Source organism: Halorussus sp. MSC15.2, from assembly GCF_010747475.1.
Taxonomy (GTDB): domain Archaea; phylum Halobacteriota; class Halobacteria; order Halobacteriales; family Haladaptataceae; genus Halorussus.
The window spans coordinates 1-54644 of sequence record NZ_VSLZ01000007.1 but is presented as its reverse complement, the minus strand read 5'-3'; the positions used below and the strand labels follow the sequence as shown (position 1 = coordinate 54644).

The 54644-nt window shown below is 66.8% G+C and carries 56 protein-coding genes, 2 tRNA genes, 1 other RNA gene and 1 pseudogene (1 of these 60 running past the window's edge); 33 read left to right on the top strand and 27 right to left on the bottom strand.

Annotated features, from left to right (window positions below; all coding sequences use genetic code 11):
• Positions 1-27, top strand: the end of a protein-coding gene (locus tag FXF75_RS19535) for a hypothetical protein (protein ID WP_163523717.1). It extends 132 nt beyond the left edge of the window; 27 of the gene's 159 nt are visible here — the last part of the coding sequence; its start codon lies beyond the left edge, outside the window; it ends in the stop codon at positions 25-27.
• 495 nt (positions 28-522) lie between these two features.
• On the opposite strand, the gene FXF75_RS19530 is transcribed toward FXF75_RS19535, so the two are convergent.
• From FXF75_RS19530 to FXF75_RS19520, 3 genes are all read right to left on the bottom strand, one after another.
• On the bottom strand, positions 523-1836 hold the full coding sequence (locus tag FXF75_RS19530) for a dihydroorotase (RefSeq protein ID WP_163523716.1): 1314 nt from the start codon (positions 1834-1836) through the stop codon (positions 523-525).
• Between the two features lie 116 nt (positions 1837-1952).
• Positions 1953-2213 (bottom strand): hypothetical protein, encoded by a 261-nt coding sequence (locus tag FXF75_RS19525; protein WP_163523714.1) that lies wholly within the window; start codon positions 2211-2213, stop codon positions 1953-1955.
• A gap of 63 nt (positions 2214-2276) precedes the next feature.
• Positions 2277-2981 carry a lipoate--protein ligase family protein gene (locus FXF75_RS19520; RefSeq protein WP_163523712.1) on the bottom strand — a complete coding sequence of 235 codons (705 nt, stop codon included), beginning with the start codon at positions 2979-2981 and terminating at the stop codon, positions 2277-2279.
• Here FXF75_RS19520 and FXF75_RS19515 point away from each other — a divergent pair.
• A complete protein-coding gene (locus tag FXF75_RS19515; RefSeq protein WP_375335553.1) occupies positions 2980-3897 on the top strand; it encodes a hypothetical protein in 918 nt (305 codons plus the stop codon). The two genes, FXF75_RS19520 and FXF75_RS19515, sit on opposite strands and share 2 nt — an antisense overlap.
• Here FXF75_RS19515 and FXF75_RS19510 read toward each other — a convergent pair whose 3' ends face one another.
• Complete coding sequence (locus FXF75_RS19510) at positions 3898-4470, bottom strand: cysteine hydrolase family protein (RefSeq protein ID WP_163523710.1); 573 nt, start codon at positions 4468-4470, stop codon at positions 3898-3900.
• A 150-nt stretch (positions 4471-4620) separates the two neighbouring features.
• Between FXF75_RS19510 and FXF75_RS19505 the strand changes: the two genes are divergently transcribed.
• Both FXF75_RS19505 and FXF75_RS19500 read left to right on the top strand, forming a co-directional pair.
• Positions 4621-6129 carry an Hvo_1808 family surface protein gene (locus FXF75_RS19505; protein WP_163523708.1) on the top strand — a complete coding sequence of 503 codons (1509 nt, stop codon included), beginning with the start codon at positions 4621-4623 and terminating at the stop codon, positions 6127-6129.
• A gap of 106 nt (positions 6130-6235) precedes the next feature.
• Entirely contained in the window at positions 6236-7381 is a 1146-nt protein-coding gene (locus FXF75_RS19500; protein ID WP_163523706.1) for a nicotinate phosphoribosyltransferase, read from the top strand.
• 99 nt (positions 7382-7480) lie between these two features.
• On the opposite strand, the gene FXF75_RS19495 is transcribed toward FXF75_RS19500, so the two are convergent.
• A complete protein-coding gene (locus tag FXF75_RS19495) occupies positions 7481-8083 on the bottom strand; it encodes a TIGR00296 family protein (RefSeq protein WP_163523704.1) in 603 nt (200 codons plus the stop codon).
• A gap of 195 nt (positions 8084-8278) precedes the next feature.
• On the opposite strand from FXF75_RS19495, the gene rnpB reads away from it, so the two are divergent.
• Together rnpB and FXF75_RS19485 are read left to right on the top strand one after the other, a co-directional pair.
• Positions 8279-8683, top strand: an RNA gene (gene rnpB, locus FXF75_RS19490) — RNase P RNA component.
• Positions 8684-9104: 421 nt separating this feature from the next.
• Positions 9105-11666 carry a heavy metal translocating P-type ATPase gene (locus tag FXF75_RS19485; RefSeq protein ID WP_163523703.1) on the top strand — a complete coding sequence of 854 codons (2562 nt, stop codon included), beginning with the start codon at positions 9105-9107 and terminating at the stop codon, positions 11664-11666.
• A gap of 7 nt (positions 11667-11673) precedes the next feature.
• On the opposite strand, the gene FXF75_RS19480 is transcribed toward FXF75_RS19485, so the two are convergent.
• The 4 genes from FXF75_RS19480 to FXF75_RS19465 form a co-directional block, all read right to left on the bottom strand.
• The gene (locus FXF75_RS19480; RefSeq protein ID WP_163523701.1) at positions 11674-12693 is read right to left on the bottom strand and encodes a histone deacetylase; all 1020 of its coding nucleotides are present in this window, start codon (positions 12691-12693) and stop codon (positions 11674-11676) included.
• A 135-nt stretch (positions 12694-12828) separates the two neighbouring features.
• Complete coding sequence (locus tag FXF75_RS19475) at positions 12829-13260, bottom strand: histone (RefSeq protein ID WP_163523699.1); 432 nt, start codon at positions 13258-13260, stop codon at positions 12829-12831.
• A gap of 90 nt (positions 13261-13350) precedes the next feature.
• Positions 13351-14793 carry a single-stranded DNA binding protein gene (locus FXF75_RS19470; protein WP_163523697.1) on the bottom strand — a complete coding sequence of 481 codons (1443 nt, stop codon included), beginning with the start codon at positions 14791-14793 and terminating at the stop codon, positions 13351-13353.
• Between the two features lie 234 nt (positions 14794-15027).
• Positions 15028-15561 (bottom strand): hypothetical protein, encoded by a 534-nt coding sequence (locus tag FXF75_RS19465; protein WP_163523695.1) that lies wholly within the window; start codon positions 15559-15561, stop codon positions 15028-15030.
• Between the two features lie 130 nt (positions 15562-15691).
• Between FXF75_RS19465 and FXF75_RS19460 the strand changes: the two genes are divergently transcribed.
• Positions 15692-15764: transfer RNA gene (locus FXF75_RS19460), tRNA-Arg, on the top strand.
• A gap of 315 nt (positions 15765-16079) precedes the next feature.
• Here FXF75_RS19460 and FXF75_RS19455 read toward each other — a convergent pair.
• Both FXF75_RS19455 and FXF75_RS19450 read right to left on the bottom strand, forming a co-directional pair.
• Positions 16080-17270 (bottom strand): PQQ-binding-like beta-propeller repeat protein, encoded by a 1191-nt coding sequence (locus FXF75_RS19455; RefSeq protein WP_163523693.1) that lies wholly within the window; start codon positions 17268-17270, stop codon positions 16080-16082.
• Complete coding sequence (locus FXF75_RS19450; RefSeq protein WP_163523691.1) at positions 17267-18577, bottom strand: PQQ-binding-like beta-propeller repeat protein; 1311 nt, start codon at positions 18575-18577, stop codon at positions 17267-17269. The genes FXF75_RS19455 and FXF75_RS19450 overlap by 4 nt, the downstream gene beginning before the upstream one ends.
• Before the next feature lie 78 nt (positions 18578-18655).
• Here FXF75_RS19450 and FXF75_RS19445 point away from each other — a divergent pair, with 78 nt between their 5' ends.
• Positions 18656-19273: a DUF309 domain-containing protein gene (locus FXF75_RS19445; RefSeq protein ID WP_163523689.1), complete on the top strand. Its 618-nt coding sequence runs from the start codon at positions 18656-18658 to the stop codon at positions 19271-19273.
• A 7-nt stretch (positions 19274-19280) separates the two neighbouring features.
• Here FXF75_RS19445 and azf read toward each other — a convergent pair whose 3' ends face one another.
• Together azf and FXF75_RS19435 are read right to left on the bottom strand one after the other, a co-directional pair.
• Positions 19281-20111: an NAD-dependent glucose-6-phosphate dehydrogenase Azf gene (gene azf, locus FXF75_RS19440; RefSeq protein WP_163523687.1), complete on the bottom strand. Its 831-nt coding sequence runs from the start codon at positions 20109-20111 to the stop codon at positions 19281-19283.
• A gap of 87 nt (positions 20112-20198) precedes the next feature.
• Positions 20199-20435 (bottom strand): hypothetical protein, encoded by a 237-nt coding sequence (locus FXF75_RS19435; protein WP_163523685.1) that lies wholly within the window; start codon positions 20433-20435, stop codon positions 20199-20201.
• Between the two features lie 90 nt (positions 20436-20525).
• Here FXF75_RS19435 and FXF75_RS19430 point away from each other — a divergent pair, with 90 nt between their 5' ends.
• Positions 20526-20753, top strand: coding sequence for a hypothetical protein (locus tag FXF75_RS19430; protein WP_163523683.1), 228 nt, complete (start codon positions 20526-20528; stop codon positions 20751-20753).
• Positions 20754-20798: 45 nt separating this feature from the next.
• On the opposite strand, the gene FXF75_RS19425 is transcribed toward FXF75_RS19430, so the two are convergent.
• Positions 20799-21407: a translation initiation factor IF-2 subunit beta gene (locus FXF75_RS19425; protein ID WP_163523681.1), complete on the bottom strand. Its 609-nt coding sequence runs from the start codon at positions 21405-21407 to the stop codon at positions 20799-20801.
• 93 nt (positions 21408-21500) lie between these two features.
• On the opposite strand from FXF75_RS19425, the gene FXF75_RS19420 reads away from it, so the two are divergent.
• On the top strand, positions 21501-21890 hold the full coding sequence (locus FXF75_RS19420; RefSeq protein WP_163523679.1) for a dihydroneopterin aldolase family protein: 390 nt from the start codon (positions 21501-21503) through the stop codon (positions 21888-21890).
• Positions 21891-22006: 116 nt separating this feature from the next.
• Here the strand turns inward: FXF75_RS19420 and FXF75_RS19415 are convergent, their stop codons facing one another.
• Both FXF75_RS19415 and FXF75_RS19410 read right to left on the bottom strand, forming a co-directional pair.
• Positions 22007-22411, bottom strand: coding sequence for a CBS domain-containing protein (locus FXF75_RS19415; protein ID WP_163523677.1), 405 nt, complete (start codon positions 22409-22411; stop codon positions 22007-22009).
• Between the two features lie 296 nt (positions 22412-22707).
• A tRNA-Lys gene (locus FXF75_RS19410) sits at positions 22708-22781 on the bottom strand.
• An 82-nt stretch (positions 22782-22863) separates the two neighbouring features.
• On the opposite strand from FXF75_RS19410, the gene FXF75_RS19405 reads away from it, so the two are divergent.
• The gene (locus FXF75_RS19405; protein WP_163523675.1) at positions 22864-24132 is read left to right on the top strand and encodes a M20/M25/M40 family metallo-hydrolase; all 1269 of its coding nucleotides are present in this window, start codon (positions 22864-22866) and stop codon (positions 24130-24132) included.
• A gap of 10 nt (positions 24133-24142) precedes the next feature.
• Here the strand turns inward: FXF75_RS19405 and FXF75_RS19400 are convergent, their stop codons facing one another.
• Positions 24143-24811: a hypothetical protein gene (locus FXF75_RS19400; protein ID WP_163523674.1), complete on the bottom strand. Its 669-nt coding sequence runs from the start codon at positions 24809-24811 to the stop codon at positions 24143-24145.
• A 137-nt stretch (positions 24812-24948) separates the two neighbouring features.
• On the opposite strand from FXF75_RS19400, the gene FXF75_RS19395 reads away from it, so the two are divergent.
• Positions 24949-25095 carry a hypothetical protein gene (locus FXF75_RS19395; protein ID WP_163523672.1) on the top strand — a complete coding sequence of 49 codons (147 nt, stop codon included), beginning with the start codon at positions 24949-24951 and terminating at the stop codon, positions 25093-25095.
• A 4-nt stretch (positions 25096-25099) separates the two neighbouring features.
• Here the strand turns inward: FXF75_RS19395 and FXF75_RS19390 are convergent, their stop codons facing one another.
• Entirely contained in the window at positions 25100-25552 is a 453-nt protein-coding gene (locus tag FXF75_RS19390) for a hypothetical protein (protein ID WP_240334809.1), read from the bottom strand.
• An 81-nt stretch (positions 25553-25633) separates the two neighbouring features.
• Between FXF75_RS19390 and FXF75_RS19385 the strand changes: the two genes are divergently transcribed.
• Complete coding sequence (locus tag FXF75_RS19385) at positions 25634-26608, top strand: oxidoreductase (RefSeq protein ID WP_163523670.1); 975 nt, start codon at positions 25634-25636, stop codon at positions 26606-26608.
• Here the strand turns inward: FXF75_RS19385 and FXF75_RS23405 are convergent.
• Positions 26583-26915 carry a hypothetical protein gene (locus FXF75_RS23405; RefSeq protein WP_309221870.1) on the bottom strand — a complete coding sequence of 111 codons (333 nt, stop codon included), beginning with the start codon at positions 26913-26915 and terminating at the stop codon, positions 26583-26585. The genes FXF75_RS19385 and FXF75_RS23405 overlap by 26 nt on opposite strands.
• Here FXF75_RS23405 and FXF75_RS19380 point away from each other — a divergent pair.
• Positions 26799-27197, top strand: coding sequence for a glycosyltransferase (locus FXF75_RS19380; protein WP_375335555.1), 399 nt, complete (start codon positions 26799-26801; stop codon positions 27195-27197). The two genes, FXF75_RS23405 and FXF75_RS19380, sit on opposite strands and share 117 nt — an antisense overlap.
• Positions 27158-27283, top strand: a pseudogene (locus FXF75_RS23570) (hypothetical protein); the annotation flags it as partial. The gene FXF75_RS19380 and the pseudogene FXF75_RS23570, both read left to right, overlap by 40 nt.
• Before the next feature lie 137 nt (positions 27284-27420).
• Here FXF75_RS23570 and FXF75_RS19370 read toward each other — a convergent pair.
• Complete coding sequence (locus FXF75_RS19370; protein WP_163523668.1) at positions 27421-28470, bottom strand: glycosyltransferase family 87 protein; 1050 nt, start codon at positions 28468-28470, stop codon at positions 27421-27423.
• A gap of 467 nt (positions 28471-28937) precedes the next feature.
• Here FXF75_RS19370 and FXF75_RS19365 point away from each other — a divergent pair, with 467 nt between their 5' ends.
• From FXF75_RS19365 to FXF75_RS19345, 5 genes are all read left to right on the top strand, one after another.
• Entirely contained in the window at positions 28938-30239 is a 1302-nt protein-coding gene (locus FXF75_RS19365) for a 5'-deoxyadenosine deaminase (protein ID WP_163523666.1), read from the top strand.
• A gap of 352 nt (positions 30240-30591) precedes the next feature.
• Positions 30592-31749 carry a hypothetical protein gene (locus FXF75_RS19360; RefSeq protein ID WP_163523665.1) on the top strand — a complete coding sequence of 386 codons (1158 nt, stop codon included), beginning with the start codon at positions 30592-30594 and terminating at the stop codon, positions 31747-31749.
• 210 nt (positions 31750-31959) lie between these two features.
• Positions 31960-32613, top strand: a complete 654-nt coding sequence (locus tag FXF75_RS19355; protein ID WP_163523868.1) for an ABC transporter ATP-binding protein — start codon at positions 31960-31962, stop codon at positions 32611-32613.
• Positions 32610-33749: an ABC transporter permease gene (locus FXF75_RS19350; RefSeq protein WP_163523663.1), complete on the top strand. Its 1140-nt coding sequence runs from the start codon at positions 32610-32612 to the stop codon at positions 33747-33749. Before FXF75_RS19355 ends, FXF75_RS19350 begins: the two co-directional genes overlap by 4 nt.
• A gap of 127 nt (positions 33750-33876) precedes the next feature.
• Positions 33877-35103: an MFS transporter gene (locus FXF75_RS19345; protein WP_163523660.1), complete on the top strand. Its 1227-nt coding sequence runs from the start codon at positions 33877-33879 to the stop codon at positions 35101-35103.
• Positions 35104-35148: 45 nt separating this feature from the next.
• Here FXF75_RS19345 and FXF75_RS19340 read toward each other — a convergent pair whose 3' ends face one another.
• Positions 35149-35835, bottom strand: a complete 687-nt coding sequence (locus FXF75_RS19340; RefSeq protein WP_163523658.1) for a helix-turn-helix domain-containing protein — start codon at positions 35833-35835, stop codon at positions 35149-35151.
• A gap of 179 nt (positions 35836-36014) precedes the next feature.
• Here FXF75_RS19340 and FXF75_RS19335 point away from each other — a divergent pair, with 179 nt between their 5' ends.
• The 7 genes from FXF75_RS19335 to FXF75_RS19310 all read left to right on the top strand — a co-directional run bounded on the left by FXF75_RS19335 (position 36015) and on the right by FXF75_RS19310 (position 42958).
• On the top strand, positions 36015-37685 hold the full coding sequence (locus tag FXF75_RS19335; protein WP_309221868.1) for an ABC transporter substrate-binding protein: 1671 nt from the start codon (positions 36015-36017) through the stop codon (positions 37683-37685).
• 3 nt (positions 37686-37688) lie between these two features.
• Positions 37689-38009 carry an ABC transporter permease gene (locus FXF75_RS22895; protein ID WP_240334808.1) on the top strand — a complete coding sequence of 107 codons (321 nt, stop codon included), beginning with the start codon at positions 37689-37691 and terminating at the stop codon, positions 38007-38009.
• Positions 38003-38644 (top strand): ABC transporter permease, encoded by a 642-nt coding sequence (locus FXF75_RS22890; protein WP_309221867.1) that lies wholly within the window; start codon positions 38003-38005, stop codon positions 38642-38644. Before FXF75_RS22895 ends, FXF75_RS22890 begins: the two co-directional genes overlap by 7 nt.
• Entirely contained in the window at positions 38641-39639 is a 999-nt protein-coding gene (locus FXF75_RS19325; RefSeq protein ID WP_163523654.1) for an ABC transporter permease, read from the top strand. The genes FXF75_RS22890 and FXF75_RS19325 overlap by 4 nt, the downstream gene beginning before the upstream one ends.
• Complete coding sequence (locus tag FXF75_RS19320; RefSeq protein WP_163523652.1) at positions 39636-40676, top strand: ABC transporter ATP-binding protein; 1041 nt, start codon at positions 39636-39638, stop codon at positions 40674-40676. Before FXF75_RS19325 ends, FXF75_RS19320 begins: the two co-directional genes overlap by 4 nt.
• Positions 40673-42013, top strand: coding sequence for an ABC transporter ATP-binding protein (locus FXF75_RS19315; protein ID WP_163523650.1), 1341 nt, complete (start codon positions 40673-40675; stop codon positions 42011-42013). The genes FXF75_RS19320 and FXF75_RS19315 overlap by 4 nt, the downstream gene beginning before the upstream one ends.
• 195 nt (positions 42014-42208) lie before the next feature.
• The gene (locus FXF75_RS19310; RefSeq protein WP_163523648.1) at positions 42209-42958 is read left to right on the top strand and encodes a creatininase family protein; all 750 of its coding nucleotides are present in this window, start codon (positions 42209-42211) and stop codon (positions 42956-42958) included.
• A gap of 6 nt (positions 42959-42964) precedes the next feature.
• Here the strand turns inward: FXF75_RS19310 and FXF75_RS19305 are convergent, their stop codons facing one another.
• The 3 genes from FXF75_RS19305 to FXF75_RS19295 all read right to left on the bottom strand — a co-directional run bounded on the left by FXF75_RS19305 (position 42965) and on the right by FXF75_RS19295 (position 45692).
• On the bottom strand, positions 42965-43615 hold the full coding sequence (locus FXF75_RS19305; protein ID WP_163523646.1) for a DUF1028 domain-containing protein: 651 nt from the start codon (positions 43613-43615) through the stop codon (positions 42965-42967).
• A gap of 111 nt (positions 43616-43726) precedes the next feature.
• Positions 43727-44962 carry an MBL fold metallo-hydrolase gene (locus FXF75_RS19300; RefSeq protein WP_163523644.1) on the bottom strand — a complete coding sequence of 412 codons (1236 nt, stop codon included), beginning with the start codon at positions 44960-44962 and terminating at the stop codon, positions 43727-43729.
• Positions 44963-45035: 73 nt separating this feature from the next.
• The gene (locus FXF75_RS19295) at positions 45036-45692 is read right to left on the bottom strand and encodes a helix-turn-helix domain-containing protein (protein ID WP_163523642.1); all 657 of its coding nucleotides are present in this window, start codon (positions 45690-45692) and stop codon (positions 45036-45038) included.
• 39 nt (positions 45693-45731) lie between these two features.
• Here FXF75_RS19295 and FXF75_RS19290 point away from each other — a divergent pair, with 39 nt between their 5' ends.
• The 3 genes from FXF75_RS19290 to FXF75_RS19280 all read left to right on the top strand — a co-directional run bounded on the left by FXF75_RS19290 (position 45732) and on the right by FXF75_RS19280 (position 49020).
• Entirely contained in the window at positions 45732-46976 is a 1245-nt protein-coding gene (locus tag FXF75_RS19290) for an NAD(P)/FAD-dependent oxidoreductase (protein WP_205427901.1), read from the top strand.
• A gap of 179 nt (positions 46977-47155) precedes the next feature.
• The gene (locus FXF75_RS19285; RefSeq protein ID WP_375335552.1) at positions 47156-48043 is read left to right on the top strand and encodes an ATP-binding cassette domain-containing protein; all 888 of its coding nucleotides are present in this window, start codon (positions 47156-47158) and stop codon (positions 48041-48043) included.
• Positions 48040-49020 (top strand): ABC transporter permease subunit, encoded by a 981-nt coding sequence (locus FXF75_RS19280; protein WP_163523637.1) that lies wholly within the window; start codon positions 48040-48042, stop codon positions 49018-49020. The genes FXF75_RS19285 and FXF75_RS19280 overlap by 4 nt, the downstream gene beginning before the upstream one ends.
• On the opposite strand, the gene FXF75_RS19275 is transcribed toward FXF75_RS19280, so the two are convergent.
• On the bottom strand, positions 48996-50144 hold the full coding sequence (locus FXF75_RS19275) for a hypothetical protein (protein WP_163523635.1): 1149 nt from the start codon (positions 50142-50144) through the stop codon (positions 48996-48998). The two genes, FXF75_RS19280 and FXF75_RS19275, sit on opposite strands and share 25 nt — an antisense overlap.
• Positions 50145-50286: 142 nt before the next feature.
• On the opposite strand from FXF75_RS19275, the gene FXF75_RS19270 reads away from it, so the two are divergent.
• Entirely contained in the window at positions 50287-50667 is a 381-nt protein-coding gene (locus FXF75_RS19270) for a hypothetical protein (protein ID WP_163523633.1), read from the top strand.
• Positions 50668-50682: 15 nt separating this feature from the next.
• Here FXF75_RS19270 and FXF75_RS19265 read toward each other — a convergent pair whose 3' ends face one another.
• Complete coding sequence (locus tag FXF75_RS19265) at positions 50683-51579, bottom strand: RNA ligase family protein (protein ID WP_163523632.1); 897 nt, start codon at positions 51577-51579, stop codon at positions 50683-50685.
• 110 nt (positions 51580-51689) lie between these two features.
• Positions 51690-52427, bottom strand: coding sequence for a sporulation protein (locus FXF75_RS19260; RefSeq protein WP_163523631.1), 738 nt, complete (start codon positions 52425-52427; stop codon positions 51690-51692).
• 141 nt (positions 52428-52568) lie between these two features.
• Between FXF75_RS19260 and FXF75_RS19255 the strand changes: the two genes are divergently transcribed.
• Both FXF75_RS19255 and FXF75_RS19250 read left to right on the top strand, forming a co-directional pair.
• Positions 52569-54041: an aldehyde dehydrogenase family protein gene (locus tag FXF75_RS19255; protein WP_163523630.1), complete on the top strand. Its 1473-nt coding sequence runs from the start codon at positions 52569-52571 to the stop codon at positions 54039-54041.
• A gap of 171 nt (positions 54042-54212) precedes the next feature.
• Complete coding sequence (locus tag FXF75_RS19250; protein ID WP_163523629.1) at positions 54213-54428, top strand: hypothetical protein; 216 nt, start codon at positions 54213-54215, stop codon at positions 54426-54428.
• The last annotated feature ends 216 nt before the right edge of the window (positions 54429-54644 follow it).

Sequence of the window (54644 nt, the reverse complement as noted above, 5' to 3'; positions counted from 1 at the left end):
CCGGTCGTCCGCGACGGCGTGGCGTGACGCGGCCGCGCGACGCTCGGCTACGGGGCGCGATGCAGGTACCGCATCTTCGAACGGTGTGTTCGCCGTATCGAGGTCAGCGATTGCTCCGCGACTCATCCAACAGTGAGAGGTCATCGCTCTGGTCCTCGGAGTCCCGCAGCTCCCGGATACGTCAGAGAGCATCGGACCGGCAAGTACCACGGTGATGGCCGAAAAGCGACGACGGGAGAAGCCGAGCAAGCGTCCCCGTCGCAGGTTCCGTTGGCGGACGAGTACCCTTCTGTTCGGTTGCGTTCGAGTAGCGGTGCTTCAGTCGGCGGGGGTCCGCCGACAACACACTCTATGCCGCATTTCAATATAGTGGCGACTGTGTAGGCAACAATTTCCATTCTTCGCCGTGGAAACAGACATTCGTTTCGTATCTCGATTAACAGTTAGACAAACGCTATCTACACGTTCGGTATTTTCCGGTCAGCTTGGAAATCGTCAGCTTCCGACGTACGCGAGTCACCCTCACCCCCGGACGTTCCGTCCGACCGGGTCGCCGAACTCGCCGTCGGTTCCGCTGGGCGAGACCGGTGCCGACTCCTCGTCGGCCCAGACCACGCTTCCGCGAACTATCGTCAACTCGGGGAAGACGCCGGCCATCCCCTCGAACGGGGTCCACCCGCACTTCGAGTGGAGGTCCTCGCCGCGAATCTCTCTGGAGTCGTCGGGGTCCACCAGCACGAGGTCGGCTATCAGCCCCTGCTCGACCGCTCCCTTCCGGGTCAGGCCGAACACGTCGGCTGGGTTGGCCGCGGTCAGGTCCCGGACGCGCTCGTAACTCAGGTTGTCTTTCCGGGCCTCTTCGAGCAGGAGCGGCAGGACCGTCTCGACGCCCGGCACTCCGCTCGGTGCGTCCCAGATGTCGGCGTCCTTCTCCTCGCGGGTGTGAGGCGCGTGGTCGGTGGCGACCATATCGACCGTCCCGTCGGCGACGCGCTCGAACAGGGCCTTGCGGCGCTCCTCGCTCCGGAGCGGCGGGTTCATCCGGCCGAAGGTGCCTAACTCGTCGTAGTCCTCGCGCGAGAGGAAGAGGTGGTGGGGCGTCACCTCGCAGGTCGCGCCGCCAGCTTTGGCAGTGTCCACGCCCTCGGGCGTACTGGTGTGGGCGACGTGGATACTGGCGTCTTCCTCCGCGCCGATTTCGACCGCGCGCTCGACCGCCGCGGCCTCGGCCTCCGCTGTCCGGTAGGCGCTCCACGCGTCGTAGTCGTCGCCGTCGCGCTCTCTCGCGTCCTCGGAGAACAGGTCGGCGTCCTCGGCGTGGACCGTCACGACCCGGTACTCGTCGGTCGCGCGCTCGACGGCCTCCCGGAACAGGTCCTCCTCGATGCCCATCTCGCCGGTCGAGTCCGCGAGGAACACCTCGCCGAGCGCCAGCACGGGCCGGTCGAACAGTTCGTCGGGGTCCCAGTCGGGCGTCACGCCGCCGTTGATACCGTAATCGACGTAGGAGTCGGCCGCGAGTTCGGCCTTCCGGTCGAAGGCCTCGCCGTCCACGGTCGGCGGGTCGGTGTTCGGTTGGTCCACCACAGTGGTCACGCCGCCCGCCGCGGCCGACCTGCTCCCGGTCTCCCACGTCTCCTTGTGGTCGAACCCGGGTTGACGGAAGTGGACGTGTGCGTCTATCATCCCCGGGAGGAGGAGTTTCCCGGTGGCGTCGATGGAGTCGCCGGACTCTGTGAGCGTCGAACCGACCCCCGCGATGCGGCCAGCGGACGTGTCGATGCGAACGTCTACCTGTCGGCCGTCCGCGAGCGTCGCGTTCCGAATAGTGAGCATTAGTCGTCGGGCAGTTCGAGGGTGGGCGTCCTAAGGGTCCCGATTGCGAGTTCCGGACCGCGGGTTCTCGTCCCGACCGTCGGTCGTCCATCCGCTCCACCCCGCCGTTCGACTAGTCACGCGCGGAACGACCAGACGGCCATAAACGCGAAGAAGACACCGCTGACGAGCATCGAAACCGCGCCGACGAGCCAGAACGCCCGGCGGGCGACGGTGCTGTCGTACAGGCCCGCGAGTCTGAACAGCGGTCGGAACCGCCAGCGCGGGTCGAGGTCCTCGTGACTCCCTCGCGCGGTTAGCCACAGTCCGTAACAGCCAGAAATCAGCGAGGTAACGCCGAGAAAGCCGAAGAGGGCCGTTCCGAGCATGCGAGTCACTCGCTCCAGATTCGAATCGGCCTCCGATAAACGTTCTCCTGCCGGTTCTGTCGGAGAATCGCGTCAGTCGGCAGTTCCGGCGTCTGCGACGTCAGGAACCGACACGACTTCGGTCTCGGCGTCGCCGACCAGCAGTTCCTCGACGGTCCGAGCCACTTCGTCGGGGTCGCCGTTGCCGCCCGCGTCGGCGACGCTTCCGACCGACTCCGGGTCGAAGGGCATGCCGAGTGCGGTGTACACCGGGTCGAGGACGTCGGCGATTTCCTCGCGGTCGCACGCGACGACGACGCCGGAGACCAGCGCGGCGTTCTTCCGGACGCGCTGGGCCACGCCGACGAGTTTCCCGTCGCGCTGGAGCGAGTAGTCGCCCGGACAGAAACTCGCTTCGGGTTCGCCGCGGGACGCCGGGACGCCGAGATGCCAGAGCGCGCGCTGGACCGCCCGCGTCACTCGCTCGTAGCGTTCGTCCATCCCGACGCGCATGTCCTCCAAGGGGAGGACCTTCGCGAACGCGACGGTGTTTCCGGTGTAGGCGACCGCTCGGCCGCCGACGGACCGCTCGACCGGGGGGAAGTCGTGGGAGTCGGCCGCCTCCGTGGCCGCCTCGTAGCCGTCGGCCCGGGAGTCGCGTCGGCCGAACGCGAGTTGACGGTGGGGCCGCCACGCCCGGACCGCCGGTTCACCGTCCTCGGCCACCTGTTCGAGCAGTCGGGCGACGACTTCGCGGTCGGCGTCCCGGTCGGCCGCCCGGCCGCGGAGTACGCGCATGCCCGGCCCTTCACATCCGGAGTACCTAAACCCTCGCGTCTCCGAGACGCGGACGATGGTCACGGTCGGCCCACACGCGCTGGAGCAGTTCCCGCGGTTCTCGCTGTACAACTCACCGTACGCCGCCCACGACGAGGGGTGCGCTATCGACCTGTATCCGCACGAGGGCGACTGGCGAGAGACCGGAGACGGCGGAACTCGTGAAACCGCCGCGCCGAGTCCCGTCGCGGGCGAAGTCGTGGCGACCCGAACGGTCTCCGCGCCGTCGAAGGACTACGCCGTCGAACACGACCACCTCATTGTCGTCGAGACCGGCGAGTACCTCGCCCGAATCCTCCACGTCGAACCCGCTGTCGAACCCGGCGACGAGGTGGCGTTGGGCGACTCGCTCGGCGAGATGGTGCGCTCGGGATTCTTCGCGCCGTGGGTGGACAACCACATCCACCTCGGCTTTCGGTCGCTCGACGCGAACCCCTACCGGGCGTCGGGGTCGCTCCCGGTCGAGATAGCGCCCGAGGTCGAACTCGCGGGCGTCGCGTGGGACGGTCGGGGGACGGTCGTCGCCGCGGGCGAGACCTACGCCGTCCTCGACGCACCCGACCACCCCACGCCGGGCGAGCGGTTCGCGGGTATCTCCGCAGAAAGCGGTGGGATTCTCGACGGCGGACTCCCACACTACGACGGCGGCGGAATTCTTCGCGGAACGGGACGCGACGGGCCGGTCTCGCTCGCAGGTCGGCGGGTCGGCACCGCCGAGGGCCGGACGATTCCGTGGGACGACGTGACGGTGTTTGCGAACGGGACGCCGATTACCGGTCTCTCGCTGTTCGTCGCGCGCGAGGCGCTCGGCGCGAAACTCGTCTGTCCGGACGCCGAGTTCGAGGTTGGCGAAGCGGTGGAAGTAGAAGTTCGCTGATTACTCGAACTCGATTTCGTCTTTCGTCGTCACTTCGCCGAACAGGAAGTCCGAGTGTTCGACCGCGTACTCCTTGTGGTCCGCCTCGATGTAGCCCAGCGCGTCCTCGACGAGGACGGGCCGGTAATCTCGAAGCCCCGCGCTCCCCGCGGTGTGGAGGACGCAGACGTTCGCCAGCGTCCCGCAGAGCAGCAGGTCGTCGATTCCGTGCGCGTCGAGGTGGCCTTCGAGGTCCGTGCGATAGAAGGCGTCGTACGTGTGCTTCGTCACGACGTGGTCGCCCTCGCGCACGTCGAGGTCGGCGACCAGTTCGGCGTCCCACGAGTCTTCGAGGACGTGTTCGCCCCAGCGCTCGAACTCGTCGTAGTAGTGGTTGCCCTCGAACTGTTCAGGCGGGTGGACGTCGCGGGTGTACACGACCGACGCGCCAGCGTCGCGCGCGGCCGAGACCACGTCGGTCACGTCGGCGATTGCGTCCTCGCTGGCGGGCGCGTGGAGACTCCCGTCGGGGTGACAGAAGCCGTTCTGCATGTCCACGACCACGACGGCGGTCGAGTCCGGGTCGAAGCTCATGTCCGACAGTAGTCACTCGTCGCCGAAAACGTTTGCTGACAGTTGGGTCGCGTTTCGCCGGCAATCGACGCCCCTCCCCGCACGCAGGTTCATTTCATCGTTTCATCAAGAGGTTTTTGTCGGTGTAGACCCACGTCACGGTCACAGGAAATGCGTACGACTATCGCAATCGCGGTCGCTCTGATGCTCGTCGTCGCGGGCTGTTCGCAGGCCCCCGGCGCGGGAACGACGACCGATACGACCGACGACGTGACGGGAGCGACGACCCAACCCGGTTCTGGGACCGACGGTTCATCGGGCCAACAGGTCGTCAAGCCCGACGACCCCGACTCCGACGTGCTGGGGTGGGAGGCGGGCTACTGGTACAACGAGACCATCGACGTGAACCCCGACGACGGGTTGAACGCGACCGAACTCAACGAGACGGTCGCCCGCTCGATGGCCCGCGTCGAACAGGTCCGCGAACTCGAATTCGAAGCGCAGGTCCCCGTGGACATCGTGACCCGCGAGGAGTTCCGGTCGCGCCAGTCCAACGGTTCGACGCCCGACGACCGGCGACTGCTCGACAACGTGAAGTACGAGTCGCTGTTCATGGTCAACGAATCGACCGACTCCCTCGCGGTCCAGAACAGCAACTCCGGGTCGTCGGTCGGCGGGTTCTACAGTCCGGGCGAGGAGAAAATCGTCGTCATCTCCGAGAACGCGACGACGCCCAAACTCGACGAGATTACCCTCTCGCAGGAACTGTTCCACGCGCTTCAGGACCAGAAGTTCAACCTCTCTGGGTTCAACCAGTCCACGCGCGAACTCCACAACGCGAAGGACGGCATCATCGAGGGCGACGGGAACTACGTGGACCACCTCTACTCGCAGCGTTGCAAGAACGAGTGGAACGGCGACTGCCTGACCCCCGAATCGTCCGGCGGGTCGGGGAGCGGTCTCGCCAACATCGGACCGTACCTCATCAAGTACCAACCCTACAGCGACGGCCCGCCGTTCGTTCGCGGCGTCCACAGACGGGGTGGCTGGGAGGCGGTCAACGACCTCTACGAGAACCCGCCGGAGAGCACCGAGCAGGTCATCCATCCCGACAAGTACGGCACGGACGCCCCCGCGGAGTTCACCGTCGAGAACCGGGCCAGTAACGGTTGGGAGCGGTTGAAAGTGCAGAACCGACCCAACTACGGTAGCGTCGGCGAGGCCGGTATCTTCGCGATGTTCGTGTACCCCTACTACGCGAGTCAGGGCCAGACGCAGGTCGTCCCGGCCACGCAGTTCTTCAACATGAAGAAGGGCAGCGACCAAATCCGGGAGTTCGACCCGCTGAACTACAACAGCACCTACTCGACCGGGTGGGACGGCGACAAACTCGCCGTCTACACCAACGACGACGCGGCGGTCAACGAGACCGGGTACGTCTGGAAGTCCGTCTGGGACTCCGAGCAGGACGCCAAGGAGTTCGTGGAAGGCTACCGTAAGGTGCTGAAGTACAACGACGCGACGAAAGTGGACGGTCGCGCGAACACGTGGCGCATCGAGGGCAACGAGTTCGCCGACGCCTTCTACGTCCAGCAGCGTGGCGACACGGTCGTCGTCGTGAACGCGCCGTCGGTCTCTGACCTCTCGGACGTTCGGCGGGGCGCGGCCCCGACGCAGTAAGCGACGCCACACCGACCGCAGTTCCCTCTTTTCGACGGCCGGTAAACGGGACCTTTTTCGCTTCGGCGCGGGTACGTCCGCGCATGACTCACCCGAGGTGGTGGCGATGAGCGGTGGATTCGACGTTGTCTCGGAGTCGGCCATCCGTGACGGGACGGCGACCGACGCCTACTTCCTGCGGACCGAGGAGACGCTGGAGGCCGCAGACCGGAACCCTCGCGTCGTGGCGGAAGTGACGCAGGACCAGTTCCCGACCGGCGAGTTCGACCTGCTGGCGGGCGTGAAAGACGCCGCCAACCTGCTCGAAGGACTCCCCGTGGACGTGGACGCCGTGCGCGAGGGCCGGTTGTTCGACGGCGGTCCGGTGATGCGCATCGAAGGCGACTACCTCGACTTCGCGCGGTACGAGACCTCGCTGCTGGGACTGCTCTCCCACCAGAGCGGAATTGCCACCGCGGCGCTGGAGACCCGCCGGGCCGCCCCGGACTCGTCGGTGCTGAGTTTCGGCGCGCGCCACGTCCACCCCTCGCTCGCGGCCGTCGTGGAGCGAGGCGCGCTCGTCGCCGGACTCGACGGTTTCTCGCACGTCGCGGCGGGCGAAGTACTCGGCAGAGAGGCCAGCGGGACGATGCCCCACGCGCTGGTCATCGCCTTCGGCGACCAAGAGACCGCGTGGGAGGCGTTCGACGAGTCGGTGGACCCCGACGTCCCCCGCATCGCCATCTGCGACACCTACTCCGACGAGAAAGACGAGAGCATCCGGGCGGCCGAGGCGCTGGGCGAGGCCCTCGACGGGGTGCGCCTCGACACGACGAGTTCCCGACGCGGCGACTTCCGACACATCGTCCGAGAGGTCCGGTGGGAACTCGACGCCCGCGGCCACGAGGACGTGGACATCTTCGTCAGTGGCGGACTCGGTCCCGAGAACCTCCGGACGCTCCGGGACGTCGCCGACGGGTTCGGCGTCGGCGGCCACGTCAGCAACGCCGACCCGCTGGACTTCGCGCTCGACATCGTGAAACTCGACGGCGAACTCGTCGCCAAGCGGGGCAAACTCTCCGGGACCAAGCAGGTGTTCCGGACGCCCGACGGCGGCCACCACGTGGGACTCGCGGACCGCGCCGACCCCGAAGACGGCGAACCGCTGCTGGAACCGCTGATTCGGGACGGCGAACTCGTCCGGGAGTTCGACGTGGACGAGGCCGCCGAGCGCGCGCGGGAGGACGCCGAACTGGTCGGGTTCCGAGAGTAACCGGACGTCCCTTCTACCGACCGCGCTCTCGGCGTGAGAGTAAGACAGGTCTACCGACGAGAAAGCGAACGAGACGTAAGTGTCGGAAAAGTACGACCGCTACAGTTCTTCGACGGTTCCTTCGGGTTCGCGCTCGCTGAAGACCTGCCCGTCGAACAGCGTCACCATCACGTCGTCGTCCTCCCACGCGCCCTTCGGGAGTCCGGCTTTCCGGCAGGTCCGGTCGAGGTACTCGAAGACGCTCCACTCGTTCTCGATGGGGAGCGTCGGGTACATCCACGCCTGCTCGCCCCGACCTTCGATTGCGACGCCGTGCGTGCCGAGTTCGATGTCCTCCACCGGGTCCTCCGAGAACTGAGTATCACGGACGACGCAGACCGAGATTTTCAGGTTGGGAAGTTCGGCTTCCTCCACTTCGGAACCGCACGAGGTATCGCTCGCGGCGCTGATGGCCGAGTCCACGATGAGGTGACCGAGTTGGTCGGTGCCTTCGTACGCACCGTCGCATCCTCGGAGACGGCCGCGCCCCCGGGTCGAGGAGAGACGGACGAACACTCCGGTTCGAGCGTAGAACGCTTCTCGCATGCTACCGGGCTGTTCGCGTTGCCCGTTGATAACGTAGGATTCGACGGATTCGCGTGCGAGTTCTACGGCCCGCGTACCATCCTCGTAGGAGAGAGTCACTGCCTGAGCCTGTGCCATACACACATTCATTGGGCAGGAAGTACCTTCAAGTCTTCCCTTCAATACTAAACGCAGAAACGTCCCGCTACGTTTCATGTGGGAGCGGTTATCAGGGCGTAACGTTCCTCTTCCGTCCTGGTAACATCCCGTTTCGGCGGGCGTTCCGACCGTTCCACCGAACTCCTTAAACCCGACCGGGGGCTACGATAGGGTGGCAGAGGGAGCCGAGTTCCCGCGGGGGCGTCGGCACTCGCCGGTGCCCGCGTGAGGAAAGTCCCCCCACCGTCCGGGCGGGCGACCGGACGCAAGTCCGGAGCGGGAGACCGCTGGCTCTGGAACAGAAACGAGACCGCTCTCCTCGACCGATGAGGTGCGCGAACCCGAACCGAACGAAGGCACGCGCCGAGTAAAGGAACGGGGAGTTGACCCACCGAGGGACGTGCGGCGGACGAACCGCCGCGCGAGCGTGCTGGCGCTGCCAGTGCGCGGACGGGAGAGAACGGATGGAACGGCGAATCCTCGCCGGTGCAAGTCCGCGCGGATTAGGTAGCCCGGACGACCGCGCGGACGCTCAGCCGAATACTCGGAGGAACAGAAGGGGGCTTACTCCCCTCAGCCGCTTTTCGTACGAACAGCACCGCACGTGTCTCGTTTCGTCCCGATGTCGCGTGCTACCCCAGTGCGACAATCAGGAGCGCGAGTGCCCCGAGTATCTCGGCGGCGACCACCGTGACGGCGGCCCCGATTTTCAGGACGCTCATCTCGATTCCCATTTCGATGGCGCTCATCGACCTTCACTTGGGAGTCTTTCACAATAAGACGGACAGATGGTTCGGTATTGTTTGCGATTACGACCGATGCGTAACGCAATGAACGCTGCTGAACTGTTCCGTGCCGCCGGAAACGTGCGCATAATCTTACTGAACGCGTGATTACTGCGCATTTAATAATCGAGTCGGAGTGGGTTGTTAATCACTCCTAGTCGAACCCGGGATACTGATAGAGCAATTAATAACTCCTCAGCGACTACTACCGACCAATGACGACAGACGAACGCGAACGGACGGTCCGGTTATCTGTCCCCGAGATGGACTGTCCGTCCTGCGCCGGGAAGGTGACCGGCAGCGTCGAGCGACTCGACGGCGTAGACGACATCGACGCAGCACCGACGACCGGCACACTCACGGTCACGTACGACGGCGAATCGACCGACTCCGCGGCCGTCCGCGAGCGCGTGGAGGCCGCCGGGTACGCGGTCGAAGGTGAGAACGGAACCGACCGAGAGCTTCGACTATCGGTGCCCGAGATGGACTGCCCCTCCTGCGCGGGCAAGGTCGGGAACGCCCTCGACGGCGTGGCGGGCGTCGAGTACGAGACCCGACCCGCGACCGGCGAAGTCATCGTGACCGGCGACGCCGACCGCGAGCGAATCGTCGCGGCGGTCGAGGCCGCGGGCTACGAGGTCGAAGGCGCGACGAGCGACGGCGGCGGGCCGGACGTGGCCGAATCGGCCGAAGTCTGGACGAGTCCGCGCGCGCTCAAGACGTGGACCGGCGGCGTCCTCATGCTCGCGGGACTGGTCCTCGAATTCCTGCTGACCAGCGCCGACGCGCTGCTGTTCTCCGCGGTGGGCCGTGAGTTCCACGTCTCCTCGGTGCTGCTCCTGCTCGCGGCCGGGGTCGCGGGACAGGAGATTCTCAGGAACGGCTACTACTCCGCGAAGAACCTGAGTCTCGACATCGACCTGCTGATGGGCGCCGGCGTCCTCGCCGCGGCGGCGGTCGGTCTCTACTTCGAGGCCGCGACGCTGGCCGTGCTCTACAGCGTGGCCGAACTCCTCGAACGCTTCTCGATGGACCGCGCGCGGAACTCCGTCCGAGAACTGATGGACCTCTCGCCCGACACCGCGACCGTCAAGCGCGCCGACGCGAGCGGCGACGGCGTCCGAGAGGAGACCGTCCCCGTCGAGGAGGTCGCGGTCGGCGAGACGGTCGTCGTCCGCCCCGGCGAGAAGATACCCGTGGACGGCGACGTGGTGGAGGGGACGAGCGCCGTGAATCAGGCCCCCATCACGGGCGAGAGCGTCCCCGTGGACAAGTCGCCCGGCGACGAGGTGTACGCCGGGACGGTTAACGAGGAGGGGTACCTCGAAGTCGAGGCGACCGCGGAGGCCGACGAGACCACCCTCTCGCAGGTTATCGAGTTGGTCGGCGACGCCCAGCGCGACCGGACCGACCGCGAGCAGTTCATCGAGACGTTCGCGTCCTACTACACTCCCGTCATCGTCGTCGCGGCCCTGCTGACCGCCTTCGGGCCGCCGCTCCTGCTCGGCGGTGCCTTCCGCGAGTGGTTCGTGCGCGGTCTCACGCTGCTCGTGGTGGCCTGCCCGTGCGCGTTCGTCATCTCGACGCCCGTCTCTGTCGTCTCGGGGGTCACGAGCGCGGCCCGGAACGGCGTCCTCGTGAAGGGCGGCCCGCACCTTGAATCGATGGGTGCGGTCGAGGCCGTCGCCTTCGACAAGACCGGGACGCTGACCGAGGGGAACCTCGCGGTGACCGACGCGGTCCCGCTCGACGGCACCGACGAGTCCGAACTGCTCCGCTGCGCGCACGACCTCGAACGCCGGAGCGAACACCCCATCGCGGAGGCCATCGTGGCGTACGCTCACGAGACCGGCGACCCCCACGACGAGGCGGGCGAGGACCGACCCATCGAGAACTTCGAGAGTCTGACCGGGAAGGGCGTCCGGGCCGACCTCGGCGGCGTGACCCACTACGCCGGAAAGCCCGCGCTCTTCGAGGAACTCGGGTTCGACTTGGGCCACGTCCACCTCTCGACGGACGGCGGTGAGCGAACTACCGGTTCGCGAGCCTCGTCGGACCGCCGGTCCGACGGCGGCGAAGTCGTCGCGGAGGCGGCCGCCGAGAGCAAGTGCGACGACCGCGAGGACTGCCTCGACCTGCTCGCGGACGTGGTACCGCGGTTCCAGCGCGAGGGCAAGACGGTGGTCCTCGTCGGGACCGAGGACGAACTGGAGGGCGTCCTCGCCATCGCCGACGAGGTGCGCCCCGCCGCGCGCGAGACGGTCGCCCGCCTGCAGGAGTTCGGCATCGAGTGCGTCATGCTGACCGGCGACAACGAGGGCACCGCCCGTGCGGTCGCCGAGGAAGTCGGCGTGGACGAGTTCCGGGCCGAACTCCTCCCGGCGCAGAAGGTCGAGGCCGTCGAGGAACTGACCGAGACGCACGGCACGGTGGCGATGGTCGGCGACGGCGTGAACGACGCGCCCGCGCTGGCCGCCGCCACGGTCGGCGTGGCGATGGGCGCAGCCGGGACCGACACCGCCATCGAGACGGCCGACATCGCCCTGCTCGGCGACGACCTCCGGAAGGTGCCGTACCTCTACCGACTCTCGCGGACGGCCAACCGCGTCATCCGGCAGAACATCTGGGCCAGTCTCGCGGTCAAGGCGGTGCTGGCGGTGGGCGCGCCCCTCGGACTCGTCTCGGTGGCGGTGGCCATCGTCGTCGGCGACATGGGGATGAGTCTGGGCGTGACTGGCAACGCGATGCGGCTGGCGTGGGTCGAACCCGAGGAGTAGACCGCTTCTATTCGTCGAACGCCGGATGCGAATTCCGAATTTCTTCGATTCGTTCGCGCACGTCGTCGTTGGCATCGTCGTCGGACGTCAGCGGGCGCTTCCCGTCGAAAATCTCGTGGACTTCGGCCACGCTCTCGGCCAGCGTATCGAGTCCGTAGCCACCTTCGAGGACGAACCCGAGGGCGGCGTCGGTCTCCGCGGCCGCGTCGCGGACGCGGTCGGTGAGCATCCCGTACCCGTCCGTCGAGACCCGCATCCGGGAGATGGGGTCGTGGCGGTGGGCGTCGAACCCCGCGCTCACCAGCAGGAGGTCCGGGCCGAAGTCGCGCAGCGCCGGGGCGACCAGTTCGTCGAAGGCGTCGCGGTACTCGGGGTCGCCCGCGCCCGCGGGTAGCGGAACGTTGAGCGTCGTGCCCGCCCCTTCACCCTCGCCGGTCTCCTCGATTTCGCCCGTCCCCGGGTACAGACCCTCCTCGTGGAACGAGGCGTAGAATACGTCGCCTGCCTCGTAGAAGATGTCCTGCGTGCCGTTTCCGTGGTGGACGTCCCAGTCGAAGATGGCGACGCTGTCCGCGTCGGTGTCGTCGGCATCGATGACGTGGCGGGCGGCGACGGCGACGTTGTTGAAGAAACAGAACCCCATCGCGTCGTCTTCGACCGCGTGGTGGCCCGGCGGCCGCCCGAGCGCGAAGGGCGTGTCCCGGCCGTCGTCGCCGTCGAGGGCTTTCTCCGCGGACCAACAGGCCAGTCCGGCCGACTTGAGCGCGGCCTCCCACGTCGCCTCGACCGCCACGGTGTCGGGGTCCCAGTTTCCGCCGCCCGACTCGCAGAACTCCCGAAACTCGGCGACGTAGTCCGAGTCGTGGACCGCCTCGACGCCGTCCCGCGTGGCGCTATCGGCGTTTACGTACTCGACGCTGTGCTTGCGCGCCAGCCCCTCTTGGATGGCCCGGAGTCGGTCCGGATTTTCGGGGTGGCGCTCGCCGGTGTCGTGAGCGAGACATGTTTCGCTGTAGCCGAAGTTCATGATTACGGGTCGGTCGCTCCCGACCGGGAGAGGAACTCGGTAGTTGGTAGCACGTGTTTCATTGGAGCACAGTGGAATTTAACCGCTTCGCTCCCCGCGGCATTTCGACACGCGAAACGAGGCGTCCGCAGGGACTCACTCGAACAGTTCGAAGTACGTGTCGATGTCCTCGGCCTTAACAGTTCGGCGGTCGGCGTGGCGTGCGAGGATGGCGGCCGCCTCGGCGACGTTGTCCGCGTAGTCTTCGAGGATGTCCGCCAGCGCGATGCGAGCGTCCATGGCGACTCGGTAGCTGTCGTCGATTTCGAGTCGGGCGATGCGGTCCACCGGAGCGACGGGGAGTTCGAGACTCTCCTTGTCCACCACCTGCTCGACGCCGAAGTCCTGACTCATCAGCGTCTTGCGACCGTCTGCGGTGGCGTGTTCGGCGGCATCGACCGCGAGTTCGGCCCCGTGGCGTTGAATCCGCCGAGCCAACTCCTCGGCGGCGTCCGCGCTGACTCTAAGTTCCCCCGCGTTCCGTCTGATTATCGTGTCTATCGGCGCGAACGGTAACTCGACGCTCATACCAGAATCCGGGAATCTCGCGCCCTTAGTTCTTTCCAAAGCGTCTTTCGAGGAACCAGAGTCGGTTTTCGAACGTGGATTATTCCGGGATTAGAACACGTCCTCGGCGTCGAGTGTTCCGTCTCGGAGTTCGCCGCGCGCGGTCACCTTCTGTCCGAGGGTCACGTCGGCCCCCGACTCGACGCTGACGGTCTCCTCGCCGTCGTCCAGAATTATCGGGTCGCCGGCCTGCACGACGGTTCCGGTGAACTCGACGAACTCGCCGTCGGCGTCGCTACCGTCTGCACCGGAAGCAGTGTCCGCATCGCCGTCGTCGGTTGCGCCTCCGTCGTCACCGCCGAAGGCGTCCAGACCCGTTCCGCTGCTCGCGCCGTCGCCGTCACCGCCGGTGTCGCTCGCGCCACCGCCGACGGACGGGTCGGCCTCGCCGAGGACGGTCACGGTGGACTGCCACCCGGCAGAGCCTTCGATGTCGTCCTCCCAGCCGTCCTGAATCTCGATGTCGGCCAACTGAATCTCGTCGCCGGGCGCGATGTCGATGTCGGCCTTCTCGCCCCAGAGCGCGACCCGGAGGTCGCCGGTCTCGTCCTGAACCCGGACGTTTCGGACCTGTCCCTCCGACCCGTCGTCGCGGTCGAAGGTGCGCTTGGGGTCGGTCGAACGCACGACGCCGCCGATGTCCACCTCGTCGCCGATTTCGAGGTCGCCGATGTCGGCGGTCTCGGGGACGTACTCCACGTCCTCGTCGATTTCCTCGACCGCGCCGCGGTTGCCGACGTGGAGTTCCAGACTCCCGTCGCGCTCCCGGACGTAGCCGTCCACGACCTCGACCGAGACGCCGGGGTCGAGTTCCTCGGCGCGGTCGGTGCGTTCGTCCCAGAGCGTCACTCGGATGCGGCCGGTTGAGTCGCCGAGTTTGAGGTTGGCGACCTTCCCCTCCGACCCGTCGTCGCGGTCGAAGGTGCGCACCTCGTCGGTGTCCAGCACCTTGCCGCGGAGGTTCACGTCGGAGAGACCCAGCGAGAGGTCCTCGACGCGGTAGGTGTCCTGAACCTGTACGTCGACGTCGGTCTCGTCGTCGGCCTCGGCGTCGTTGACGTTGACCTCCACGCCGTTGTACCCCTCTTTGGGTCGTCCGGAGATGCGGAGGGTGTCGCCGACTTCGAGTTCCTCCTCGCCCGCATCGGCCTGTTTGTCCCAGAACGTGATGCGGATGGAACCGGTCTCGTCGGCCACCTCGACGTTCAGTACGCGGCCCTCGTCGCGGTCCTCGTCGTCGCGTTCGAACGTCCGAACGTCGCCGACGCCGACCACCTTGGCGACGAACTTCACCTCTTCCATGCCGGGTTCGATGTCGGCGATGCTCTCGACTTCGCCGCCCTCCTCGTCCATCTCGTGGGCGATGAGCATCGCGGCGGTCTCCTCGTCGGCGAGACCGCCCATCTGCTCGACCTTCTCCTCGACCGCCTCGCGGAACTCCTCAAGAGATACGTCGGCGTCGAGGTCGGCGTAAACGTCCTCTATCGCGCCCATAATCGTATTGCACGGAAGGGGTGGCCCGCGCTTAAGTATTGTCTTTGTCGAGAGCGCGCTCTCACCTCGGTCGCGTCGGTCGGTTTTCGAGGCGAGGTCCGCCCGGGATTAGGGACTGGTCGTCGATGGGTCACGGTCCGAGTTGGTCGCCCACCCGGGTATAAATCTTCGCTCGACGCGGCGTCCGGCGCACAGTCTCGACGACCCGGCTCTACCTCGTCGCTACGGTCGCCGTCACCCCGACTCGGCCGTCGTGACCGTCGTCGTGTCGCCCATCGCCTCGTGGACGACCGACACGCTCGCGGGCACAGCGCCATCGAACGAGAACGTCGCCTCGTACTCGATTTCCACGATACACTGAGCGCACGCGTCGGCCCCGCCCTTCTGCACCGAGGCGACGGTCACGTCGAGCGTCCCGCTCTCGGGGTCGTAGCTCGCGTCGGCGAGTTTCGCGGTGTAGCACGTGTTCGACCCCGAAATCGTCCCCGTGACGGTGACCGACCCGTTCTCCTGAGAGAACTGGACGCTAGCGTCGCCCGCGGGTTTCCCGCACTCGGCCGTCGCGGGGTCGAACGAGGAGTCGGTCAGCGACGATTGCTGGCCGTCCGGTTCACCCTCGGTAGTCGTCTCACCGGCCGCCGTGGTCGATTCGGAGGTGGTCGAGTCGCCGTCACTCCCGGCGAGGTCCTCGTACTGGCCGAGACAGCCACCGAGCGAAACCGCACCGAGGACGCCACCGAAACGTGTGAGCATTTCTCGTCGGTCCATACTGACTCCAAGGCGACGCGGTTTCAAAGTCTTCACGAATGCAAAAATAGCGATTTGTCCTTGCGTCGCTGTGTCACCCGCGTAATCAGACCGTAACCCCTATTAGTGGAACCGGCCAACGTAGAGTTGAGTCCTGATAGGGTAGTGGACTATCCTCTTGGCTTGCGGAGCCAGGGACCGGAGTTCAAATCTCCGTCAGGACGTTTTCACGGAGCAAGTCCGCGAGACCCTTCTTTGGGTCTCGCACGACCGTGGAGTGAAAACTCCAACTACGGAGATTCGAGCAGACGAGTCGCACGCCCGGACTGGCGCGAAGCGCCACACGCCCGGACCGTCTCGTCAGGTTCAAATCTCCGTCAGGACGTTTCTGCCGCGACGCAACGACGAAGAGCGAAGCGAGGAGTCCGCGTCGCGGATACTCCATCTGCGGAGATTCGAGCAGACCAGATGCACGCCCGCGCAGCGAGGCGAGGAGTCCGCATCGCGAACACTTCGAACTCGACGAGTTGACGCGACACCTACTTCGGGTCGAGTCGGGCGACTTCGAGGTTCCCCGCTCCGCCACCAGCGGCGAACAGCGCGCCGTTCGCTATCGCGGGACCGAGGTCTACCTGTCGGTTCTCGGCGGGTCCGAACCGCCAGACGAGTTCGCCGGTCGCGGCGTCGAACGCGCCGACTGCCGTCTCGCGCAAGTCGGTATCGCCACCGCTCCGACCAGTCGAGGCGTAGACGTAGCCACCGCCGACCGCGGGACCGCCGGTGTACTGGCTGACGTAGCGGTCCGAGCGCCAGCAGCGCTCGCCCGAACTGCGTCGGACCGCGTGAAGTCGCTGGTCGGTTCCGGCGTAGACGCTCCCGTGGCCGACCGCGAGTGCTTCGATACGGCCGTCGGTCTCGTGTGACCAGCGCCGCTCGCCCGTCGCTGCGTCGATGGCGTACACTCGGCCGTCGTTCGACCCGGCGTACACCGTTTCGCCGACGATTGCCGGCGGGCACTCGACGCTTCCGCGAGTTTTGAACCGCCATCGCTCCGACCCATCGACGGCGTCGAGCGCGTAGACGTAGGCGTCACCGTCGCCGAAGAAGACCGTGCCGTCCGCGACTGCGGGCGGTGCTTCGGTCTCCAGTCCCGTCGTGTATCGCCACCGCTCCTCGCCGGTGTCGGTGTCGAGCGCGACCAGCGAGAGGTCGGACGGGACGTAGACCGCTCCCTCGGCGACGAGAGGTGAGGTGTTGTAGGTCGGCGGTATCTCGGTGCGCCACCGCTCGGACCCGTCTGCGGCGTCGAGCGAGACGACGCCCTCGTCGCTCGTGACGACTGCCGTCCCGTCCACGACCACGACCGCGCTCTCGGGGCCGTCGACCGCCGTTTGCCACCGCTGGTCGCCGGACTCGGCGTCGATTGCGAAGACGGTCGTGTCCATGTCGGTGGTGAACACCGTGTCCTCGACCACCGTGGGGGTCGGCATTCCGGTCACGCCCGGTATCGAGAACGTCCACGAAGTCGAGAGGGGCGGCGCTGGCGTCCGGTCTGCGGGCGTCGAGGCGGTGTTGTGCGTGTCCCCGCGGGCCGACCCCCACTCGGTATCACCCGGCACCTCGTCCGCGATGTCGCACCCGGACCCGACGGGTCCCCCGAGCGGACTCCACCCCGAACAACCCGCCGAGAGCGCCGCGCCGTAGGCCGCGAGGAGCGCGCGACGGTTCATGCGTCACCGAACCTGTGAACGGTTCCGTACGTCGCGGTCACGAACGCCGCGCCGTCCGCGAGCGCGGGACCTCCGGCGGCCGCGGCGTCGCGGTCGGTCAGATAGTAGTACTCGCTGTCGGTCCGATTCCCAAACTCGCCCCACTCTTTCTCGCCCGTTTCGGCGTCGAGCGCGCCGAACGCGACGTAGACGGTGTTCCCGACGACCGTGGGAGCGTTCGTGAGCGCGGTCACGTCGTCGTGGTTTCTCGTCCCGGAAATGGCCTCGTTGACGTGTCGCCACTGCTCGTCGCCGGTTTCGGCGTCGAGCGCGTAGACGTTCTTCGAGGAGCAGTAGACGGTTCCGTCCGCGATTGCGGGGGCACTGCTCGTCCGATAGCCGGTGGCGAACGACCAGCGGCGCTCGCCCGACGCGACGTTGACGGCGTGAAGCGCGTCACCGCCCGCGACGTAGACGACGCCGTCTCGGACCGCGGGCGTCCGGGGCGGTTCGTCGGCGTCGAACCAGTACTGCCAGCGGCGCTCACCGGTCTCGGCGTCGATGGCAAGTAGGCGACTGTGCTGGATGTCCCGGCCTTCGGAACTGCTGCTCGTCGCCGTTGCGGCGTAGACGACGCCGTCAGTGACCGCCGGTTTGGCTTCCGAGAAGTAGGTTCGACCGAAGCCGAGGTGGTCGCGGGGTCGCATCTGCGAGTGGGTCCAGCAGGCGTCGCTGCTCCCGAGTTCCGCGGCGCGAACGGTCCCGTTCACGGTCGTCAAGTAGGCCATATCGCCGACGACGGCCGGGGTGTTCGGTGCCGAGTCGAAACCGATTCTCCACTGCAGTTTACCGTCCGTATCGAATCCGCGAAGAATGCCGTCACGCGCGCCCACGACCACTTGATTCCCTGCAATCGTCGGCGGCCCGGTCGCGCCCTTCGGAAGCACGCTCGACCAATTTTCGGTCCCAGTCTCGGGGTCGATTGCGAACAGCGAGCCGTCCGTCCTCTCCTGCCGGGACCGGTCGGGGAGACCCGTGGCGACGTAGACGGTGCCGTCGGCGACGACTGGCGCGCTGGTCACGCCGTCGTCGGGCACGTCGTAGGTCCACGCTGTCGCAGGGTCGTCGGGAGGGGCGCGTTCGGTCGGCCGTCGCTTCCCACTCGTCGGTGCGCCCGCGTTCGTCGGACCGTAGCGCGGCCGGAGCCACGCCGTCGGCGGCGGGTCGACTGCGTCGGTCTCGGAGGGCGAGCAGGCGTTCGTCGCGCAACCGGCGGTGTCGAACAGGGTGACACTGCCAGCAACCGCGAGGAGGTGGCGGCGGTGCATCGGACCGACAGATTCACGCCGGGAATTTGATACTTTCGAGTCCGAACGCACTTGCTTGCCGACGCCCAAGCGCGTCGCATGGACGACCACCTCCGGGCCGGTATCGCCATCTACAACGACGGCGAGTACCACGCGGCCCACGACGCGTGGGAGGACCACTGGCTCGACTTGGAGTCGGGCACCGACGACGAGCGGTTCCTCCACGGCCTGATTCAGTTCACGGCCGCGGTCCACCACGCCCACGACGCGAATTGGACGGGCGTCCGCGGTCTCGCCGAGAGCGGGGCGACGTACCTCGCCGACCTCCCGGCGGACTACCGCGAAGTGAACGTCGGCGAGGTGCGGACGTACCTCCGGGCCGTCGCCGCCGACCCGGAACACGTCGAACGCGCTGCGCTGCCGCGCCTGACCTACGAGGGCGTGGCGCTCAGGCCCGAGGACCTGCGCTTCGACGCGGCCGCGGTCGCCGCCGCGGTGCTGGCCGAGGAGTACGGCTACGACGAGGAGACCGTCGAGAAGGCGGTGGCGTACGCCCGCGACGACCTCGACGACGAGAAGGCGACCAGTCAGTTCGTGACGTTCGTGATGGACTTCGCACGCGACGCTGCGAATCGAGGTATCATCTTCCAGCGAATGGCGGGCGCGGTGGGAAAGCGCGACCACAGAGAATCGGACGTGGAAGGCCTGTTCGACTGACGCCCGGTCAGTCGTCCGTCTGGCTCTCGGCCGCGTTTCCGGTATCGTCGGCGTCCTCGGTTCCGTCTCCGGTCTCGGCCACGTCGGCTTCGTCGTCCGCGAACTCCGCGGAGTTGTCCTGCGGGTCGTAGCCCAGCACCTCCTTCGCGCGCTCGATGGAGTAGTACTTCCGGTCGTTGTCCGAGATGCCGTAGACGATTTCGAAGTCGTAGTCGGCCCGGATACAGCGGTCGAAGAGGTGGGCGCAGTCCCGGTGGGAGAGCCACATCGCCTGTCCGCGCTCGTAGTCCTTCGGCGGGTGGTTCTCGGTGAGGTTGCCGATGCGGACGCAGACGACGCTGAGGTCGTGCTCGTCGTGGTAGTACCGACCCAGCACCTCGCCGGTCGCCTTGCTGACGCCGTAGAGGTTGCCCGGTCGGGGGAACTCGGTGCCGTCGAGTCGGTAGTCGTCGTCGCGGCGGTACATCTCGGGCGTGCGCTCGTCGGTCTCGTACGCGCCGACCGCGTGGTTCGACGAGGCGAACGCGACCTTCTCGACGCCCGCGTCGATTGCGGCCTCGAAGACGTTGCGCGTGCCGTCGATGTTGTTCGTCAGGACGCTGTTCCACGGCGCTTCGGGACGTGGGTCGCCGGCGAGGTGTACGACCGCGCCGACGCCGTCCATGGCCTCCCGGACGGCCTCCTCGTCGGTGATGTCTGCGACGACGAACTCGTGGTTCGTCTCGCGAGTCGGCGGGTCGCGGTCGAGCAGTCGCCACTCGTACTCCGCCGAGAGGTCCGAGAGGATGGCCTGCCCGACGCGGCCTTCCGCGCCCGTAAGCAGGACTGGGTCGTCCATTCAACTGAAGGGAGGGAAGCAGGTGATAAGTAAGGTGCGATTCGCTCGGACTCCGGCCGAGCGCGTCACGTCGATGCCCTCCGCAGGTCAGTCGTCCGCCGCGAGCTGCGGCAGCAGCTTCTCGCGCCCGAGGTTCACCGCGAACGCGAGCGCGACGATGCCCATGACCGCGAACCAGCCAGCGAGCACTTTGTCCCCGCCGAGGAGTTGCTGGAGACTGTTGTACTCCGCGAAGAGACCGAGTAGCGACAGCGCGAGGGTTCCGAAAGCGTAGGCGACTACCGCGAGTACCTCGGACCCGAGTTCCGTCAGGAGTTCGTACATCACCCCGACGGACGAACTCGGCGTGTAAAGGGGTTTTGCGTTCGGGAGGTTCAGGAACGTTTTTCTCGACCGACACGCTACCTCGCCGACATGGGTCGATACGGCGACTTGAACTACCAGCGGTTGACGAAGGCCGGATTCCTGCTGAGTATCACGCTGTTCGCGGTCGGAGCGGGTGCCGAACTCGCCGCCGCGGCGATGCACGTCACGCTCCCCGCGTGGGAGAACGCGCTGTTCGTCGATATGGAGATACTCGGCACGCTCGGCGCGCTCCTGTCGCCGCTGGTGTTCGGCGTTATTCTGCCGCTGACGGAGTAAGAGGTCGTGGAGAAGAACCGGGAAGAGAACCGAGTCGAGAGAGTTTCAGGCGAGTCGCGCGAACGCCAGATTCCCGCTGATGTTCTTGATGTAAATCTGCACCACGTCGCCTTCCTGTGCGCCGGGGACGAAGATGGTGTACTTGCCTTTCTCGGCCACGCCGTCGCCCTTTCGGCCGGTGCCGGTAATCTTGACCTCGTAGGTGGCACCCTCCTCGACGGCGTCGCGGTTCTGGTTCTGGGTCGAACTCGACCGCTTGGTGACGGGTCGGAACGCTCCGCAGGCGTCACACCGCAGCATCAGGTTGCGGTTCTCGCGGACGAGGCGGGTGTCCGGCAGGCCGCACTCCGAGCAGAGGACGAACTCCTGCACGTAGCTCTCGAGGGCGGCGTCGAAGTCGGACCCCGAGAAGGTCCCGTTGTACCGGGCGCGACCGTCTTCGAGTTTCCCGTTGGTCCCGAGTTCGCGCTGGAGCGCGCTGTGGATGTGTTCGGTGTCGCGGCCGAGCGCGTCCGCGACGTCGCTCAAGTTGGTGAATCGTGTGAACGCGCCGTCCTTCTGGGCGTCCGCGTCGGGGTAGCTGAATCGGTCGCTCTGCTCTTCGAAGTCGGGTGTCGCGTCCATCGCTCTGTCGAGATTCGCTGAATAGTCCATGGGCGAATGAGGTGTTGGACGTTAAAAGGTATTCCGTGATGGTCCGGCGCACAGACCGGGCGGCTTTTCTCGCAGGCCCGCTTGGTCACGACTATGGACTCCAGCGACGCCGATTCCGCCGAACGAACCGGCCCCGCCGATTCGGACCCCACCGACCGCGACGCGGCCTGCTTCGAGGCGGGCATCAAGTTCGGTGCGCTCTACCACCAGTTCGCCGGGACGCCCGTCAGTCCCGAGAGCGCCCCCAGCCTCGAAACCGCGATGGAGGACGCCATCGAGAACCAACCGTTCTGCGAGCGCGTGACCGTCGATATTCTGACCGAGAAACTGGCGGCGGAGATGACCGGCGGGTACACGGAACTCACGGGCCGGTTCATGGAGGTCGAAATCGTCGTGGACCACGAGGGCGTCGAAGTCGTCACCCGGATGGAGATGGAGGACGGCTACCCGCTGATGAAAATCGACTCCGTGAGGGAACCGTAGGACGCGGAAGCGTCCGCTCGTCCGATTCTCGAAACTTTGCGGCGACTGTGAACGACGCTCGTCGCCGACCGACTCGACCGCGACAGGAGACCGACCCGGAACCGCCGACGCGCCGATTACGACGGACTCGGCGTCTGAACGTGGGACATGTACGCCGTGATGTCCGTCGTCGTGATGATGCCGACGACGCCTTCGGTCTCGTCCACGACAGGCATGTGGTGAAAGCCCTGTTCTATCATCGTGTCCGCGACGTCGCGTATTTCGGCGTTCGCCGTCGTCGTCGTCACGTCGGTCGTCATGTAGGTCTCAACCGTCGCGTCGGCGGCCCACCGCTGTTCGGCGGCGATGTGGACGAAGTCCGTGGCGGTCAGGATACCGGCGAGTTGGCCCTCGTCGTCCGTGACGAGGACCGACCCGATGCGCTCGTCTATCATCTTCTCGGCCGCGACGTGAACCTCGGTGTCCGGTGAGACCGTCTCGACGGGGGACGACATGAGTCGTCCGACGAAGATATCTTCCATGAACGTTCCTTTTGCGTCCTCGCTGATAAGTATTCGGTCGACGGGGGTCAAATCTTTTCGCGTCGTCCTGTGGGACCCCCAGAGGTACGGCCCACGAGATGCTCGCGGTGGTGCTCGTCGTAGTTAGAACGGGCTGGAAGGGATTTGAACCGGAGCAAGACGTTCCGGGATGCTCACGGGGTTGCGCTTCCGGGACTGCGACTTGCAGAGTTCAAATCTTCACCGTTCGTACGATTACGACTCGCGGAGATACGAGCGCACGAGGCGCTCGCGGTGGTGCTCGTCGCAAAAGGTAGCGGGCTGGAAGGGATTTGAACCCCTGACCGTCTGGTTAAAAGCCAGACGCTCTGCCTAACTGAGCTACCAGCCCTCACTCTCGCTTGCGGGCGACGAGGGTTAAACGTTTACTATTTCCCGGAAACTTTACCCGCACCCCGTCAGTCGATTCGCGCATGAACGAATTCGCCCGCGAACGCGGCGACGACCTCCGGGAGTTCGCCGAGGAACTCCTCCGATTCGACACCACCCAGCGGAACGAAGCGCCCGCACAGGCGTACGTCCGAGAGCGTCTCGACGAACTCGGCTTCGAGACCTACGAGTGGACCGCCGACGCCGAAGAGTTGGCCGCCCACTCCTCGTTCCCGGACGACCCCGACGCGATTTCCGTCGCGGACCGGCCGAGCGTCGGCGGTGTCCTCGAAATGGGCGACCCCGACGCCGGACACACGCTCGTGCTGAACGGGCACGTGGACGTGGTGCCGGTCGCCCGCGAGTCGTGGTCGAGCGACCCGTTCGACCCGACGTGGCGCGGGGACGGCGACGAGGAGACGCTCACGGCGCGCGGGGCAGCCGACATGAAGTGCGGTCTCGCGGCGTGCGTCTTCGCGGCGAAACACCTCGAAGCGTCGACCGACGAGTCCCTCGACGGACGAATCGTGGTCGAGAGCGTCGTCGGCGAGGAGGCGGGCGGTATCGGCGCGGCCTCGGCCGCGCTGTCGAACCCCTATCCCTTCGACCGTGACGCCGCGATAATCGCCGAACCCACCGACCTCCGGCCCGTCACGGCCTCCGAGGGGAGTCTGATGAAGCGCCTCCGCCTCACCGGCCGGTCGGCCCACGCCGCGACCCGGTGGCGCGGCGTGGACGTCCTCCCGTACTTCGAGGAGATTCGGCGTGCGTTCGCGGCGTTGGAGACCGAACGCGGCGAGCGCGTGACCCATCCGCTCTACGAGGACTTCCCAGTTCCGTGGCCCGTGGTCGTCGGCCGGGTCGAGGCGGGCAGTTGGGCGTCGTCGGTTCCGGCCGAGTTGACGGCCGAGCTTCGAATCGGCGTCGCGCCGGGCGAGACGGTGGCGGAGGTCGAGGAGACCTTCGACCAGCGCCTCGCCGAACTCGTCGCCGAGGACGAGTGGTTGACCGACCATCCGCCGGAGTTCGAGCGGTTCTCGGTCCAGTTCGAGGCCTCCGAAATCGACGCCGACGAACCGGTCGTCGGGGCGGTCCAGCGCGCGATGGCGGCGAACGGACTCGACGACGCCGACTCCCGCGGAGCGACCTACGGCGCGGACGCTCGCTGGTACAACGAGGCCGGAATCCCGACCGTGATGTTCGGTCCGGGGTCCATCGAGCAGGCCCACTTCCCCGACGAGACGATTCCGTGGGCGGAGGTGCTGACGGCGGGAGAAGTGCTGTCCGACGCGGCGGCGGAGTTCCTGCGGTAGTGCCCGACGCTCAGGAGAGGTTCTCGTCCAGCGCCTCGGCGACCAGTTCCTCGGGGTCCCGTCCCTCCATCGCGGCGGTCCGGCGGAGTTCCCGGTAGGTGTCGTTCGGGAGCGTGACGGTGAGTTCGCCCGGCGTTACGCCGTGGTCGGCCAGCGCGTCCTCGACCGGAGTGCCCCCGTTGACCTCGCTGGCGACCGACCGGACCTCTCGGACTGTCAGGTCACCGTCGAGGACGGCCCACGCGAGTTGGAAGCGCTCCTCGCCGCCGACGCGGGCGATGTGCTTGGCCGCGGTCGGCGCGACGTGCCCCATGGCGACGTAGCGACGGATGGACTGGGGCAGGTCGTGGACGCGCGCCCACTTCCGGATGAACGCAACCGTCACGTCGCCGCCCGCGCGCTCGGCCGCGGCCTTGTACGACCCTTCGCCGCGAACGAGCGCGGCGCACGCCGCCGCCCCCCGGAGCATATACACGTTGTCCTCGCCCCCGGCGGTGTTCTCGGCGAACTTCCCGACAGTCTCGGCGGCCGCCGCGACGCTCTCGGGGTCGGTCGGGTCGAACGCCTTGGCCTGCTCGGCGTCCTGTCCTGTGACCGTCTCGTCGCCGCGGACGACCGGTTGGCCGACCGGCGACTCGCGGTCGGTCGGCGGTCCGTCGTCGCCTCGCTGTTCGCTCATCGGTCCTACGGTAGTTCTCACCGGCCAAAAATCCGCGGGTCGGGACAATGGTCGCCAGTGGCGTCAGAATCGCAAGCGGGCAAACAGGTCAGCGGCCGGCGGAAATCACTTTCCCCGTCCGTCGCGTCGGCACTCCCGTGAGAATTTTCAGCCGACTCGTCGAGCGACGCCGTACCGGCGACGAGGGGGACTACGTCTGCACGCTCTGCAGGGCGACGTTCGAGGAGCGCTCGGTGGTCGTCTGTCCGAAGTGTCGGGGGTTCGTCGTGAAGCGCCGAGAGTAGGGTCTCAGTCCTTCCGCCAGTCCTCGCCGTCGGCCCGGTCGCGCCACTCGCGCTGGCACTTCCGCTCGGTGACGTGGTTCTCTCCGTCGGCTAACTGCTCGCGGACAGACGCCTCGAACTCTGAGACTGTGGCGAGGAACTCCGCCTCGAAGGTCTCGACCAGTTGGTAGGTCCACTGGTCCCCGACCGCGCCCGCGGGGAGGTGGCTGTCCCGGAGTTCGTCGGCGAGTTCGTCGTGGCCCGCTTCGCGGAGTTTCTCGCGCGCGGCGTCGAACCGGTCCATCCCGCGGCCGACCTGATGGTGGCAGTCGAGCAGGCGGCCGTACCCCCGGCGGACGTGTTCGATGCCGACCTGCAGTTCGTGGAGCGCCTCGCGTTCGGCGTCGGTCAGGTCCTGAGCGGTCGAGTCGCTTTCGGACGGTTCCCGCTCGCTCGTCCCGGAATCGTCGCCCGGCATACTCGACTCGGAGGACCGTATCGCTATAGGCGTTCTTGCCGCGGCGATGCCTTTCAGTGACTGCCGACCCTACACGGACACATGTCACCGAATCGCGGCGAGTGGACCGCGGACCGGATGCCCGAGATGGACGACCGGACCGTCGTCGTCACGGGCGCGAACAGCGGTCTGGGCTACGAGGCGACCCGCGCGTTCGCCCGGAAAGGTGCCCACGTCGTCATGGCCTGCCGGAGCGAGGACCGCGGCGAGGACGCCAAGCGGCGACTCCGGAGCGAGGACACGGAGGGCGGCCACCGCGGGTCGCTCGAAGTGGCCGAACTCGACCTCGCCGACCTCTCGTCGGTCGAGTCGTTCGCCGAGTCGTTCGGCGACACCCACGACGAGTTGCACGTCCTCTGCAACAACGCGGGGGTGATGGCGATTCCGCGGCGCGAGACCGAGAACGGGTTCGAGATGCAGTTCGGCGTCAACCACCTCGGCCACTTCGCGCTGACCGGCCTGCTCCTCGACCGACTCCGCGAGACGCCCGGCGAGACCCGAGTGGTCACCCAGAGCAGCGGCGTCCACGAGAACGGCGACATCGATTTCGCGGACCTCCAGCACGAGGACGCCTACGACGAGTGGAACGCCTACGCCCAGAGCAAGCTGGCGAACGTGCTGTTCGCCTACGAACTCCAGCGCCGACTCGACGACGCGAGCGCGGACGTGACCAGCGTGGCCTGTCACCCGGGGTACGCCGCCACGAACCTCCAGCGCCGCGGTCCGGAGATGGCGGGGTCGACCCTCCGACTCTGGGCGATGAAAGCCGCGAACGCGGTCCTCGCACAGTCGGCCGAGCAGGGCGCGCTCCCGATGCTGTACGCCGCCACCGCCCCGCAAATCGAGGGCGGAGAGTACGTCGGTCCCGGCGGGTTGATGAACATGCGGGGACCGCCGAGCGTCCAGCAGTCCAGCGACGTCTCCTACGACCGGGAGCGCGCGGAGCGACTCTGGGAGGTCTCCGAAGACCTGACCGGGGTGACCTACGACCTCAAAGCGGCCACGCCAGCGGGGTGAGGAGGTATCGAACCGCGAACCGACGGGAATGGAGGAGAGACCCGACCGTGGTAGTTTTTCCCAGTTCCCTCTGCGATGTTCTAAGAACGACGTGTAATATGCCAAAATAACTATACTCGTAGTCTTTATCGGAACACGTATCGACTGCTCTGTAGGACTGGTCATCCCTGCCTACAACCCCGATTCTGATATTCTTCGGGACTACATTGTCGAGGTCACTTCGGTACTCGCTCCGGAGGAGATACGGGTTGAACTCGACGGCGATATCGAGGTTCCAATCGACGACCTTGACGTGACGGTCAATCACTCGGCGACGCGGCGGGGGAAAGGTGCCGCTATCGTCGATGGGTTCGAGAGTCTGTCTCCCGACGTGGACATCGTGCTGTTCGCCGACGCCGACGGAAGCACTGCCGCGGAGTCGCTCGCGGAGTTGGTCCGCACGCTACAGACGGTGGACGTCGACATCTGCGTCGGGTCGCGTCGTCATCCGGACGCCACGATAGCGTCCCCCCAGTCGGTTCTCCGACGCCACCTCGGTGACGTATTCGCGTGGACCGCTCGTTCGGTTCGCTCGTCCGTCGGTTTCTGAAATCGAACGTGGTCCGGACCGGCGGAGTCGGGGTCGCGGTGTTGGTACTCCACGTACTCCACAATGTGTTCGGACTTTGGTACCTGCTGGCGAACGTCGCCGGAATCGGAGTTGGGTTCGTCGTCAACTACGTGTTCGAGTCGACTTTACGTGGCGAGTGGAAGAGACGTAGCGGCGGGCGGAACCGAAGTGCCGAATCCAACCGGACGCGACGTGGAGGTCGTCATGCCGTCGCGCGATGGACGACGCAACCCAGCAGTGCCGCGAGAAACCCGAGCAGCGGGACCGACGCGAACCCGAGGAGCGGCCGAACGACTCCCATTACGTCGGCGACGAACGGCGACGGAAGCGAGAGGGCTTGGAGCGCAGTGGCGAACTGTTCCGGCACGAATATGACGTTGATGAGGACTAGCGAGACCCCGAATATTGCGCGGCGGCGATGGTCGTGCGTCAGGTAGTAAAGTACCACGAGCGGGAAGTAGATGAACACCCCGTAGATTAGCTGAGGCGGGACGAGAATCACCATTACGACCAGTGTCGCGAGAAACGCGACGAGGTCGTCGCGTACCCCCGACACATCCGCGTAGACGTATCCCCAGACCGGAAGCAGTAACACTAGAGAAAGGACGAAGTAGCCCGAAACGTCCAGCGACGGGAAGATGTTCGCGAGCGGCCGCATCAGCGTGACGATGTAGAGGTCCTCGGAGGGAGGCGTCGCCGAAGAGAGCGTCCCCGTCTTGATACCGCGGTTGGTTACCAACCAGACGAAGTAGTTCTGGGTCAACCCGTAACCGAAGACGAGGGCGCCGACGAGCATCCCTCCCACGCCGACGGCGATGGCCGAGAGTGCCGCCCGCCACGCTCGGCGGGAGAGCAGGTAGAGACCGAGAAGTCCGGGGAACAGCTTCGGGATAGCGGCGACGGCGAAGGAGGCCCCGGCGGCCAGTTGCTCGTTATCGGCGAGTCGTCGGTAGCCGAACACGAGCAGCGCGAGCAGGAGGAGGTTGATTTGCCCTAGCGAGAGGGCAGCGAGCGAGCAGGCCGAGAACAGGAAGAAGAGTCCGATGAGGACCGAATCAGTCCGAGAGAGCGAACGGTGGGTCCGAATCGTTTGGACCGCCGCCCACGCGGCGTAGCTAGCGGCCACGAGCGAGACAACCAACTGAATACCGTACGCGATGGTGAACGGGAATAGCGTGTAGACGGCGAAGTAGAGGAGCGTCACCGGCGGGTAGATGAATTCGCCGTGTTGACTGGAGTACTGTTCGTTCAAGTAGAGTGCGTCCCCGTCGAGAGCCGCCTTCGTACCGTAATAGTAGGCCTCAAAGTCACCGGCGACGACGTCCGAAAAGAGAATGTGCCCCACGAGTGCAGCCAGTCCGAGGCCGAGACTGAGAACGAGCGGAATCCGAACGAGCCAGCGACGCAGTGCAGGATTCTGGAGCCAGCGGTTCACTGACGTAGTGTTTCGGGGAAACATCTATTCTGATAGTCCGAGATTCCTTCATGCAAAGTTTAAGTAATTTGGTTTCGAGTCGGGCCAACGAACGGACCGCGACGAGAGGTCCGGAACGGGAACAACGTTCGATGTCCGCTAGCAGACACCGGAGCCAGCCCCGAATCGGTCCGACGTTTCGGCGGGTCGAAGACGAAGGAGTCGGTCGAAGCGGACCGACCCGAGAGTCGCCGACGGGCGGAAATCAGCAGGTATTTTACAGACTCCCCCATAGTCGGGCCGGGATGTTACTACAGGGAACGGTCGTCGCGGACGCCGAGACAGTGGTCGAGGACGGCGCGGTGGTCGTGGAGGGCGACGAGATAGTCGCCGTCGGCGACCGCGAGGAACTGGTCGAGACCTACTCCGGACACGAGCGCGCGGAGTACGACCTGCTCGCGCCGGGCGTGGTCGGCGGACACGTCCACTCCGTCCAGTCGCTCGGCCGTGGTATCGCCGACGACACGGCCCTGCTGGACTGGCTGTTCGACTACGTGCTGCCGATGGAGTCGTCGCTCGACGCCGAGGGGATGCGAGTCGCCGCGGAACTGGGCTACCTCGAACTGCTCGAGTCCGGCGTCACGACCGCCATCGACCACCTCTCGGTGCGCCACGCCGACGAGGCGTTCGAGGCCGCGGGCGAGTTGGGCATCCGCGCCCGGATGGGCAAGGTGCTGATGGACACCGAGTCGCCCGACGGTCTGCTGGAAGGGACCCGAGAGGGACTCGACGACACCGAGCGCCTGATTCGGAAGTACCACGACACGCACGACGGGCGCATCCAGTACGCGGTCACACCGCGCTTCGCCGTGAGTTGCACCGAGGAGTGCCTGCGGGGGTCGCGCGAACTCGCCGACGAGTACGACGGCGTGCGCATCCACACCCACGCTAGCGAGAACCGCGACGAGGTCGAGACGGTCGAGGAACGGACCGGCCGCCGGAACATCCACTGGCTGGACGAAGTGGGTCTGACCGGCGAGGACGTGGTGTTGGCCCACTGCATCTGGACCGACGAGTCCGAGCGCGAGGTGCTGGCCGAGACCGGTACGCACGTCACCTACTGCCCGTCCTCGAACATGAAACTCGCGTCGGGCATCGCACCCATCGTGGACTACGTTGACCGGGGCATCAACGTCGCGCTGGGCAACGACGGCCCGCCCTGTAACAACACGCTCGACCCCTTCACGGAGATGCGGCAGGCGAGTCTGCTCCAGAAGGTCGAACACCTCGACCCGACGACGACCCCCGCGCAACTCGTCTTCGAGATGGCGACCGAGAACGGTGCGAAAGCGGCGGGCTTCGACGACGTCGGCCGCCTCCGACCGGGGTGGAAGGCCGACGTCGTGGGCCTGACGACAGACGTGACTCGCGCCGTTCCCCTCCACGACGTGTTCTCACACCTCGTCTTCTCCGCCCACGGCGACGACGTGGAGTTCACGATGGTGAACGGCGACGTCGTCTACGAGGACGGCGAACTGCGGACGGGCGACGCCGAGGCGATTCGGCGGCGAGCGCGGGAGTACGACCTGCCCATCAGTCCGGAGTAGGTCCGTCTCCGTCGAGTACCCACCGTCTCCACATAGTCCAGTACTCCCGTCCACACCGACTCCCGTCTCGTCGGCAGTACTGTCCTCGAATGGCGACTCCGTTTTGATTCGAAACGTCGGTTCCTCTGCGGGTCAGTGACGTCCGGAGTCGAATCCTAAGATTATTAATGATAGCATCGAGACTGGACGTATACGAAATGTATTTAATCAGACAACGTGGTAGCGGTGCCGAAACCGGCTCACGACCGGCACGCGAGGTCCGGCCCGGTGACGGCCGCTTCCAATCTTCGAACGCGAGCGCGCTCTCCGAACCGCAGAGGACTGACTGTGCGGCCGACCGGAGAGTGGCCAGATGACGAAGACCCAACTGTTCACCTGTCTCGTGGTCCTGCTCTCGGCGGTCGGTGCCGGTGTCGTCCCCCACGCAGTGGACGCTACCCCGACCGAAGACGCCGCGTCCGTAGACGCCGCCGTCGCACAGACCGCCGCCCCGACGCTGGTGACTGTCCGGACGGAACTCAACGAGACCCAACCGGAGGTGGGGTCGAACTTCACCCTGACCACGCACGTCGAGAACGTCGACGATGGGGACGGGAACGTCTTCGTCGAGAGCGTCGAAATCCGTCGGACCCCCGACGGCGACGACGTGGTCGCCGAGGAGAAACCGAAGAAACGCCTCTGGTCGGGCGACAGCCTTCAGAACCGCCAGTCGCTCGAACTCGGCGAGACGGGCGAACACACCCTCTACGTTCGCGTCGAGTTCCGACACGGGAACGGTGAGAGCTACGAGGTCGTCCAACCGGTCGATGTCACGGTGTTCGACCCCCATCCCCTGATGGCCGTCGAAGCCGAATCGACCCTGCCCGGCAGTCGGACGACGCTGAACGTCTCGCTGACGAACGGCGTCCGAGAGCCGATTCGGAACGTCGAGCTACAGGTTCAGAGCGACGGGGTGTCGGTGAAGGACAACCGGCGGAACGTCGCCCAGCTATCGGGAACGGCGACCGAGACGTTCTCCTTCGAGGTGAGCGGCGAGACGTCCGAGACGGTGAACCTGACGGCGGACCTCGAATACACGACCGCCAACGGGACCCAGCGGTCGGTCACTCGGACCCTCACGCCGACGCTGACGGAACTCTCGAATCCCGGGGCCGTCAATCTCACCGGTATCTCCGTCTCCCGGCGGGGCCAGACCCTGCAGGTGACGGGGAGCGCGAGCAACGTCGGCACGACCGACGTGCTGAGCGTGGTCGTCGGCGTCCAGTCGAACTCGAACGTCAGCCCCGGTCAATCGACCGCGGAGTACTTCGTCGGAGAGATTCCGTCGAGCGACTTCAGTTCGTTCAAAGTGCAGGCGAACCTCGACTCGAACGCCTCGTCGGTGACGATTCCGCTGCGCGTGAGCTACATCGTGGACGACGTGCGTCGCGTGCGGACGGTCTCGCTGACCTACGACGTGCCCCGGACCGCGCCGACGAAGTCGTCGACTCGGACTCGTCGCTTCCGCTGACGGCGATAGGTGGCGTCGCCCTCGTCGGAGTGGTCGCGCTCGTCGGCGGGTGGAGGTGGTTCGGTGGTGACTGACGACGGTTCCGTTACGGCCGACGATAGTTCGGCCACGGTCGAGAACGGCCCCGCTACGGCCGAGGACACCTCCGTCTCCCCCGAGAAGAATCAGGTCGGGGACGCGGCCGAGGCCGACCGACAGGGGTCGGCGGTCATCCGGTCGCGGGACCTCGTCAAGGAGTACGAATCCGGCGGGGAGGTGTTGCGGGCGCTGAAGGGCATCGACCTGACGGTTCGGGCGGGCGAGTTCGTCGCCATCGTCGGTCCGAGCGGGAGCGGCAAATCGACGCTGTTGAACCAACTCGGTCTGCTCGACACCCCCACGGAGGGCACCGTTTCGGTCGAGGGGACGGCGGTGAGCGACCTCTCGGTCGCCGAGCGGACGCAACTCCGCAAGCGGACCGTCGGGTTCGTGTTCCAGAACTTCTACCTCATCCCGACGCTGTCCGCCGTCGAGAACGTCAAGGTCCCCCGGTTACTGGAGCGCGACCGGAAAACCACCCACCGGCGGGCCACGGAACTGCTCGAACGCGTGGGACTGGGCGACCGACTCGACCACCTGCCGAACCAACTCTCCGGCGGACAGAAACAGCGCGTCGCGGTCGCCCGGTCGCTCGTCAACGACCCCGACCTCCTGCTCGCCGACGAACCGACCGGCAACCTCGACCGCGACACAGGGTCGCAGGTGCTCGGGGAGTTCGGCCGCATCACCGACGAGGGCGTCGCCGTGGTCGCCGTCACGCACGACGAGCAGGTGACCGAGTTCGCCGACCGAACCATCGAACTCGTGGACGGGAATCTCCGATGATGGACTGGCTGTTCGAGCGCTTCCCGCTGGCGATGCTGGCCCGCAGGAACCTCGCTCGTGCCAAGACCCGGTCGGCGCTGGCGATGCTCGGCGTCGTCATCGGCGTCGTCGCCATCGCCTCGCTAGGCGTGTTCGGCGTCGCGTTCAAGCTCTCGTTCCTCCAAGGCGCGACGTTCGGAAACACGGTCTTGGTGGTCCCCGGCGAGGACGCCGACAGGGTCCTCACCCAGAGTCAGGTCTCGAAGGTGAAGTCGTACGTGGACGGGGACGACGACGTGTACGCGCTGAAGCAGCGTCGCGGGACGCTCACGCATCTCCGGCAGTCCGGGTCGGTCTCGGTGTACGGCGTCGAGGGCGCCCGAACGCGCCTCTCGCCCGAGCGGGGGACGATACCCGACACGTGGCGCAAGCAGGTGTTGGTCGGCGCGGAGACGGCCGACACCTACGACGTCGGGCCCGGCGACAGCGTCACCCTCGACGGGGAGTCCTACCGCATCGCGGCCGTCCTCGAAGACCAACCGCGGGGCGGCGCGTTCCAGAGCCTCGACGACGGCGTTCTCGTCCCGATGTCCACGTTCGCGGGCGACAACTACACGCAGGTCCAGATTCGAGCGGACTCCCCGACGGAGGCGAACCAGACGGCGGTGATGCTCCGCAACCGTCTCGGGTTCGGCCGCGAGGACCGCTACCGCATCATCGACTTCAAGGACTCCATCGAGCGGTTCAACCAGCAGATGTCCACCATCAACCTCTTCCTGCTCGGAGTCGGCGGCATTTCGCTGCTGGTCGCGGGCATCTCCATCCTGAACGTCCAACTGATGAGCGTCATCGAGCGCCGCGAGGAAATCGGCGTCCTCCGGGCGGTCGGCTACGGCCGGTACGACATCCTGCGACTCATGCTCGGAGAGTCGGCGCTCCTCGGACTCGTCGGCGCGCTCGTCGGTGCCGTGCTGAGCGTCGCACTCGGCCTGCTCATCAACCTGCAACTCCTCGGCGACCCGTTCGCGTTCACGGCGAAGGGGTTCTGGTACATCGGTCTCGGGTTCGCGTTCGGCGTGGGCGCGGCGGTGATAAGCGGTCTCTACCCCGCGTGGAAGGCCGCCAACGAGCGCCCGGTCGAGGCGCTCCGAGACTGACCGGCGACGGTTCGGCGTCGCTCCTCGGTCGGTCGTCCGGACGGAGTCGCTCGCCGCGGCCGATTACATCCGGGTCGCCGTTTATACGTTCGGGCCGACGCGTTACGAGCATCCACACCGTCTCAGTATGAACGACAACGACCGTTCCATCGTCGGCGTCGCGATGCTCGCCCACGCGATGGTTCACACCTACGAGCTCTCGATTCCCATCCTCGTGACCGTCTGGCTCGACGCGTTCTCCGTGACGCCCGCGACCATCGGACTCGTCGTCTCGATGGGGTACGGACTGTTCGGCCTCGGCGCGCTCCCCGGCGGAATCTTGGCGGACACCTACGGCTCGCGGCCCCTGATTATCGCCTGTCTCGTCGGGATGGGAGCGTCGTTCCTGCTCCTGAGCGTGGCCCCGAGCGTCGGGTTCGTCGCCGTCGCGCTCCTCCTCTGGGGGGCCGCCGCGAGCGTCTACCACCCGTCGGGGCTGTCGCTCATCAGCAAGGGCGTCTCCCAGCGCGGCACCGCGTTCGCCTACCACGGGATGGCGGGGAACCTCGGCATCGCGCTCGGTCCGCTGGCCACCGCACTCCTGCTGCTGGCGTTCGACTGGCGACAGGTGACGGCGCTGCTCGCGATTCCGGCGGGCGTCGCGGTCCTGCTGTCGCTCACCGTCGAGTTCGACGAGACCGCCTCGGTCGAAGCCACGGACGGCGGGACGAGCGACTCCAAAGCCGACACCGTCTCGTCGCTGTCGGAACTGGTCTCGGAGTCGCGGCGACTGTTCACCGCCGGGTTCGCCGCGGTGTTCGCCATCGTGATGTGCTCGGGACTCTACTACCGGGGGACGCTCACGTTCCTGCCCGACCTGCTCGCCGGACTGCCGATGTTCGACCCCGTCTCGCTCGGCGGCCGCAGCCTCGAACCCTCGCGGTACCTGTACGCCGGACTGCTCATGGTCGGCATCGCCGGACAGTACGCGGGCGGGAAACTCACCGACAGGATGGAGACCGAGCGCGGTATCATGCTCGGGTTCGCGGGACTCGCGGTCGTCGCGGTCATCTTCGTTCCGGCCTCGAACGCCGGGCTGGTGGCTCTGCTGGGTGTCAGCGCCGTCCTCGGATTCATGCTCTTCCTCGTCCAGCCGTTCTATCAGGCGACGGTCGCCGAGTACACCCCGGCGGGACTTCGTGGCCTCTCGTACGGGTACACCTACCTCGGCGTGTTCGGCGTCGGGGCGCTCGGCGCGGCGATGGCCGGGGTCATCCTGACCTACGCGTCGTCGAGCGGTCTGTTCCTCGCGCTGGCGGCCATCGCGGTGACGGCCGCGCTGCTCGCCGGGAACCTGATTCGGACGCAGGCGTGACCCCGACTCGGGAGACGTAACCTCGGCGGAGAACGGCCGACACCGCTACAGGAGATACTCGCCGATTTGGTCCATCACTTTGTGTTCGGCTTGGGCGAGATGTTCCCACGTCGTCGTCGGCGCGATACCGACCGCGTCGCTGATGTCCTCGATGGTCACGTCGGTCTTCGGCCTGTAGTACCCGCGGTCGATGGCCGTCTTCAGCACCTCCAACTGTCTGGGCGTGAGTTCGTCCTCCAGTATCTCGAACAGTTCGAGGTGGCTCTGTCCGTCGAGTTCGCTGAGCGCGACGTCCCGGACTAGTTCCGCGTCGTTGCCCGCGCGTTCCAGCGACTCGATTATCTCGCTCACGTCGTCGCCGTCTTCGACGTACACCGTCCAGCGCTCCCATCCCGCGGTAATCGTCGTCCCGGTGCGGTGGTGAATTCCCATGTCCGAGAGTCGCTGGGAGATGCTGTCCCATTGGTAGCTATCGTAGGTGATGGCGACCGCGACCCGCGCGGCGTCGAACGACGTGAGCGGCGTCACGTCGAGAACCGGGTCCGCGGCCTCGAAGTCGTCGAGGAACCCCTCTATCGAGTCGGCCGGACCCGTAATCTCGATGATTCGTTTGCGCTCGGCCGCGCTCCCGGTCAGCGACGAGGCGGATTCGAGCGTGATGTCCGGGTATCTCTCGCTGATGTCGCTCTCGGGTTCGCCGTGGTGGCGCAACCGGAGCGTCACTTCGCGCATGGGATTTCCAAAGTCGCCCGAGCTGATTAACCCCTTCGAATGGGGTACTGATTGCCCGCAGTAACGTGGTTTTCCGGATAGCCCGAATATAGACGGTCACAATACCAAGAGGGTGAACCAGACTGGTATTGAGTACGAGCATGATAGACGGTAACAGTGGAGACGGTGAGGCGAACGGTGTGTCAGACGAAGCGCTGAGCGGACCGGTTGTGGACCGCAGAACGACGATGAAGCTGCTGGGGGCGACGGGACTCGCGGGGATGGCGGGGTGTCTGGGCGGGGGCGACGGCGGCGAATCGCAGGGGACGACCGCGTCCGGCGGCGACGGGACCGAAACCGAGACCGAGACGCAGGCCGACGCGAACCAGAAGCAGGGCGGTCGCCTGCAGGCGGCGTGGTTCACCGGCAGCATCGACGTGCTGGACCCGCCGTACATCAGCGTGGGTCAGTACTTCCAAGTCGCGGGCAACGTGTTCAACGGTCTCGTGACCCTGAAGAAGGACCTGACGGTGCGGGGCGACCTCGCGAAGGACTGGACGGTCGAGAACGACGGCAAGAAGTTCACCTTCCAGCTCCGAGAGGGCGTCAAGTTCCACAACGGCGACGAGTTCACCGCCGAGGACGTGAAGTACACAATCAACCGGACCATCTCCAACGAGGCCCCGGCCGCCGGAAAGCTCGGGTCGCTCAAACCCGTGGACGAAGGCGGCGTGAACGTCAAGGGCGACTACGAGGTCGAACTCAACTTCTCGGAGGCGATGGCACCCGCGCTCATCTACCTCACTCGGGGACCGGGCCGGGCCGCGACCATCGTCAACAAGAACGCCATCGAGGAGATGGGTGCCGACCAGTACAAAATCAAGCCCGTCGGCACTGGACCGTTCAAGGTCACGAAGCACGAGGTCGGGTCCGGCATCACGCTCGACGCGTTCGACGACTACTTCGAGACCGACGAGAACGGGAACTCGCTCCCGTACCTCGACGGTATCGACATCAATCCCATCTCGGAACCGGCCACGCTGGTCAACGCGCTCCGGGGCGGCGACGTCGATTTCGCCAACCTCGTCCCCCTCCAGAACATCGACAAGGTCGAGCAGGCGGGAGAGGTCGAGAAGCTCTCGGCGCCGGGCGTCAACTGGTACGGTCTCGCGATGAATCAGGACCGCGAGCCGTTCGGCTCCAAGAAGGCCCGGATGGGCGTCGCGAAGTCCATCAACAACGAGCAGTTCATCCAGACCGCCTACTTCGGGAACGCCATCTCCGCCAAGGGTCCCATCAACAAGGCGACCGAGTGGGTGTGGCGCGAGGACAAACCCGACGACCAGAGCTACGACCCCGAGAAGGGGAGCCAGCTCCTCGAGGAGTCGGGCGCGTCGGGCGCGAGTTTCAGCATCCTCACCACGAAGGACAGCCTCCGCGCCGCGAAGGCGATGCGCCAGCAGCTCAACAAGGCGGGCTTCGACGTGAGCGTCGAGCAGGTCACCTCCTCGACCTACTGGGAGCGCTACGAGAAGGGCAACTACGACACGACCATCAGCGGGAGCGTCGGCGACCCCGACCCGGACCAGTCGCTGTACAACTTCTACCGCAAGCCGAGCGCGGACGGCGTCTGGAACTGGGTCAACTACGAGAACGACGAGGTTCACCGACTGCTCGCCGAACAGCGAAAGGCGCTCGACCGCGACGAGCGCAAACAGCTCCTCCAGCAGTTGGAGGACAAGCTCATCGCGGACGTGCCCCACGCCTACCTGATTCACCAGGACGACGTGGCGGCCCGGCGGTCGAACGTGAAGGGGTTCACCCACATCCCCTTCCTGCGGAACTTCCACACGACGTGGCTCGACGAGTGACAAATGCGTAAATACATCGTCAAACGGGTACTGCACGCGGCGTTCATCATGTGGTTAGTCGCGACGACCGTGTTCGTCGGACTCCGGCTCATCCCCGGCGGCCCCGTCGCGGCGATGCTCGGTCAGGAGGCCACGCCGGAGGCCGTGGAGGCGCTTCGCAACCAACTGGGCCTGAACCAGCCGATGTACGTCCAGTACGTCGATTGGATGACCGACATGCTCGTCCTCGACCTCGGTCAGTCCATCACGTCGAGTCAGGAGGTCACCACCCTCATCGCGCAGGCCGCCCCGAAGACGCTGTCTATCGGGCGCTCGCGGTGGTAATCGGCCTCGGCGTCGCCCTGCCTACCGGCATCGTCAGCGCCGTCCGCAAGAACGAACCGCTGGACTACGTGGCGACCGTGACCGCGTTCATGGGCGTCTCGATGCCCGCGTTCTTCGTGGGCATCCTGCTGGCGCTGGTGTTCGGGGTCTGGTTCGACCTGCTGCCGGTGTTCGGCTACACGCCCATCAGCGAGGGCGTCGTGCCGTGGTTCGAGAGCATCATCCTGCCGGCTATCGCGGTCGGCCTGCCGTACTCGGCCATCGTGATGCGGATGATGCGGTCGTCGCTGCTCGAAGTGCAGAACGAGCAGTACATGCGGACCGCTCTCGCCAAGGGGGTGAACGGCCGGGTTCGGCTGTTCAAACACGCCCTGCAGAACGCCCTGATTCCCGTCGTTACGGTCGCGGGCATCCAACTCGCGCTCGTGCTGGTCGGGAGCGTGACGGTCGAACTCGTGTTCGGCATCAAGGGGCTGGGACGACTGCTCGTGGACTCGATGCTCGACCGCGACTATCCGGTGACCCAAGCGGTCATCCTGCTGGTCGCGGGCGTGATGGTGTTCACCAATCTGCTGGTGGACGTGGCGTACACGTTCATCGACCCGCGGATTCGCTACGGAGGTGACGACGCGTGACGGAGGACCAATCGCCCGGGGTGGGACCGAACTCGCCCGCCGAACCGGGACCGACCGACGTACCGCCCGAGTACCAGCAGGACGAACAGATAGAGGAGCACAAGACGCTGGGCCAGCGCATCGTGGACGGTCTGCTGGCCGACAAGATGGCGCTGTTCGGCGCGGTGGTCGTCGTCGCGTTCGTGGTGACCGCCGTGTTCGCGCCGTTCGTCGCGCCCCACGACCCGGAGGCGACCTACGGCTTCATGAAGTCGCCCGGCGAGCAGAGCGTCGGCGACTTCGACAGCGACCCCCAGACCGAGGAGGTGCTCCACGTCCTCGGCACCGACTCGTTCGGTCACGACATCCTCTCGCGCATCATCTTCGGCGCACGGGTGTCGCTGCTGGTCGCGCTGGCGACCGTCGCGGTGGCGTTCACGATAGGCACGACCATCGGCGTCCTCGCCGGGTACTACGGCGGGTGGATAGACAGCGTGCTGATGCGGTACGTGGACTTCCAGTGGGCGTTCCCCGAACTCATCCTCGGGGTCGCCATCATCGCCATCTCCGGCGGACTCGGGGTGGTGAACGTCGTCATCGCCATCGGTATCGCGTACATCGACGACTTCGCCAGACTGGTCCGGGGGGAGGTGCTGTCGCTCCGCGAGGAGGAGTACGTCACCGCCGCCCGCGCCATCGGGATGACCGACCGGCGCATCATGTTCCGGGAGATACTGCCGAACGCGGTGGCTCCGCTCATCGTGCAGGGGACGCTGATGATTCCGCTGGCGATTCTCGCCGAGGCGGGACTGTCGTTCCTCGGTCTCGGCGTCAAGCCCACGACGCCGACGTGGGGGCTCCTGCTGTCGGACGGCCGCCAGTTCATCGACCAAGCGTGGTGGATTAGCGTGATGCCCGGGTTCGCCATCATGGTCACGGTGCTGGCGTTCAACATGCTCGGCGACGGCTTGCGAGACATCTTCGACGTGAGCGAAGGAGAGGTGGAAGAACGATGACCTTACTCGAAGTCGAGAATCTACACACCGCGTTTCCGACGCCCCGCGGGGAGGTCGAGGCCGTGGACGGCGTGGACCTCACCATCGAGTCCGGCGAAATCGTCGGTCTCGTCGGGGAGAGCGGGAGCGGCAAGAGCGTGCTGGCCGACAGCATCGTCGGCATCGTCGAGGAACCGGGCGAAGTGATGTCGGGCGACGTCCGCTTCCACGGCGAGTCGCTCTTGGAGAAGACCGACGCCGAGATGGCCGACATCCGCGGCGGGTCCATCTCGATGGTGTTTCAGGACCCGATGAACAGCCTCAACCCGACCCTGACCGTCGGCGAGCAGATAGCCGAGACGGTTCGACTCCATCAGGACGTGGGCGAGGGCGTCTCGCTGCCGGCAGAGGTCAAGCGCAAGATACTGGGCGCGTCGAAGAACAGCGAGGCGTGGCGCAAGGCCATCGAGATGCTCGAAGCCGTGGGCATCCCCGAACCCGACAGCAGGGCCAGCGACTACCCCCACGAGTTCTCGGGCGGGATGCGCCAGCGAGCCATGATAGCGATGGCGCTGTCGTGCGAACCCGACCTGCTGGTCGCCGACGAACCCACCACCGCGCTCGACGTGACGATTCAGGCCCAGATTCTCGACGAGTTGCGGTCGCTCAAGGAGGAGTTCGAGACGTCCATCCTGCTCATCACCCACGACCTCGCGGTCGTCGCCGAGACGTGCGACCGGGTGAACGTGATGTACGCGGGCCAAATCGTCGAGCGCGCGCCCGCCGACGAACTGTTCTCGAACCCACAGCACCCCTACACGCAGGGGCTGTTGGCGAGTACGCCGCGCCTCGACGACCCCCGGGACGACCTCCAGCCAATCGAGGGCAACGTCCCGGACCTCATCGACGTCCCGTACGCGTGCCACTTCGCGCCGCGGTGTCCCGAGGCGAAACGCGAGTGCTACGAGCGCCCGCCGGACTTCCGCGAAGTCGGCGACGACCAGACCGACCACGAGGCGGCGTGTCTGCGCCGCGGCCCGCCGGAGGAGCAACTATGAGTTCCGAACAGACGATACGGACCGAGACGGACGCAGCGACCGACGCCGAACCCCTGCTGCGAGTCGAGGGACTCCAGAAGTACTTCGAGGAGGCCGACGGCTTCCTCGACAAACTCGTCGGGGACGCCGGGAAGGTGCAGGCCGTGGACGGCGTGGACCTGACGGTCAGGAGCGGCGAGACGCTCGCCGTCGTCGGCGAGTCCGGGTGCGGCAAGTCCACCCTCGGACAGACCATCCTGAACCTCCACACGCCGACCGGGGGTTCGGTCGAGTACAAGGGCGAGGACCTCGCCGGACTGTCGGCCAAGGAGATGCGACCGTACAGGCGGGACCTCCAGATGATATTTCAGGACCCGCTAGCGTCGCTGAACCCGCGCCAGACCGTCGGCAACATCGTGAAAGCGCCGATGGAGGTCCACGGTATCGGCGACGACGACGAGGACCGGACCGAGCGAGCGAAGGAACTGCTCGAACGCGTCGGACTGAAGGCGGGCCACGTGGACCGATACCCCCACCAGTTCTCGGGCGGCCAGCAACAGCGCGTCGGCATCGCCCGCGCGCTGGCGCTCGAACCCGAACTCGTCATCGCCGACGAACCGGTGTCGGCGCTGGACGTGTCGGTGCAGGCCCAGATTCTCAACCTGCTCGACGAACTGCAGGACGAGTTCGGTCTCTCGCTGGTGTTCATCGCCCACAACCTGAGCGTCGTGCGCCACATCGCCGACCGCGTGGCGGTGATGTACCTCGGGCGCATCGTCGAGACGGCCCCGGTCGAGGAACTGTTCGAGAACCCCCAGCACCCCTACACGAAGTCGCTGCTGTCGTCGGTGCCGCGAATCGACGCCGCCGACCGCACCGACCGCGTGATTCTGGAGGGGACGGTGCCGTCGCCGCTCGACCCGCCCTCCGGGTGCCGGTTCCACACGCGATGCCCGGCGGTGATACCGCCCGACGACTGGCCGGGGACCCAACAGCAGTTCAAGGACGGCTTCACCTTCCGCAACCGGGTGTTGGCGGGCGAGATAGACCCGGACGCGGTCCGCGAGCGGTTGGGTGCGGACGGCGAGACGTCGGACGACGAGGTGGCGGCCCGAATCGTCGAGCAGTCGCTTCCCGGAGACCCGGCGGACCTACCGCCGGAGGCGGCCGAGGCGGTGCGAGAGACCGCGGCCGCGCTCGCGGCGGGCGACGAGGACCGGGCGGCCGACCGAATTGCCGACGAGTTCACGTCGCCGTGCGAACGCGAGGACCCGCGGACCGTCGCCGCCGGAGACGAGCACACCGCGACGTGCCACCGCGTCGATTCGGACGCGCCCGGACGACCGGACGTGTTCTGACCGCCGACTCCTTCTCCGCGCAGGTTCCGTCGAGAGTACCGACTCGTTCTGACGTCCGGTTTCGCCTCCCGACTCGTGTCGGTACGCCCCCGACTCGCCGAAACCCCCGAGTCAGGTCGTCGAAGCGTCGTCTCGCGTTTTCGTCCGGAATAGTTCGGGTCGGTAGTTACGGGGCGTGTCGTCGAAGGGTGAGGTATGGTATTCGAGCTGACGAAGATGACGTGGCCGGACGTGGAGGACGGACTCGCGGAGTCGTCGCTGGTCGTCGTGCCGACGGCGAGCGTCGAGCAACACGGTCCCCACCTCCCGCTCTCGGTGGACGCGCTCCGCGGACGCGAACTCGGCAGGCGAATCGCGGCCGAACTCGACTGCTTCCTCGCGCCGGTCGTCCGGCCGGGCATGTCCGACCACCACATGGACTTCCCCGGGACGATATCGCTCTCCGAGGAGACGTTCAAGGCGGTGATTCGGGACTACTGCGAGAGCCTCACCGACCACGGGTTCACCGACATCGCGCTGTTCACCAGTCACGGCGGCAACGCCGACGCGCTGGTCGAAGTCGCCGACCGACTGGACGCGGACCTCGACGGTCACGTGTTCGTCGCCGGAGACAGAGAGGGGATGATGGAGGCGCGGACCGCCGCGATGGGCGAGTTCGGCGTGACTCCGGAGGAGGCGGGCGCGCACGCCGGTGCGGCCGAGACGGCGTTCCTACTGGAGACGAATCCGGAACTCGTCGAACCAACCGACGGCGCGACCGGGTTCGTCGGCGACGTGTCCGATATACCGCTCGAAGACGGCATTCGCGCGGTGAGCGACAACGGCGTCCTCGGCGACCCCGAGCAGGCCACCCTCGAACAGGGCGAGCGACTCATCGAGTCGTGCGCGTCGTACTTCGCCGGAGAAATCGAGGCCGAGACCGCGAGGGCGGTCGAGAGTCGGTGAGACTCGCTAGTCGAAGATTCGGGACCTCGACTCCTCGCTGAACCCCTCGCTGGCCTCGACGGCGGCCTCGTACACCCGGCGGAGTTCGTCGATGGGCGTCTCGTGGTGGTCCACGCGGAGGTCGTGGTACGCGGTGGTCTGGGGGGCTTTGACCGCGACCGCGGCCGAGGAGTGGCCGCGCTTGTCGCCGCCCGCGTCGCGTCCCGCGGCGAGCGCGCTCAAGAGTCGGTCCACGAGGTCGTCGCCGTCCGCAGAGAGGGCGTCGACCGCCGCCGACAGGGTCTCGCCGCCTTCGAGCATGTTCCCCGCCGCGGTGATGCCCGCCTCCTCGTGGACCTCGTGGCCGAACCACCCGTCGCAGTTCTCGCCGGAGAAGGCGTAGGCGTTGCCGCGCGAATCGACGCCGTGGACCTGCCGGAGGTCACTGTCGTCGTCCTGCGCGAGCAGTCCCTCCAGCGCGTCGTCCACCGCGAGGTCGTCGAGCAGGGCCACGCCGCGGCGACCGAGGCGGACGTTGACGAAGCTCTGCGTGCTGATTGCGCCCTCGTGGGAGACGCACGGTGCGAGCGCGCCGACGGCGGGCGCGTCGGTCGCGACGCCGACGCCGAACTCGGTCCCGTCGTCGGTCTCGTTGCGGATGCAGACTGAGAACGTCATGCGGTAGCGTACCGAACGGCGCCGCATAAAGGTGGAACCGACTCTATCCGGGTCGGGGGTCGGACGGCGTCGCGTTCTCGCGGGACTGTCCGCCGACCGCGCCCGACGGGGTCAGCGCGATTCGAGGGTCTCGCCGAGTTCCGGGGCGGTCGCGTCGAACCCCGCCTCGCGGAGTTCCTCGGCGAACGCCTCGCACCGGTCGCCGTGGTTCACCAGAATCCGGGCGTCGCGGTACGAGTCGAGGAAGTCGAGCAGACCCTCGCGGTCGGCGTGCGCCGAGAAGTCGTACGCCTCGGTCCGCGCGCTGACGGACATCACCCGGCCGTCGATTTCCGCACGGCCCCTGTCGAGCAGTTCGCGGCCCGGCGTCCCCTCGACCTGATACCCGGTGAAGGTTATCTTGTTCGTCGGGTTCCCGCGGATTTCGGGGACGTACGTCATCGCCGGACCGCCCGAGAGCATCCCGCTGGTGGTAACTATCGCTGTACTCTTCTCCGCGATGCGCTTGCGCTGTCCGTCTCGTCCAGTCACGAATCGGGCGTGGGATTTCGCCCGTTGGAGCGCGTCTCCGTCGCGCAGGAAATCGGGATACCGTCGCGCGATTCGAGTGACTTTCTGGCCCATCCCATCGACGTAACAGTCGATGTCGTGGGCCTCGCAGACCATCAGCATCTCTTGCGTCCGACCGATGGCGAACGCCGGGACGACCACGGTGCCGCCCTCCCAGATGGTCGTGCGCACGCTCTCGGCGAATCGCTCCTCGACCGTCTCGCGGGGGTCGTGGTCCACGTTGGAGTACGTCGATTCCGTGATTACGATGTCGGCCTCCGGCCGCGCGGTCGTGCCGGACAGGAGTTGCGTGTCCTCGGTGTGAAAGTCGCCGGTGTAGAGCAGGCGGGTGTCGCCGTCGTCTATCAGTACGTGCGCGCTCCCCGGGATGTGGCCCGCGTCGAAGAACGTGACCTCGTATCCGGCCGCAGTGAACGTCTCGCGGTAGCCGTGGGTCTCCGAGACCTGCGAGAGGCGCTCGATTTCGGCCTCGGTGAAGGGGCAGTCGTAGCTCCCGCCGTGCAACTTGAGCGTGTCGCGGGCCAGCACGCTCGCGAGGTCCCGCGTCGGGGGCGTCCAGTGGACGGGCGGCCGGGCGTCGCCCGACAGCAGGGAGGGGACCGCCCCGACGTGGTCGAGGTGGCCGTGACTCACGACCACGGCGTCAGGGTCGGGGTCGCCGACCGGGAAAGAGGGCGGGTTGCCGGTGGCCATCCCGTAGTCGAGCAGGAGCGAGTCGTCCACGAGGACCGCGCTCCGCCCGATTTCGCGGGCACCACCGAGAAATTCGACGTTCATTACCGGGGTCTACTCGGTGCGAGCCTTTTCGTCCGTCGATTCGGCAGTCGGGGTCTGGGAGTCCCGTCCGCGCTCAGCGGACCAGCGCGCCGAACACCCGTTCCTCGATTTTACGGAGGTGTTCGCCCGCAGTCGTCGGCGCGATGCCGACGGCGTTCGCCACGTCCTCGTGGGTCGATTCTCGCGGCGTGTTGTAGTACCCTTCCTCGACCGCCGCTTCGAGGACCTCCTGTTGGCGAGTGGTCAGCAGTCGGGCGAACGAACCCTCGTCGGGGTCGTAGTCGCCGGTTTCGACCACCTCGAACGAGAGAGCAGGGTCGTCGGTCACCTCCCGGAACAGGTCCCGGAGGTCCGACTCGCTCCCCAAGCAGGTCACGCAGAGCGACCCGTCGTCCTCGACTCGTATCGGCGTCTCGACCACCACGTCGGACTCGCGTTGGCGTTCGAGCATCCGTCGCGTCGAGTCCGTCGGTTCGAACTGGCTGACCGCCATCCAGCGGTCGTCCCCCGAGACGAGGTAGTCGGTGACCGACGGCGACTCGTCCATAATCTCCTCGTAGCGGTGCCTGTCGCCGCTCCCCTCGGCGAACGAAAGCACCGTCTCCTCGTCGAGGAGTTCGACGCGGTGAATCGCTTCCCGAGTAATCGCCGGTTCCGCCGAGAGTCGCTTTCCCAGCGGATGGAACACCCCGCCCTCTCCGGGGCGCGCGAGGACCGTGAGATACCTCATACCCGTGAGAGAAACCCGAAGGGACTTCAAAGGTCGTGGATGACCGGCAAACGACGATTCGTCGTCGGTCCCGAACGAACGGACATGGAAGAGATACGAGAGTCGCCCGACATCGCGGTCGTCGGCGGCGGTATCTGTGGCCTGACGACGGCGCTCGCGCTCGAACGGCGAGGTTTCGAACCGGCCGTCTTCGAGGCGGCGTCGGAGTATCGTCCCGTCGGTGCCGGAATCCTGCTCCAGACGAACGCACTGCTCGTGTTCGACCGACTCGGAATCGCCGACCGACTCCGAGACGCCGGAGTCCCACTCGACGGGAGCGCGATTTGCGCTCCGTCCGGGAACGTCCTGAAGCGGTTCGACCTGCGCTTCGAGCGAGAGAGGTTCGGCCACGGGTTCGTCTCGATACACCGCGCCGACCTGCTCCGGATACTGCTGGACGAACTCGACGCCGAAGTCCGGACCGGAAAACGTTGCACCGAAGTGACGGACCCGGAGCGCCCCATCGTCCGGTTCGCGGACGGCACGCGGGTTCGTCCGGACGTTCTCGTCGGCGCGGACGGCATCGACTCCGCGGTTCGGGAGTTCGTCGCCCCGGACGTCGAACCCCGCTCGATGGAGGGCATCGTCTATCGGGCCATCGCCGAGGCGGAACTCCCCGAGCGGTATCGCACGCGGGGAGTGGAGGTGTGGGGCGAGGGCACCTACACCGGTGGGGCACCCCTCGGTCCCGACCGATTCTACTGGTTCGGGACGGCACCCGAGCGACTGGAGTCCGACCCGTCCGACCCGCGGGAACCCGCCGCGACGCTCCGCGAGCGGTTCGGCGAGTTCCCCGACCCGGTTCCGGGCGTCGTGGGGTCGCTCGACCCGGACGCGATTTTCGTCACCGACTTGGACGACGTGCCGGAACTCGAACGGTGGCACCGCGGGTCGGTCGTCCTCGCGGGCGACGCGGCCCACGCGATGCTCCCGTTCGGCGGACAGGGCGCGGCGCAGGGCGTGGAAGACGCCCTCGCGTTGGCCCACGCCATCGACACCCACGGCGAGCTATCGTCGGCCTTCCGGGCGTACGAGACCGACCGGAAGCCCAGAGCAGACCGAATCCGCGACGAGTCCCACAGACTCGGAACCGTCGGCACGATAGAGTCGGCCCTCGGCACTCGGGCGCGGAACGTCGCCGTCGGACTGCTCCCGGACGCGCTCTTTCGGCGCTTCCGGCAACGGCGAGCGTCCCAGACGACGCTCCCCGAGTCGCCCGTCTCGGGGAGCGGTTCCGGCGGGTGAGGCGGTGCGGGCGCTCGCGGACACCGCTGTCCCGATTGGTCGCGCAGTGTAGAACGGGAAGGCCCACCCCCGGTCGGTTCCGTAACGACGCTGTGGATTCCCGAGTCGCAAGAAGACTTATTCCGTGCCGCTGTGCCAACGATACCAAGACCAGAATGTCAGTCATCGAGATAGATAGTTTGTCCAAACTGTTCGGCGACGTGACGGCAGTGGACGGTCTCTCGCTGTCCGTCGAGGAGGGCGAGGTGTTCGGCTTCCTCGGCCCGAACGGCGCGGGCAAGTCCACGACCATCAACGCGATGCTCGACTTCACGAAACCGACGAGCGGCGAGATTCGGGTGTTCGGCCAGGACGCCCAGCGCGACTCCGTGGCGGTCCGCGAGCGCTCGGGCCTGCTGCTCGAAGGCTACGGAGCCTATCCGAATCTCACGGGCCGCGAACACGTCCAGCACGCCATCGACACGAAGGACGCCGGCGACGACCCAGACGCGCTCCTCGAACGCGTCGGACTCGCGGACGCCGCGGACCGGCGCGCCGGGGGCTACTCGAAGGGGATGCGCCAGCGGATGGCGCTCGCCGTCGCGCTGGTCGGCGACCCCGACCTGCTCGTCCTCGACGAACCCTCCACCGGACTGGACCCGAACGGCGCGCGGACCCTTCGAGAGGTCGTGACCGAGGAGACCGACCGGGGCGCGACCGTCTTCTTCTCCAGCCACATCCTCGAACAGGTGGACGCCGTCGCCGACCGCATCGGCATTTTGCTCGACGGGTCGCTCGCGGCCGTCGGCGGCGTCGAAGAACTCCGGCGAGAACTCGGCGCGGGGGCGACGCTCTCGGTTCGGGTGTCGGCCGTCCCCGACGCGCTGGCGGCCGACCTCCGGCGACTCGACGGCGTCCGCGAGGTCCGGGAGCGCCACGGTCGAATCGAAATCGACTGCGACGGCGACGGGACGGCGAAACTCCGCGCGCTGAACGCGGTGGCCGACGCGGGCGTCTTCGAGGACTTCGAGGTCCGGGACGCCTCGCTGTCGGACGTGTTCTCGAAGTACACGGAGGGGACGGCGTGAGCCGAGCCGACGTGTTTCGGCGCGACCTGACGAGCGTCTACCGCTCGCGGACCGGCACCGCGGTGAGCGCCATCGTCGCGCTCACCACCGTGGTCGCGGTGGGCCTGTTCGCGTTGGCGTCCGACGTGGCCGCGCTCGCCGGGGTTGGCGGACTCCTCACCGTCGGGTCCATCGCCGCGCTCGTCTTCCTCGGCAACCCGAAGCAGATAGCGGGCGTCGTGGTCGCGTTCACCGTCCTCGCCGTCGCGGGGGCGCTCGCGCTCTCGGACCCCCGAACCGGAGTGCGCCCGGGGATGGAACTCGCCGTCCTCGCGGTCGGGTCCGGACTGTCGTTCGTGCTTCCGCTGGTCTGTCTCGTCGGGAGTTACGCCGCGCTGGTCGGCGAACGCGAGACGGGGAGCGTCCGCTTCCTGCTGGGCCTGCCGAACTCCCGCGACGATGCGTTCGTCGGCAAGTACCTCTCGCGGTCGGCGGTCGTTGTCGTCCCGCTGGTGGTCTGCCTCGCGCTCACGGGCGTCGTCGTCGCGTTCACCTTCGAGGGCGGTTCGCTGCTCGGGATGGTCGGTCTCACGCTCGTCTCGGTCCCGTACGCGCTGCTGTTCGTCGGCATCGGACTCACCGCGTCGGCGTACGCCGACACCGCCAACCGCGCCGTCGCGGTCGTCATCGCCGTGTTCGCCGTCCTCCGGGCCGGGTGGCCCGCGTTCCAGTTCGTCCTCCTGCAGGGCGTCGAGGACAAGTTCCCGCTACCCGAGTGGTACTTCTGGGTCGGACGGCTCAACCCCATCAACGCCTACGTGAAGCTCACGACGCTGTTCGCACCGGTCGGGGACGGCCACCCGCTCATCTCGACTCCGTTCGAGGGAGTCTCGACGGTTGCGACCGGTTACCCGTTCGCGGCGGTCGTCCTCCTCGTCTGGACGGTCCTCGCGCCGGTCGCCGGAGTGGTCTACTACAGGAACCGCGACCTGCTCTGACCCCTCTCGGCGAGAGGGATTCCGCACATCTGTCCGACGAGTTCGAACAGCGCAGCGTAGACCTCGTCGTAGCCGACCGCGAAGGCGTACCGGCCGGGGTCGAGTCGCATCGAGCGACTCCGCAGTCCGCCGTCGCCCTCGAGGACCTTCCCCGGAAACGCCCGGAGGCGGAAAGTCGTCCGCTCGCCGGGCGAACGTCCGTAGCAGGCCTGAACCGGATACCCTCGGTCGAGTAGCCGCCAGCCGTCGCCCTCCCACCGGTAGAGTCGGTAGAACTCACACGACCGGGGGCGGCGCGAGTGGTTGTGAAAGGTGAACTCGAGTTCCGCCGGGAGGGACACGTACTCCGCCGACGGTTCAAGGTAGACCGCCGACTCGCGGTCAGCGTCGTGATACCAGTTGACCGGGCGTTCCTCCTCGACCGGAAGCGACGGTGGCTCCGTCCCCTCGAACGCCGAGCGGCCGCGAGGACCCTGTTTCGTAGTCCGCCACGCAGTCAAACCGAGCGCGAACTCCGGGGCGATTTCGTACCGGCCGAGCGGCGGTTTCCGGCTCTCCGGGTGGCCGAGAAGGACGTACTCGCCGCGGACGGTCTCGCCGGGGCCGAGCGTGACGGTCTCGGGAAGCCAGTCGTCTTCGCGGGCGAGAAGCCACCGACCGTCGTCGGCGCGTCCATACGCCGGCGGCGTCTCGCAGAGGTCGTGGTTCGCGGTCGGTGCGAGGAACACCGGTAGCCGGTCGGCCGTCGTCTCGGGTTTCGCTTGCGGGGTCCGGTCGAACGGCGGCGTTTCGCCCAATCGGAAGGTGTTCTCGAAGTCGTTCGCGTTCGTGAGTGTCGCCCGGAGGACGGCAGGCCCGTCGGCAGTCGCTGGCGCGGCAAATTGGAGTTCGACCGTTCCGCGGTCGTCCGTGACGTAACTGGAGGGCGAGAGCGCGAGCGTCCGGTCGGCTGTTCGCTGGGCCACGACGTCGCGGTCGGAGCCTCCGACGCCGTCACTACCGTCCCAGCCGACAGCATCGCCGGTCGTGGTCGAGGCGGCCGCGTCCGCTTGCGTATCGGAGAGAACACACCATCCGGAACCGACGGTTCCGCTCAGGGCGGCGAGGAAGCGCCTTCGTCGCATAGCGGGAGGACACTAAGCTAGGAGACATATGTTTTCTGTTGGTCAGCAGTATCGAACCGATTCGGGTCGCGTCGTGCGGCCGAAACGGAAGCCGATGCCGGGAAATCCTCAAGCGTCCGGCGGTCCAACTATCGTCTAACTGATGACGCGCACCCTCGAACTCCCAAACGGCGACACCGTCACGTCAGACGACGTGTTCCTCTACAACGACTACCCCTACCGCGTCGTGTTCCCGGGCGACGACGAGTCCCCGAACGAGGACGCCAAGTACGAGTTCTGGCTCTCGCCGCTCCACTGGGGCGGCGGCGAGATGGACATCCCGTTCCGGGAGCGCGAGGCGCTGGTCGAACAGTGGGGTCCCGAGTCGCGGGGGACCCTGACCGAGAGCGAGTGGGAGGGGTGGTTGCGCGAGGCCCGCGGCGACGACCGGTTCGGCGACGACGAACTCGACGCGCTGGCCCGCGAACTCCCCACGTCCGACAGCGGTCTCGTGACGCGCCTCCGGCGGACGCTCGGGTTCTGAGTCGCCGACCGCCGACTACTCTGCGTCGAGGCGCGCCTGCGTCCGCGCCGCCACCGCCGAGCGGAACGCCGACGCATCGACCGACCGGTCGCCGTCGAAGAGGTCGGCGTACTCCTCGCGCGCGATGTCCTCGACGAGTCGGTCGAAGACGGCGTCGAACGTGACCGGACGCTCGCTGGCTTCGAGTTCGCCGACGACGCTCTGGATTCGCTGGTCGGTCGCGTACGCCGCGGCGAGTTCGTCGGCGGACGCCTCGGTCGGACTCGGGTCGTCTGCGGACGGCCCGTCGTCGCTCCCCCGAACGTCCGGGTGCGGAATCACCGCGCGCTGGCCGGTCTTGTTCCGGACCACGACGCCCGCGGCGGGACCGTCGTACCACGCCGAGTCGGGCACCTCGTAGCTATCGGGGTCGAAGTCCGCGGCCCGGACCTCCTTCTCGAACGCGTTCACGGCGTCGAGACCGAGGCGGTCGTACGCCCGCTCGACCGCGTCGGGCGGCAGGAAGCGGCCGTCCGCGTCGTCTGACCCCGACCGATTGCCCGCCGAGTCTCGTTCGGCGGCGTCCCACACGTCGAAACCCAGAAACGGAGGCGTCCGGTCCCAGTCGTAGTCGATGGCGCGGCGCACCGTCGCCTCGCCGAAGAAGACGACCGAGGAGGGGTCGTCGCGCGTCGCCCGGAGCGCCTCGCGGTCGAACGACTCGCGGACGTGCCGGACCGCGCGGCGGTATCCGAGCGGAATCTCGTGGGCGTCGTAGGTCCGACGCCGGTCGCCGAACTCGATGAGACCCGACTCGCGGAGTCTGAACCGGAGGTGCGCCCCGTCCACCCGCTCCTGAATCCAGAGGTGGCCCGAGTCGAGGAGGTCCGAGGGGGCGTCGTCGGCGCGAGGAACGGCCGGGAACTGCTTCATAGGGTGTCGGTTGTCGGCGGGCCGAGGTAAGGGTTTGGCAGTGGGTGGACCGAACGTCGTCGGAGAGTCGGCGAAAGGAGAGCGGTCAGGGGTGAGCGCCCGACTCCGACTCAGGCGTACTGGTTCAGCGCGCGCTCCAAGTCGTCACGAACCGTCGCCGGGTCCGGGTCCCGAACCGTCAGACTCGTCTTCGACTCGTCGGTCTCGGCCATCTCGCTCAGGAGACCGCCGCGGCGGTCTATCTCCACGAACAGCGTGAGTTCGTCGGCGTTCTCTCGGGCGACGAGTTCCACCTCGTCCAACTCGCCGCGGAAGGGACCCGACTGCGGCCGGAACTCGAACTCCTGTACGAACCGGTTGCCGGACCCGTACCGGTCGTAGGGGTCGGCCTCGCACTCGGCCGACCGGAACGAGAAGCCGAGGTCCTCCATCGCGTCGAAGACCGCTTGCAGGCGCGGAGTCGGCGTCACGTCGAGGTAGTCCTTGTCCTCGGGGTCCACCGCCCAGTCGATGTCGAGTTCGGTCTCGACCCACACGTCCACGTTGCCCAGCGTCACGGGCGTTCCGTAGGGGACGTCGATGGAGACCGAGCGCGTCTCCTCGTGGTCCGGCGGGATGGTCAGGTCGTCGGTCAAGGTGAATCGGTCGATGTCCGCGTCGTCGTACCCTTCTTCGGTGGCGTACTGGGTCTCCAACTCGAATCGAATCGCGCCGACTTCCTGTTCGGCGGACCCGCCGCTGACGTGGACTTCCGCGTCGATGGTTTCGCCGGGCGTGACGGTCGCAGAGGGCAGGACGGTATCGACGCTGGCGTTGCCGATACCGACGCTCGCGAGAACTTTTTTCATGGTTCGGATGACACGTCTCTCGCGAGCGCCGAGTATCTTTGGGTGGTTCTCGTTCCCTTCCTACCGCCGTGATAAACGTCTCGACCTTGCTCCCGGTCGTCGTCCGACCGTATTTTCACGTTGGAACTCCAACAGCAGGACGTGACCGACAGAGAATTTACTCTCGACGGTGATTGGAACGCGCTGTACGTGGACGGCGAGTGGGTCGCTGCGAGTCGCGACGAGACCATCGCGGTCGAGAACCCGGCGACCCGCGAGCGAGTGACCGAGGTTCCGGCTGCCACCGAAGACGACGTGGACCGGGCCTACGAGGCGGCCGCGGCCGCGCAGGCGGCGTGGAGCGAGCGGTCGGCCGAGGAGCGCGCGTCGGTAATTGAGGACGCCATCGGCATTCTGGACGACCGGCGCGACGACATTCTGGAGGCGCTGGCCGTCGAATCGGGCAGCGCCAACGCCAAGGCGTTCGCGGAGTGGCAGACGGCGCAGGGGATGTGCCACCACGCGACGGGGCTGGCCGGGCGGATGGAGACCGAAACCTCCGACTCGATGATTCCCGGCAAGCAGAACGAAATCGAGCGCGTCCCCGAGGGCGTGGTCGGGGTCATCTCGCCGTGGAACTTCCCGTTCAACCTCTCGATGCGGGCGGTCGCGCCCGCGCTGGCCACCGGCAACGCCGTGGTCCTCAAGCCCGCCTCCTCGACGCCAGTGACGGGCGGTCTCCTGCTCGCGCGCATCTTCGAGGAGGCCGGACTCCCCGACGGTCTCCTGAACGTCGTGACCGGCCGCGGGTCCGACGTCGGCGACCGGATGGCCTCCCACCCGGAACTCGACGTGATGGCGTTCACCGGTTCGACCGAGGTCGGCAGGCGGGTCGCCGCGCAGGCCGCGGAGAACCTCGCGCTCCCGGCGATGGAACTCGGCGGGAACAACCCCTACGTCGTCACCGCGGACGCCGACGTGGACGCCGCGGTCGATTCGGCGGTGTTCGGGTCGTTCCTGCATCAGGGCCAAATCTGCATCTCCATCAACCGCCATCTCGTTCACGAATCGCTGTACGACGAGTACGTCGAGCAACTGGCCGAGCGCGCCGGGAGTCTCCCTATCGGCGACCCCCGCGAGCGCGAGAACGTGGTCGGCCCGGTCATCGACGAGGACCAGCGCGACCAGATTCTGGCGTACGTCGAGGAGACGGTCGAGCAGGGCGCGACGCTCGAAACCGGCGGCGGTCACGAGGACCTCTACGTCGAACCGACGGTCCTCTCGGACGCGACCAACGACATGGCCGCGGCCTGCAACGAACACTTCGGCCCGGTCGCGCCGGTGATTCCCTTCTCCGACGAGGAGGAGGCCGTCGAGATGGCGAACGACACCGAACACGGTCTCGCTGCCGCGATTCACGCGGGGGACCTCGACCGCGGACGCGAACTCGCGGACCGAATCGAGGCCGGGATGGTCCACGTCAACGACCAACCCGTCAACGAGGAGCCGTCGGTCCCGTTCGGCGGCATGAAGGCGTCGGGCATCGGCCGGTACGACGGCGACGCGATTCTCCACGAACTCACCCAGACGAAGTGGATTTCGACCCAGACCGAGAAGCGCGACTACCCGTTCTGAGCGGCACCGTTTCGGCAGCGGAGGGCCGCGGACGGCGGCCCGAAACGCGGTAAAACGGTGATGAAACACCGGACGACAGACCGCGTCCGCCGGTGACGCCGTGTCGCGCCCACCCCGCGAGGGGTGTCTCCCAGTGGAAACACTGTTGTGTCGGTCGTGGAAACATGAAACATGAGCAAAACGAAGCAGTTGTACCGTCGCCTCGACGAGTGGACGCGGAACCTATCCCGCGTCGAGTACGCTGCGCTCGCTGGTTTCGTGGCTGCTACGGCGGCGGGTATCGTCGGCGCGCTGTTCGGCGGTGAGTTAGTGACGCTTCAGGCAGTCGCGATGGGTCTCTCGCTGGCCGCAGTCTATTATCTCTTCAACCCCAACGAGCAGGAGTAAACAACGGGTTTAGACAGAGTTCGTCCGGTGTATTCGGGCGGGGCGATACGTCGCTCCGACTCCTTCGGTCAGCATCTTCAGATACAAATACCGCGCCCGAGACCACCCCCGTAATGACCTTCGACTCCGACCCGTTCACCGTCGCCGTCAAGGAGAGCGCGCGGGACGCCAACCGGGCGGTCCGGCGGTTCGCGCGCTCGGAGGGCGACCGCGTGG

What these genes read in the sequence shown, in the direction of transcription:
- FXF75_RS19510 (WP_163523710.1), bottom strand. Translation starts at nt 4,470, where the DNA reads ATGAGCTTCGACCCGGACTCGACCGCCGTCGTGGTCGTGGACATGCAG.
- FXF75_RS19300 (WP_163523644.1), bottom strand. Translation starts at nt 44,962, where the DNA reads ATGAACGTCGAATTTCTCGGTGGTGCCCGCGAAATCGGGCGGAGCGCG.
- FXF75_RS19315 (WP_163523650.1), top strand. Translation starts at nt 40,673, where the DNA reads ATGAGTTCCGAACAGACGATACGGACCGAGACGGACGCAGCGACCGAC.
- FXF75_RS19430 (WP_163523683.1), top strand. Translation starts at nt 20,526, where the DNA reads ATGGGTCGATACGGCGACTTGAACTACCAGCGGTTGACGAAGGCCGGA.
- FXF75_RS19265 (WP_163523632.1), bottom strand. Translation starts at nt 51,579, where the DNA reads ATGAAGCAGTTCCCGGCCGTTCCTCGCGCCGACGACGCCCCCTCGGAC.
- FXF75_RS19505 (WP_163523708.1), top strand. Translation starts at nt 4,621, where the DNA reads ATGCGTACGACTATCGCAATCGCGGTCGCTCTGATGCTCGTCGTCGCG.
- FXF75_RS19500 (WP_163523706.1), top strand. Translation starts at nt 6,236, where the DNA reads ATGAGCGGTGGATTCGACGTTGTCTCGGAGTCGGCCATCCGTGACGGG.
- FXF75_RS19485 (WP_163523703.1), top strand. Translation starts at nt 9,105, where the DNA reads ATGACGACAGACGAACGCGAACGGACGGTCCGGTTATCTGTCCCCGAG.
- FXF75_RS19290 (WP_205427901.1), top strand. Translation starts at nt 45,732, where the DNA reads ATGACCGGCAAACGACGATTCGTCGTCGGTCCCGAACGAACGGACATG.
- FXF75_RS19470 (WP_163523697.1), bottom strand. Translation starts at nt 14,793, where the DNA reads ATGGGCGCGATAGAGGACGTTTACGCCGACCTCGACGCCGACGTATCT.
- FXF75_RS19445 (WP_163523689.1), top strand. Translation starts at nt 18,656, where the DNA reads ATGGACGACCACCTCCGGGCCGGTATCGCCATCTACAACGACGGCGAG.
- FXF75_RS19465 (WP_163523695.1), bottom strand. Translation starts at nt 15,561, where the DNA reads ATGGACCGACGAGAAATGCTCACACGTTTCGGTGGCGTCCTCGGTGCG.
- FXF75_RS19295 (WP_163523642.1), bottom strand. Translation starts at nt 45,692, where the DNA reads ATGAGGTATCTCACGGTCCTCGCGCGCCCCGGAGAGGGCGGGGTGTTC.
- FXF75_RS19310 (WP_163523648.1), top strand. Translation starts at nt 42,209, where the DNA reads ATGGTATTCGAGCTGACGAAGATGACGTGGCCGGACGTGGAGGACGGA.
- FXF75_RS19360 (WP_163523665.1), top strand. Translation starts at nt 30,592, where the DNA reads ATGACGAAGACCCAACTGTTCACCTGTCTCGTGGTCCTGCTCTCGGCG.
- FXF75_RS19250 (WP_163523629.1), top strand. Translation starts at nt 54,213, where the DNA reads ATGAGCAAAACGAAGCAGTTGTACCGTCGCCTCGACGAGTGGACGCGG.
- FXF75_RS19435 (WP_163523685.1), bottom strand. Translation starts at nt 20,435, where the DNA reads ATGTACGAACTCCTGACGGAACTCGGGTCCGAGGTACTCGCGGTAGTC.
- FXF75_RS19275 (WP_163523635.1), bottom strand. Translation starts at nt 50,144, where the DNA reads ATGCGACGAAGGCGCTTCCTCGCCGCCCTGAGCGGAACCGTCGGTTCC.
- FXF75_RS19475 (WP_163523699.1), bottom strand. Translation starts at nt 13,260, where the DNA reads ATGAGCGTCGAGTTACCGTTCGCGCCGATAGACACGATAATCAGACGG.
- azf (WP_163523687.1), bottom strand. Translation starts at nt 20,111, where the DNA reads ATGGACGACCCAGTCCTGCTTACGGGCGCGGAAGGCCGCGTCGGGCAG.
- FXF75_RS19495 (WP_163523704.1), bottom strand. Translation starts at nt 8,083, where the DNA reads ATGGCACAGGCTCAGGCAGTGACTCTCTCCTACGAGGATGGTACGCGG.
- FXF75_RS22895 (WP_240334808.1), top strand. Translation starts at nt 37,689, where the DNA reads ATGCGTAAATACATCGTCAAACGGGTACTGCACGCGGCGTTCATCATG.
- FXF75_RS19390 (WP_240334809.1), bottom strand. Translation starts at nt 25,552, where the DNA reads ATGCCGGGCGACGATTCCGGGACGAGCGAGCGGGAACCGTCCGAAAGC.
- FXF75_RS19415 (WP_163523677.1), bottom strand. Translation starts at nt 22,411, where the DNA reads ATGGAAGATATCTTCGTCGGACGACTCATGTCGTCCCCCGTCGAGACG.
- FXF75_RS19420 (WP_163523679.1), top strand. Translation starts at nt 21,501, where the DNA reads ATGGACTCCAGCGACGCCGATTCCGCCGAACGAACCGGCCCCGCCGAT.
- FXF75_RS19320 (WP_163523652.1), top strand. Translation starts at nt 39,636, where the DNA reads ATGACCTTACTCGAAGTCGAGAATCTACACACCGCGTTTCCGACGCCC.
- FXF75_RS19305 (WP_163523646.1), bottom strand. Translation starts at nt 43,615, where the DNA reads ATGACGTTCTCAGTCTGCATCCGCAACGAGACCGACGACGGGACCGAG.
- FXF75_RS19450 (WP_163523691.1), bottom strand. Translation starts at nt 18,577, where the DNA reads ATGCACCGCCGCCACCTCCTCGCGGTTGCTGGCAGTGTCACCCTGTTC.
- FXF75_RS19385 (WP_163523670.1), top strand. Translation starts at nt 25,634, where the DNA reads ATGTCACCGAATCGCGGCGAGTGGACCGCGGACCGGATGCCCGAGATG.
- FXF75_RS19260 (WP_163523631.1), bottom strand. Translation starts at nt 52,427, where the DNA reads ATGAAAAAAGTTCTCGCGAGCGTCGGTATCGGCAACGCCAGCGTCGAT.
- FXF75_RS19345 (WP_163523660.1), top strand. Translation starts at nt 33,877, where the DNA reads ATGAACGACAACGACCGTTCCATCGTCGGCGTCGCGATGCTCGCCCAC.
- FXF75_RS19400 (WP_163523674.1), bottom strand. Translation starts at nt 24,811, where the DNA reads ATGAGCGAACAGCGAGGCGACGACGGACCGCCGACCGACCGCGAGTCG.
- FXF75_RS19455 (WP_163523693.1), bottom strand. Translation starts at nt 17,270, where the DNA reads ATGAACCGTCGCGCGCTCCTCGCGGCCTACGGCGCGGCGCTCTCGGCG.
- FXF75_RS19270 (WP_163523633.1), top strand. Translation starts at nt 50,287, where the DNA reads ATGACGCGCACCCTCGAACTCCCAAACGGCGACACCGTCACGTCAGAC.
- FXF75_RS19530 (WP_163523716.1), bottom strand. Translation starts at nt 1,836, where the DNA reads ATGCTCACTATTCGGAACGCGACGCTCGCGGACGGCCGACAGGTAGAC.
- FXF75_RS19425 (WP_163523681.1), bottom strand. Translation starts at nt 21,407, where the DNA reads ATGGACTATTCAGCGAATCTCGACAGAGCGATGGACGCGACACCCGAC.
- FXF75_RS19480 (WP_163523701.1), bottom strand. Translation starts at nt 12,693, where the DNA reads ATGAACTTCGGCTACAGCGAAACATGTCTCGCTCACGACACCGGCGAG.
- FXF75_RS19340 (WP_163523658.1), bottom strand. Translation starts at nt 35,835, where the DNA reads ATGCGCGAAGTGACGCTCCGGTTGCGCCACCACGGCGAACCCGAGAGC.
- FXF75_RS19515 (WP_375335553.1), top strand. Translation starts at nt 2,980, where the DNA reads ATGCCCGGCCCTTCACATCCGGAGTACCTAAACCCTCGCGTCTCCGAG.
- FXF75_RS19350 (WP_163523663.1), top strand. Translation starts at nt 32,610, where the DNA reads ATGATGGACTGGCTGTTCGAGCGCTTCCCGCTGGCGATGCTGGCCCGC.
- FXF75_RS19520 (WP_163523712.1), bottom strand. Translation starts at nt 2,981, where the DNA reads ATGCGCGTACTCCGCGGCCGGGCGGCCGACCGGGACGCCGACCGCGAA.
- FXF75_RS19405 (WP_163523675.1), top strand. Translation starts at nt 22,864, where the DNA reads ATGAACGAATTCGCCCGCGAACGCGGCGACGACCTCCGGGAGTTCGCC.
- FXF75_RS19365 (WP_163523666.1), top strand. Translation starts at nt 28,938, where the DNA reads ATGTTACTACAGGGAACGGTCGTCGCGGACGCCGAGACAGTGGTCGAG.